General features: G+C 66.0%; 52 protein-coding genes, 1 tRNA gene and 1 pseudogene (1 of these 54 only partly in view). 21 read left to right on the top strand and 33 right to left on the bottom strand.

What is annotated here, in order from left to right; genetic code table 11:
- Positions 1-284: 284 nt before the first annotated feature.
- Positions 285-1,610 carry a glutamate--tRNA ligase gene (gltX, locus tag ACLBWL_RS01735; protein WP_447789685.1) on the bottom strand — a complete coding sequence of 442 codons (1,326 nt, stop codon included), beginning with the start codon at positions 1,608-1,610 and terminating at the stop codon, positions 285-287.
- Positions 1,611-1,696: 86 nt separating this feature from the next.
- Positions 1,697-2,215 carry a YcxB family protein gene (locus ACLBWL_RS01740; protein WP_447789687.1) on the bottom strand — a complete coding sequence of 173 codons (519 nt, stop codon included), beginning with the start codon at positions 2,213-2,215 and terminating at the stop codon, positions 1,697-1,699.
- 67 nt (positions 2,216-2,282) lie between these two features.
- On the opposite strand from ACLBWL_RS01740, the gene ACLBWL_RS01745 reads away from it, so the two are divergent.
- Positions 2,283-3,221, top strand: a complete 939-nt coding sequence (locus ACLBWL_RS01745) for a ribose-phosphate pyrophosphokinase (RefSeq protein ID WP_056053689.1) — start codon at positions 2,283-2,285, stop codon at positions 3,219-3,221.
- Between the two features lie 326 nt (positions 3,222-3,547).
- Here ACLBWL_RS01745 and rpoZ read toward each other — a convergent pair whose 3' ends face one another.
- Positions 3,548-3,892: a DNA-directed RNA polymerase subunit omega gene (gene rpoZ, locus ACLBWL_RS01750; RefSeq protein WP_056053686.1), complete on the bottom strand. Its 345-nt coding sequence runs from the start codon at positions 3,890-3,892 to the stop codon at positions 3,548-3,550.
- 118 nt (positions 3,893-4,010) lie between these two features.
- Here rpoZ and ACLBWL_RS01755 point away from each other — a divergent pair, with 118 nt between their 5' ends.
- Complete coding sequence (locus ACLBWL_RS01755; RefSeq protein ID WP_447789690.1) at positions 4,011-5,171, top strand: phospholipase D-like domain-containing protein; 1,161 nt, start codon at positions 4,011-4,013, stop codon at positions 5,169-5,171.
- A gap of 269 nt (positions 5,172-5,440) precedes the next feature.
- Here ACLBWL_RS01755 and ACLBWL_RS01760 read toward each other — a convergent pair whose 3' ends face one another.
- Positions 5,441-6,055 carry a class I SAM-dependent methyltransferase gene (locus tag ACLBWL_RS01760; RefSeq protein ID WP_447789692.1) on the bottom strand — a complete coding sequence of 205 codons (615 nt, stop codon included), beginning with the start codon at positions 6,053-6,055 and terminating at the stop codon, positions 5,441-5,443.
- Between the two features lie 181 nt (positions 6,056-6,236).
- On the opposite strand from ACLBWL_RS01760, the gene ACLBWL_RS01765 reads away from it, so the two are divergent.
- On the top strand, positions 6,237-6,560 hold the full coding sequence (locus ACLBWL_RS01765; RefSeq protein WP_447789694.1) for an antibiotic biosynthesis monooxygenase: 324 nt from the start codon (positions 6,237-6,239) through the stop codon (positions 6,558-6,560).
- Positions 6,557-7,870 (top strand): MFS transporter, encoded by a 1,314-nt coding sequence (locus ACLBWL_RS01770; protein ID WP_447789696.1) that lies wholly within the window; start codon positions 6,557-6,559, stop codon positions 7,868-7,870. The genes ACLBWL_RS01765 and ACLBWL_RS01770 overlap by 4 nt, the downstream gene beginning before the upstream one ends.
- Before the next feature lie 95 nt (positions 7,871-7,965).
- Here ACLBWL_RS01770 and ACLBWL_RS01775 read toward each other — a convergent pair whose 3' ends face one another.
- Both ACLBWL_RS01775 and ACLBWL_RS01780 read right to left on the bottom strand, forming a co-directional pair.
- Positions 7,966-8,253, bottom strand: coding sequence for a hypothetical protein (locus ACLBWL_RS01775; RefSeq protein WP_447789698.1), 288 nt, complete (start codon positions 8,251-8,253; stop codon positions 7,966-7,968).
- A 261-nt stretch (positions 8,254-8,514) separates the two neighbouring features.
- Positions 8,515-10,788 (bottom strand): CDC48 family AAA ATPase, encoded by a 2,274-nt coding sequence (locus ACLBWL_RS01780; RefSeq protein ID WP_447789700.1) that lies wholly within the window; start codon positions 10,786-10,788, stop codon positions 8,515-8,517.
- Between the two features lie 280 nt (positions 10,789-11,068).
- Between ACLBWL_RS01780 and ACLBWL_RS01785 the strand changes: the two genes are divergently transcribed.
- On the top strand, positions 11,069-11,953 hold the full coding sequence (locus ACLBWL_RS01785) for a LysR substrate-binding domain-containing protein (protein ID WP_447789702.1): 885 nt from the start codon (positions 11,069-11,071) through the stop codon (positions 11,951-11,953).
- A gap of 120 nt (positions 11,954-12,073) precedes the next feature.
- Here the strand turns inward: ACLBWL_RS01785 and ACLBWL_RS01790 are convergent, their stop codons facing one another.
- On the bottom strand, positions 12,074-12,529 hold the full coding sequence (locus ACLBWL_RS01790; protein WP_447789704.1) for a peptidylprolyl isomerase: 456 nt from the start codon (positions 12,527-12,529) through the stop codon (positions 12,074-12,076).
- 110 nt (positions 12,530-12,639) lie between these two features.
- Here ACLBWL_RS01790 and mgtE point away from each other — a divergent pair, with 110 nt between their 5' ends.
- Entirely contained in the window at positions 12,640-14,049 is a 1,410-nt protein-coding gene (gene mgtE, locus ACLBWL_RS01795) for a magnesium transporter (protein ID WP_447789706.1), read from the top strand.
- 31 nt (positions 14,050-14,080) lie between these two features.
- Positions 14,081-14,497, top strand: coding sequence for a DUF1489 family protein (locus ACLBWL_RS01800; protein ID WP_447789708.1), 417 nt, complete (start codon positions 14,081-14,083; stop codon positions 14,495-14,497).
- A 247-nt stretch (positions 14,498-14,744) separates the two neighbouring features.
- Here ACLBWL_RS01800 and ACLBWL_RS01805 read toward each other — a convergent pair whose 3' ends face one another.
- From ACLBWL_RS01805 to ACLBWL_RS01830, 6 genes are all read right to left on the bottom strand, one after another.
- Positions 14,745-15,476 (bottom strand): GIN domain-containing protein, encoded by a 732-nt coding sequence (locus ACLBWL_RS01805; RefSeq protein ID WP_447789710.1) that lies wholly within the window; start codon positions 15,474-15,476, stop codon positions 14,745-14,747.
- Between the two features lie 37 nt (positions 15,477-15,513).
- Entirely contained in the window at positions 15,514-16,245 is a 732-nt protein-coding gene (locus ACLBWL_RS01810) for a head GIN domain-containing protein (protein WP_447789712.1), read from the bottom strand.
- 225 nt (positions 16,246-16,470) lie between these two features.
- Entirely contained in the window at positions 16,471-17,004 is a 534-nt protein-coding gene (locus tag ACLBWL_RS01815) for a CarD family transcriptional regulator (RefSeq protein WP_056053923.1), read from the bottom strand.
- Between the two features lie 202 nt (positions 17,005-17,206).
- Positions 17,207-17,548: a ferredoxin FdxA gene (fdxA, locus tag ACLBWL_RS01820; RefSeq protein ID WP_031393648.1), complete on the bottom strand. Its 342-nt coding sequence runs from the start codon at positions 17,546-17,548 to the stop codon at positions 17,207-17,209.
- A 251-nt stretch (positions 17,549-17,799) separates the two neighbouring features.
- Positions 17,800-18,108: an RNA-binding S4 domain-containing protein gene (locus ACLBWL_RS01825; protein ID WP_447789715.1), complete on the bottom strand. Its 309-nt coding sequence runs from the start codon at positions 18,106-18,108 to the stop codon at positions 17,800-17,802.
- Positions 18,101-20,593 carry a helicase-related protein gene (locus tag ACLBWL_RS01830; RefSeq protein WP_447789717.1) on the bottom strand — a complete coding sequence of 831 codons (2,493 nt, stop codon included), beginning with the start codon at positions 20,591-20,593 and terminating at the stop codon, positions 18,101-18,103. Before ACLBWL_RS01830 ends, ACLBWL_RS01825 begins: the two co-directional genes overlap by 8 nt.
- Before the next feature lie 197 nt (positions 20,594-20,790).
- On the opposite strand from ACLBWL_RS01830, the gene ACLBWL_RS01835 reads away from it, so the two are divergent.
- On the top strand, positions 20,791-22,296 hold the full coding sequence (locus ACLBWL_RS01835) for a peptidoglycan DD-metalloendopeptidase family protein (protein ID WP_447789719.1): 1,506 nt from the start codon (positions 20,791-20,793) through the stop codon (positions 22,294-22,296).
- Here the strand turns inward: ACLBWL_RS01835 and ACLBWL_RS01840 are convergent.
- The 9 genes from ACLBWL_RS01840 to ACLBWL_RS01880 form a co-directional block, all read right to left on the bottom strand.
- Positions 22,293-23,261: a beta-carotene 15,15'-dioxygenase, Brp/Blh family gene (locus ACLBWL_RS01840; RefSeq protein WP_447789721.1), complete on the bottom strand. Its 969-nt coding sequence runs from the start codon at positions 23,259-23,261 to the stop codon at positions 22,293-22,295. The genes ACLBWL_RS01835 and ACLBWL_RS01840 overlap by 4 nt on opposite strands.
- Complete coding sequence (locus ACLBWL_RS01845; protein ID WP_447789723.1) at positions 23,236-24,003, bottom strand: bacteriorhodopsin-like; 768 nt, start codon at positions 24,001-24,003, stop codon at positions 23,236-23,238. Before ACLBWL_RS01845 ends, ACLBWL_RS01840 begins: the two co-directional genes overlap by 26 nt.
- Positions 24,004-24,301: 298 nt before the next feature.
- Complete coding sequence (locus ACLBWL_RS01850; protein ID WP_447789724.1) at positions 24,302-24,925, bottom strand: LuxR C-terminal-related transcriptional regulator; 624 nt, start codon at positions 24,923-24,925, stop codon at positions 24,302-24,304.
- 154 nt (positions 24,926-25,079) lie between these two features.
- Entirely contained in the window at positions 25,080-26,777 is a 1,698-nt protein-coding gene (locus ACLBWL_RS01855; protein WP_447789726.1) for an ATP-binding protein, read from the bottom strand.
- A 77-nt stretch (positions 26,778-26,854) separates the two neighbouring features.
- Positions 26,855-27,574, bottom strand: coding sequence for a TIGR02186 family protein (locus ACLBWL_RS01860; protein WP_447791945.1), 720 nt, complete (start codon positions 27,572-27,574; stop codon positions 26,855-26,857).
- Positions 27,575-27,624: 50 nt separating this feature from the next.
- Entirely contained in the window at positions 27,625-28,539 is a 915-nt protein-coding gene (locus ACLBWL_RS01865; protein WP_133029752.1) for a sulfite exporter TauE/SafE family protein, read from the bottom strand.
- A gap of 43 nt (positions 28,540-28,582) precedes the next feature.
- Positions 28,583-29,593 (bottom strand): hypothetical protein, encoded by a 1,011-nt coding sequence (locus tag ACLBWL_RS01870; RefSeq protein WP_447789729.1) that lies wholly within the window; start codon positions 29,591-29,593, stop codon positions 28,583-28,585.
- Positions 29,590-31,011 carry a glycosyl transferase family protein gene (locus tag ACLBWL_RS01875; RefSeq protein WP_447789731.1) on the bottom strand — a complete coding sequence of 474 codons (1,422 nt, stop codon included), beginning with the start codon at positions 31,009-31,011 and terminating at the stop codon, positions 29,590-29,592. The genes ACLBWL_RS01870 and ACLBWL_RS01875 overlap by 4 nt, the downstream gene beginning before the upstream one ends.
- Before the next feature lie 249 nt (positions 31,012-31,260).
- Positions 31,261-31,770: an outer membrane protein assembly factor BamE gene (locus tag ACLBWL_RS01880; protein WP_447789732.1), complete on the bottom strand. Its 510-nt coding sequence runs from the start codon at positions 31,768-31,770 to the stop codon at positions 31,261-31,263.
- Between the two features lie 140 nt (positions 31,771-31,910).
- Here ACLBWL_RS01880 and ACLBWL_RS01885 point away from each other — a divergent pair, with 140 nt between their 5' ends.
- Together ACLBWL_RS01885 and ACLBWL_RS01890 are read left to right on the top strand one after the other, a co-directional pair.
- Positions 31,911-32,417: a ubiquinol-cytochrome C chaperone family protein gene (locus tag ACLBWL_RS01885; protein ID WP_447789734.1), complete on the top strand. Its 507-nt coding sequence runs from the start codon at positions 31,911-31,913 to the stop codon at positions 32,415-32,417.
- Positions 32,414-32,938 carry a YceD family protein gene (locus tag ACLBWL_RS01890; RefSeq protein ID WP_447789736.1) on the top strand — a complete coding sequence of 175 codons (525 nt, stop codon included), beginning with the start codon at positions 32,414-32,416 and terminating at the stop codon, positions 32,936-32,938. The genes ACLBWL_RS01885 and ACLBWL_RS01890 overlap by 4 nt, the downstream gene beginning before the upstream one ends.
- A gap of 256 nt (positions 32,939-33,194) precedes the next feature.
- Here the strand turns inward: ACLBWL_RS01890 and ACLBWL_RS01895 are convergent, their stop codons facing one another.
- On the bottom strand, positions 33,195-33,734 hold the full coding sequence (locus tag ACLBWL_RS01895) for a SixA phosphatase family protein (RefSeq protein ID WP_447789738.1): 540 nt from the start codon (positions 33,732-33,734) through the stop codon (positions 33,195-33,197).
- A gap of 8 nt (positions 33,735-33,742) precedes the next feature.
- Complete coding sequence (locus ACLBWL_RS01900; RefSeq protein WP_447789740.1) at positions 33,743-36,442, bottom strand: ATP-dependent DNA helicase; 2,700 nt, start codon at positions 36,440-36,442, stop codon at positions 33,743-33,745.
- 169 nt (positions 36,443-36,611) lie between these two features.
- On the opposite strand from ACLBWL_RS01900, the gene ACLBWL_RS01905 reads away from it, so the two are divergent.
- From ACLBWL_RS01905 to ACLBWL_RS01930, 6 genes are all read left to right on the top strand, one after another.
- Positions 36,612-38,189, top strand: a complete 1,578-nt coding sequence (locus ACLBWL_RS01905) for a lysine--tRNA ligase (protein ID WP_447789742.1) — start codon at positions 36,612-36,614, stop codon at positions 38,187-38,189.
- Between the two features lie 2,320 nt (positions 38,190-40,509).
- Positions 40,510-40,770 carry a hypothetical protein gene (locus ACLBWL_RS01910; RefSeq protein WP_447789744.1) on the top strand — a complete coding sequence of 87 codons (261 nt, stop codon included), beginning with the start codon at positions 40,510-40,512 and terminating at the stop codon, positions 40,768-40,770.
- Between the two features lie 130 nt (positions 40,771-40,900).
- Entirely contained in the window at positions 40,901-41,143 is a 243-nt protein-coding gene (locus ACLBWL_RS01915) for a hypothetical protein (protein WP_447789746.1), read from the top strand.
- Positions 41,144-41,368: 225 nt separating this feature from the next.
- Entirely contained in the window at positions 41,369-42,394 is a 1,026-nt protein-coding gene (locus ACLBWL_RS01920) for a histone deacetylase family protein (protein ID WP_447789748.1), read from the top strand.
- Between the two features lie 61 nt (positions 42,395-42,455).
- Positions 42,456-42,989 (top strand): hypothetical protein, encoded by a 534-nt coding sequence (locus tag ACLBWL_RS01925; RefSeq protein WP_447789750.1) that lies wholly within the window; start codon positions 42,456-42,458, stop codon positions 42,987-42,989.
- Positions 42,989-44,242: an MFS transporter gene (locus ACLBWL_RS01930; RefSeq protein WP_447789752.1), complete on the top strand. Its 1,254-nt coding sequence runs from the start codon at positions 42,989-42,991 to the stop codon at positions 44,240-44,242. Before ACLBWL_RS01925 ends, ACLBWL_RS01930 begins: the two co-directional genes overlap by 1 nt.
- 145 nt (positions 44,243-44,387) lie before the next feature.
- Here ACLBWL_RS01930 and ACLBWL_RS01935 read toward each other — a convergent pair whose 3' ends face one another.
- Complete coding sequence (locus ACLBWL_RS01935) at positions 44,388-45,629, bottom strand: dipeptidase (protein ID WP_447789754.1); 1,242 nt, start codon at positions 45,627-45,629, stop codon at positions 44,388-44,390.
- A gap of 95 nt (positions 45,630-45,724) precedes the next feature.
- On the opposite strand from ACLBWL_RS01935, the gene ACLBWL_RS01940 reads away from it, so the two are divergent.
- Positions 45,725-46,810 (top strand): acyltransferase family protein, encoded by a 1,086-nt coding sequence (locus ACLBWL_RS01940; protein ID WP_447789756.1) that lies wholly within the window; start codon positions 45,725-45,727, stop codon positions 46,808-46,810.
- Between the two features lie 4 nt (positions 46,811-46,814).
- On the opposite strand, the gene ACLBWL_RS01945 is transcribed toward ACLBWL_RS01940, so the two are convergent.
- The 4 genes from ACLBWL_RS01945 to sucC form a co-directional block, all read right to left on the bottom strand.
- Positions 46,815-47,573 carry an energy transducer TonB gene (locus ACLBWL_RS01945; RefSeq protein ID WP_447789758.1) on the bottom strand — a complete coding sequence of 253 codons (759 nt, stop codon included), beginning with the start codon at positions 47,571-47,573 and terminating at the stop codon, positions 46,815-46,817.
- Between the two features lie 459 nt (positions 47,574-48,032).
- Positions 48,033-48,962 (bottom strand): electron transfer flavoprotein subunit alpha/FixB family protein, encoded by a 930-nt coding sequence (locus tag ACLBWL_RS01950; RefSeq protein ID WP_447789759.1) that lies wholly within the window; start codon positions 48,960-48,962, stop codon positions 48,033-48,035.
- Positions 48,959-49,705, bottom strand: a complete 747-nt coding sequence (locus ACLBWL_RS01955; RefSeq protein WP_447789761.1) for an electron transfer flavoprotein subunit beta/FixA family protein — start codon at positions 49,703-49,705, stop codon at positions 48,959-48,961. Before ACLBWL_RS01955 ends, ACLBWL_RS01950 begins: the two co-directional genes overlap by 4 nt.
- Positions 49,706-50,077: 372 nt before the next feature.
- Positions 50,078-51,280, bottom strand: coding sequence for an ADP-forming succinate--CoA ligase subunit beta (gene sucC / locus ACLBWL_RS01960; protein ID WP_056053980.1), 1,203 nt, complete (start codon positions 51,278-51,280; stop codon positions 50,078-50,080).
- Between the two features lie 327 nt (positions 51,281-51,607).
- Here sucC and ACLBWL_RS01965 point away from each other — a divergent pair, with 327 nt between their 5' ends.
- On the top strand, positions 51,608-51,937 hold the full coding sequence (locus ACLBWL_RS01965) for a PilZ domain-containing protein (protein ID WP_131587184.1): 330 nt from the start codon (positions 51,608-51,610) through the stop codon (positions 51,935-51,937).
- A gap of 194 nt (positions 51,938-52,131) precedes the next feature.
- On the opposite strand, the gene ACLBWL_RS01970 is transcribed toward ACLBWL_RS01965, so the two are convergent.
- Complete coding sequence (locus ACLBWL_RS01970; RefSeq protein WP_447789764.1) at positions 52,132-52,803, bottom strand: RlmE family RNA methyltransferase; 672 nt, start codon at positions 52,801-52,803, stop codon at positions 52,132-52,134.
- Positions 52,800-53,864 (bottom strand): Ppx/GppA phosphatase family protein, encoded by a 1,065-nt coding sequence (locus tag ACLBWL_RS01975; RefSeq protein WP_447789766.1) that lies wholly within the window; start codon positions 53,862-53,864, stop codon positions 52,800-52,802. The genes ACLBWL_RS01970 and ACLBWL_RS01975 overlap by 4 nt, the downstream gene beginning before the upstream one ends.
- A 163-nt stretch (positions 53,865-54,027) precedes the next feature.
- Between ACLBWL_RS01975 and ACLBWL_RS01980 the strand changes: the two genes are divergently transcribed.
- From ACLBWL_RS01980 to rhuM, 3 genes are all read left to right on the top strand, one after another.
- Positions 54,028-54,101, top strand: a tRNA-Gln gene (locus tag ACLBWL_RS01980).
- Positions 54,102-54,242: 141 nt separating this feature from the next.
- Positions 54,243-54,428: a hypothetical protein gene (locus ACLBWL_RS01985; protein WP_447789767.1), complete on the top strand. Its 186-nt coding sequence runs from the start codon at positions 54,243-54,245 to the stop codon at positions 54,426-54,428.
- Between the two features lie 100 nt (positions 54,429-54,528).
- Positions 54,529-55,581 carry a RhuM family protein gene (rhuM, locus tag ACLBWL_RS01990; protein ID WP_447789769.1) on the top strand — a complete coding sequence of 351 codons (1,053 nt, stop codon included), beginning with the start codon at positions 54,529-54,531 and terminating at the stop codon, positions 55,579-55,581.
- Positions 55,582-55,652: 71 nt separating this feature from the next.
- Here rhuM and ACLBWL_RS01995 read toward each other — a convergent pair.
- Together ACLBWL_RS01995 and ACLBWL_RS02000 are read right to left on the bottom strand one after the other, a co-directional pair.
- A pseudogene (locus ACLBWL_RS01995) lies at positions 55,653-55,970 on the bottom strand (Fic family protein); the annotation flags it as partial.
- 9 nt (positions 55,971-55,979) lie between these two features.
- On the bottom strand, positions 55,980-56,183 hold the 3' portion of the coding sequence (locus tag ACLBWL_RS02000) for a hypothetical protein (protein WP_447789771.1). 135 nt of this gene lie beyond the right edge of the window; only the last 204 of its 339 coding nucleotides appear in the window; its start codon lies beyond the right edge, outside the window — the gene reads right to left on this strand; the stop codon is at positions 55,980-55,982.

Here is a 56,183-nt window from a genome sequence, read left to right on the forward strand (position 1 = left end):
GTCACATTCTTCGGCCATGTGCACCACCCCGGCGAAGGCCGGGGCCCAATTGGAAAGGTTGGAATAATGGAGCGCGGCGCCCGTGCGCGACGTTCCCCAATTGGGCCCCGGCCTTCGCCGGGGTGGTGGTGAGAGGGAAGGGCGGTGCATTTGTCGAGCGCGGGCAAAGTGACCGCCGGCAAAGTATGGTCCGTTGCGGTCAATTCCACCGCAGCCCTTCCTTCCTTGTTCTCCCGCCTTCGCGGGAGAACATGCTTTTTCGGGCCACCTGCGGGAACGCGAGATCAGCGCGCCGCCAACCGCTCCAAAGCCCGCTCGCGCCCGATCAGCGGCAGCAACGCGGCCATGTCGGGACCATGATCACGCCCAGTCAGCGCACGACGCAACGGCAGGAACAACGCCTTGCCCTTGCGCCCCGTCTCCGCCTTCAACCGAGCCGTCAGCGCGTGCCAAGGGTCGCTCGACCAATCGATCGCCTCCGCCGCCATCAGCGCCTGATCGAGATACGCCGCATCGACGTCGCCCTCGACCGCGATCGGCCCCTCGATCACACCCCACCAGTCCGCCGTATCCGCCAGCGTCACCAGGTTCGGTCGCACCGCCTCCCAAGCCGCCACATCCATGCCCTCGGGCAACCGCTCGGCCACCGCCTCATATGGCAGCGCATGCAGGATGCGCGCGTTCAACGCCGCCAGCTCCGCCTCGTCGAACCGCGCCGGCGCGCGGCCGAACCGCGCGAAATCGAACCCGGCGATCAGCGGCGCGGCGTCGGCGATCGGCTCGACCGGGTCGCTCGTCCCGATCCGCGCCAGCAGCGCACGCACCGCCTGCGGTTCTATCCCGACTTCGCGGAAATGATCGACGCCGAGCGAGCCGAGCCGCTTCGACAGCTTGCCCTCCGCGCCGGTCAGCAACGCCTCGTGCGCAAACCGCGGCGGCGTGACGCCGAGCGCGGCGAACATCTGCAACTGGAGCGCGGTGTTCGACACGTGATCCTCGCCGCGCACGACATGAGTCACGCCCATCTCGGCATCGTCGATCGCCGACGGCAGCATATACAGCCACGACCCGTCCGCGCGGCGGATGACCGGATCGCTCATCGTCTTCGCCTCGAAATGCGCCACGCCGCGGATCAGGTCGTCCCACGCGATCGCCGAGTCGTGATCGAGCTTGAACCGCCAATGCGGCTTAACACCGCCCGCTTCGAGCTTCGCCCGCGCGTCGTCGTCCAACGCCAGCGCCGCGCGATCATAGATCGGCGGCAACCCGCGCCCGGCCTGGATCTTCCGCTTCAGATCGAGTTCCTGCGACGTCTCGTACGCGGGATAGACATGCCCGCTTGCAACCAACGCCGCGAACCGCGTTTCGTACAGCGCGAACCGCGCCGACTGCCGCTCCTCCGCGTCGGGCGTCATCCCGAGCCAGTCGAGATCGGCGCGGATCGCCTCCACGAACCGTTCTTCGCTGCGTTCCGGATCGGTATCGTCGATCCGCAGCACGAACTTGCCGCCGTTGGCCCGCGCGAACATCCAGTTGTGGAGCGCGGTGCGGATGTTGCCGACGTGCAGGCGGCCGGTGGGCGAGGGGGCGAAACGGGTGATCACGGTCATGGCTTCGACCTAGAAGCGAACGCCTGTCACGGCAACGCGTGCGTGCCCGACTCTCTGTAGGACCCCGCCCCCCGAATTGACCGCCGTCAGACCGACCGGATGGCCTGCGCGGCGCGCCGCAGATCGTCGATCATCGCGGTGGACATCGCCCGCTTGGGGGCGAAATGATACATTTGCTCGTTCAGGCCAAAGGCGAAGATGTCCCTGGTTTCGAACCAGCCGTGATAATCCGACCACGGCATGTCGCTCATGCTCGTATCGGATTTGAACGTCAGGCGCTCGTCGGTCCACGCCAGGCTGAAGGTTCGATCGAGCGAACGCTGCTGATGAAACAGCCGTCGCGCGCGACGGGGCGCCAACGCGAAAATGGCGGTCCAGACCGCGGTGAGCCAGAGTATCCCGGCGCCGACCCCGTACAGAAACGCGGGGATGCTGACCCTCCCAGAATCGCCGATGTCGATCGCGACGCCCACCATGCCGGCAACCAACGGCACGCAGATCACCCAAAGCTTGAATTGACGGCGACGCAGCGCGCGCAGGAAACTGCCGCGGGAGACCGCGATGTAATCCTCGACTGTCGGCTTGAACACAAATCCGTCCGCCATCGCCTCTCTCTTCCCCCGTGCGCCACTCCATTCTAAGGGAGCACCGTCCGCGGGAAAAGGCGATACGATGAAACTGATGACCGGCAATTCCAACCTGCCCCTCGCGCAGGAGATCGCCGCCTATCTCGAGACTCCGCTGACGGACGTCAGCGTGCGGCGGTTCGCCGACGAGGAGGTCTTCGTCGAGATCAACGAGAACGTCCGCGGCGAGGACGTGTTCGTGATCCAGTCGACCGGCTACCCCGCCAACGACAACCTCATGGAATTGCTGATCATGATCGACGCGCTCAAGCGTGCGTCGGCGCGGCGCATCACCGCGGTGATCCCGTATATGGGGTACGCGCGGCAGGACCGGAAGCCGGGCCCGCGCACGCCGATCTCGGCCAAGCTCGTCGCCAACCTGATCACCGTCGCGGGCGCGAACCGCGTGCTGTCGGTCGACCTGCATGCCGGCCAGATCCAGGGCTTCTTCGATATCCCGACCGACAATCTCTACGCGGCGCCGGTGATGTCGGCGGACATCCTCGCGCGGTTCAAGGGCAAGAATTTGATGGTGGTGTCGCCCGACGTCGGCGGCGTGGTGCGTGCGCGCGTGCTCGCCAAGCGGCTCGACAACGCGCCGCTCGCGATCGTCGACAAGCGTCGCGAGCGCGCCGGCGAGTCGGAGGTGATGAACATCATCGGCGAGGTCGAGGGGCGCTTCTGCATCCTGGTCGACGACATCGTCGATTCGGCGGGCACGCTGTGCAACGCGGCGGCGGCTTTGAAGGAGGCGGGCGCCGAGGACGTCGTCGCCTATGTCACGCACGGCGTGCTGTCGGGCGGTGCGGTGGCGCGCGTCGAGGGTTCGGAACTGCGCGAATTGGTGATCACCGACTCGATCGGCAACCACGACGTGATCAAGGGCGCGCACGGCAAGATACGCCACCTCCAGATTGCGCCGCTGCTCGGCGAGGCGATCAAGCGGATTGCGGACGAGACGAGCGTGTCGAGCCTGTTTGATTGACGGACGCAGGCGCGGCTACGCCCGCGCCGATGCCCGCTAAAAGCGGGCAGCGCCCGGCACGGCCGGCGGTCGGCTAACGCCGAACCGTCCGACGACGGCTTTGCCGACGGCGCGCCAACTGAGACCACCTCCATCTCCGTCATCCTGACGAAAGTCAGGACCCAGGGTTATGAACGATGACGCCTTTGGCTCTGGGTCCTGACTTTCGTCAGGATGACGGAAGGGGGTCATGAACGCCCTCACGCCGTCTCAAAGCACCAGATACGAAAAGACCCGCGGCATTCGGCATGCCGCGGGTCTTTCACGATACCAATCCCAAAAGCCGATCAGCCCTCGTAATCGGCACCCAGATTCTGGTTCCGCGGCGGCGCTGCTGCGGTGAGACGAAGCGCCTCGGCCGATGCCGACAGGCTGCCGACGGCGTCGACCTCGTCGTCGTCGTCGACGCGAACCTTCTGCAGGCCCTGGATGACCTGTTCCTTGAGATGCGCCGGCTTGACGTTCTCGTCGGCGATCTCGCGCAGCGCTACGACTGGGTTCTTGTCGCGGTCGCGCTCGAGCGTCAGTTCAGCGCCGCCCGAAATCTGGCGCGCACGCTGGGCCGCGAACAACACCAGGTCGAACCGGTTGGGGATCTTGTCGACACAATCCTCGACGGTAACGCGCGCCATGCGGCTTCCTTCGTAACAACGATAGAGTGAGAACGTGTCGCCTAGGGGGTATGGCCCGCATAGTCAAGAAATCCGCCGCGGGTTGCCACCGGCCGGCCTCGTGTCCATCACGCGGCGCATGGACGAACCCGCCGAACAACCCAGCTTCACCGTCGAGGGCAACCGGCTGACGCTGCTCGATACCGGCCCCCGCCGCCTAGATGCGGTGCTGGCGCTGATCGACGGCGCCGAGCGGACGCTGCGCGTGCTGTATTACATCTATGCCGACGACGAGTCCGGCAAGCGCGTCAACGCCGCGCTGATCGCGGCCGCCAAGCGTGGGGTCGAGGTGTCGCTGATCGTCGACGGGTTCGGCAGCGACGATGCGCCGCACGCATTCTTCGAACCGCTCGAAGCCGCCAACGTCTCGGTATGCCGGTTCTCCGCGCGGTTCGGCCGACGCTATCTTCTGCGTAACCACCAGAAGCTCGCGCTCGCGGACGAATCGCGGATCATCATCGGCGGTTTCAACATCGAGGATGATTATTTCGGCACCGTCGCCGAGCACGCGTGGCGCGATCTGGGGCTGCTGGTCGAGGGCCCTGCCGCCGGGCGGCTGACGGGCTATTTCGATGCGTTGCAGGCGTGGATCCACGAGCCCAAGGGCAAGCTGCGACACCTGACGGCGGCGTTGGCGAAGTGGAGCGAGACTCAAGGACCGACGCGCTGGCTGATCGGCGGCCCCACGCGCAAACTGTCGCCCTGGGCGCGCGCGGTGCGCGACGACATGCGGCGGGGCGCGCGCATCGACGTGATCGCGGGCTATTTCACGCCGAGCCCCGCGCTGTTGCGGCGGCTCGATCACGCCGGGCGTCGCAATGCCGGGGTCCGCGTTGTCACCGCGAGCAAATCGGACAACAACGCGACGATCGCCGCTGCGCGGTTCACCTATGCCGGGCTGTTGCGCAAGGGCGTGCGGCTATTCGAATACCAGCCGACCAAGCTGCATACCAAGCTCTATGTGATCGATGACGTGGTCCATATCGGCTCGGCGAACTTCGACATGCGCAGTCTGTTCATCAACATGGAGCTGATGCTGCGGATCGAGGATGCGGCGTTCGCGGGCCATGTCCGGCGCTATGTCGACGGCGAGGTGGCGAAATCGGTCGAGGTGACTGCTGCACTGTACAAGGCGAACACCGGCTGGGTGCAGCGGCTGAAGCAGCTCGGCGCGTATTTCCTGGTCGCGGTGGTCGACCCGAGCCTGTCGCGCGGGCTGAACTTCGGGATCGATGAGTAGAGGGGGCAGCGGCGGCCAAAGACATCGGCCCCACTCCGTCATCCTGACGAAAGTCAGGATCCAGGGCCGAGAACGCCGTCCTGTTTGGCTCTGGGTCCTGACTTTCGTCAGGATGACGGAGGGGGTTTGGACGAGCTTCCCGTTTACCGGACTTGGACCACATCAGCGCCGCCGGCAAAGCCGCCGTCGGACGGGTTCGGCTATCTAGCCGACCCGCCGGCCGGGCCTGACGCTGCTTGCGCAGCGGCGCGGGCGTGGCCGCGCCTGCGTCAGGCCTTCCACGCCCAGTACAGCTGCGCGGGTGGTACGTTCCACCACTCCATGTCGTGGTCGATCGCCTCGAAATGCGGCGTCAGGAAGTCCTTCACCTTGGGCGAGAACTGATAGACCAGGAACGCGCCGCCGGTCCGCAGCACCGCATGCGTCGCGGCCGCGATCGCCGGGCCGACACCGGGGGGCAGCGTCGAGAACGGCAGGCCGGACAACACGTAATCGGCCTTTTCGAAGCCGTGGTCGGCGACGATCGTCTCGACCGCGTCCGCCGAGCCCAGCACCGCGAAGAACCGCGGGTCGGTGATCGTGTGGCGCAGATAGCGGATGAAATCGGGGTTGGTGTCGATCACCACCAGCTTGGCATCCGGCGCCATGCGGTCGAGGATCGGCCGGCAGAACGTGCCGACGCCTGGGCCGTATTCGACGAACAGCTTGCAGTTCGCCCAGTCGACCGGCCCCAGCATTTTCCGAATCAGCTTGTCCGACGACGGCACGATCGATCCGACCATGACGGGATGTTTCAGGAACCCCGAAAAAAACATCTGCCACGGGGACGGCACGCCGGCGGGGCGACTGCGTGCACGCCGGGTGGCGGTGGTCGAACTGGGCATCGTGTTCCTTACGATCAGGGGTCCCGCACGGTGGCGGAGCTTTGCCCCTCCCGTCGCACGAATTCCGAACGCGTTTCAAGGGCCGCGGGTTGCATGCGGCGACGAACCGAAGCGGAAGTCGTGGTGCGCCAAGCGGTTCCGGCGGCTTTGCCAAGTGTACGGCATCGCTTAAGCACGGACCATGAACGACGATCGTACAGGCCAGATTGCGGTTATTTTCGTGTCGATCCGTAACGACGCGGACCCCGCCGGCTACGCCGAGGCTGCCGTGGCTATGGACGCGCTCGCCGCCTCACAGCCCGGCTATCGCGGTGTCGACAGCGCGCGCGAGGCGGGCGGCATGGGGATCACCGTCAGCTATTGGGCCGACGACGCCGCGGCGATCGCATGGCGCGACCATCCCGAGCACACCGCGATTCGCGAGCGCGGGCGGGCACTCTGGTACGACAGCTATTGGGTCAATGTCGCACGGATCGAACGCGCCTATGCCTGGACGCGGCCATGATCGAAGCCTCGATGGACGGCCCGAAGATCGACCGCCGCTTCGCGCTGATGTTCCTCGTGATGCTGACGATCGCGGCGGGGAACACCGCGTTGCAGTCGGTGCTGCCCGCGCTCGGGCGATCGCTTGGAGTCGCCGACAGCGCGGTGGCGGCGGCGTTCTCGGTGTCGGCGTTGCTGTGGGTGATCGCCGCGCCGTTCTGGGCGAATCGATCCGACCGGCACGGCCGCCGCGCGATGATCCTGCTCGGCGTCGGCGGGTTCAGCGTGTCGCTGACGCTGTGCGGCGTGTTCCTGCTGGCGGGGATCAACGCGTGGATCGGCGGCACGACCGCGTTCCTGTGCTTTATCGGCGGGCGGCTGATCTACGGTACGTTTGGCGCCGCCGCTCCGCCGGCGGTGCAGGCGCTCGTCGCCGGCGAAACGACGCGCGAGGAACGGACCAAGGCGCTGACCCTGCTCGCCTCGGCGTTCGGGCTCGGCACCATATTGGGACCCGCGATCGCGCCGTACCTGATCCTCGGCTCGATCGGCGGCGTCGAGATCGGCTTGGCAGGCCCGGCGTTCCTGTTCGCGGTGTTCGGCGTGGCGGTGTGGATCACGGTGCGACGGATGCTGCCCGACGACAAGATCGTTGCGCCACACGAGGATACGCACGGCGCGAGCTCGGCGTACCCGTCGATCGGCGGCGCCCCGACCGGCGCCTCGGTCGCCGCCGCCACCGGATCGCATGTCGAGCATGTCGGCTACACCGATCCCCGGATCCGCGCCTGGATGATCGCCGGGCTGGTGATGGGCCACGCGCAGGCAATGACGAGCCAGGCGATCGGCTTCCTCGTGATCGACCGCCTTCACCTTGCCCCGGCACTGGCGCTGGAGCCTACGGGCATCGTCCTGATGATGGGTGCGGGCGCCGCATTGCTCGCGCAATGGGGAGTCATCCCACGTCTCAACATGACGCCACGCCAACTCGTGCTCACCGGACTGGTGCTGGCGGCGGCGGGAACCGCGCTGACCGGGATCGCGACATCGCTCTACACGATCGCGACCGCCTATGCGCTGGCCAGCCTCGGCTTCGGCTTCACGCGCCCGGGCTTCACCGCAGGCTCGTCGCTGGCGGTCGGCGCCAATGCGCAAGGCTCGGTCGCGGGCAAGGTGACGAGCATCAACGGCGCCAGCTTCGTGCTCGGCCCGTCGATCGGAGTCGGTCTATACGAGGCGCAGCACTCGCTGCCGTATCTAGTCGCGGGCGCGGCTTGCGTGGTAATGATCGCCTACGCCTGGGTGTCGCTGAAGGATGCCAAGGACAGCTAGGACAACCATTCGGGCGCACGCGTCATCGTTACGCGGGCGCCTCTCAGTCGATCAGGCCGTATTCCAGGGCCGATCGGCCGCCTCGCCAACGTCCGCTATTTTGCAGAGGCTATGATGCAGTACAAAAGCACCGGAACCCCGATCAGCAGGATCATCAGCAACAAGTTCATCTCGATCAGCCGGTTCAGCCATTTCGGCCGCCGAACGGAATAGTCGTCCGCATCCACGTCCGAATAGTCTTCGACGATATCCATGTCGAACTTGTTGGAAAAGAAATGCCTTGGCCGCATTCGCAAGAAGGGGCGGGGCGAAGCAGCGTGATCGGACAGATCGTGGTTCGCCGCAGGGTGAGCGCCAGATTTAGGGGCGGAGTCAGACATCATGTGGTTTCCGTTTTACTCGAGATCATGGGCGCGCAGAGCACGTCCCAAAGGTCAGATCGAATAAAGCCCGAACTCGAACGGCCTATAGCCGCGAGCTCGGGCTAACCACGTGCGGCGAGTTGCCCGGAATGGTCGCGGAAACGCTTATGTGTCGCAGGGGCGTACATAAAAGTTACATCGGAGCCGTATGACGTAATGTCAACTTATAGCGGCGCGGATCGCCGATGGATGGCCCCCCTCCGCCGGGAGGGGGGGCGCTAGTCATTCCGCACTCTTAGCGGGAAAGGCGAAACCGATTGGCTGGATCGCCGTGGCATCCTGCTTCAGTCGCGCGGCCATCTGTTCGTATTCGCGTTCGGTCTCTGGGGTAACGCTGGCGCGCGACTCCTTCAAAGCGCCTTCGAAGTCGGCCATCGTCACGTCGGTCGAGTCGATCGAGCGGCGCAACGCCACCAAGCCGGCGCGGCGGACGACGTCTTCCAGATCCGCACCGCTGAAACGGTCGGTGCGGTCCGCCAGGCGATCGAGATCGACGTCGCTCGCCAGCGGCATCTTCTGCGTCTGGATGCCGAGGATCCGGCGGCGGCCTGCTTTGTCGGGGACGCCGACATAGACGAGTTCGTCGAACCGGCCCGGGCGCAGCAACGCCGGGTCGATCAGGTTGGGCCGGTTGGTCGCGCCGATCACGACGACCGACTGAAGCTCCTCCAGCCCATCCATTTCGGCAAGGATCGTGTTGACGACACGCTCGGTCACCTGCGGCTCGCCCGCACCGCTGCCGCGTGCAGGCACCAGCGAATCGAGTTCGTCGATGAAGATCACGCACGGTGCGACCTGACGTGCGCGCTGGAACAGGCGGGCGATCTGCTGTTCGCTTTCGCCGTACCATTTGCTGAGCAGGTCGGACGATTTGGTGGCGATGAAGTTCGCCTCCGCCTCGCGCGCGACCGCTTTCGCCAGCAGCGTCTTGCCGGTGCCAGGCGGGCCGTAGAGCAGGAAGCCCTTGGCCGGGCGGATGCCGAGCCGGCGGAACGCGTCGGGGTTCTTGAGCGGGAGTTCGACGCCCTCCTTCAGCCGCATCTGCGCATCGTCGAGGCCACCCACATCGGCCCAGCGCACGGTCGGTGCCTGCACCATGACTTCGCGCATCGCCGACGGTTGGACGCGCTTGAGCGCCCCTAGGAAATCCTCGCGCGTGACCGACAGTTCGTCGAGCACCTCGGGCGGGATCGTCCGTTCCTCCAGATTGAGCCTGGGCATGATCCGGCGAACCGCCTCGATCGCCGCCTCGCGGGTCAGCGCGGCGAGATCGGCGCCGACGAAGCCATACGTAGTGCGCGACAGTTCATCGAGATCGACACGGTCGCCGAGCGGCATGCCGCGCGTGTGGATGCCAAGGATCTCTCGGCGGCCACGCTCGTCGGGTACGCCGACGACGATCTCGCGGTCGAACCGGCCGGGACGACGGAGCGCTTCGTCGATCGCCTCGGGACGGTTGGTGGCGGCGATCACGACGAGGTTGGCACGTGATTCGATACCGTCCATCAACGTCAGCAATTGCGCGACGAGACGCTTCTCCGCCTCGCCCGATACCTGGCCACGCTTGGGTGCGATCGAATCGATTTCGTCGATGAACACGATCGAAGGCGCTGCCTTCGCCGCTTCCTCGAACACTTCACGGAGGCGCGACTCGGACTCGCCATAGGCGGAACCCATGATCTCGGGACCGTTGATCAGAAAGAACTGCGCGTCGGACTCGTTCGCGACGGCACGTGCGAGCCGCGTCTTGCCGGTGCCGGGCGGGCCGTGCAGCAACACGCCCTTGGGTGGATCGACGCCCAGACGCTGGAACAATTCGGGATAGCGCAGCGGCAGTTCGACCATCTCGCGCAACTGGTCGATCGTCTGCGCCATGCCGCCGATATCGTCATAGGTGACGTCGGCACGGCGTGCGGCCTGCGGCTCCTCATATTCGGAGCGGAGTTCGATCTCGGTGTTCTCGTCGATGTGCACCACGCCCTTGGGACTGGCGGCGATCACCGCGAGGCGGATCTCCTGGAGCGCGTATGCCGGCGCGTTCATGAACTGCTGGACGCCCGGTGGCATGTTGCCGACGCGCTGATGCCCTGCGGTCGCGACGATATCGCCTTGGCAGATCGGCCGGCCGAGGAAGGTGCGCTTGAGCGCGTTGGTCGAGCCCTGGAGGCGGAGATTCTGTTGCGCCGGGGCGAAGACGACCCGCGTCGCGGGCTTCGACTCGGCCTTCCGCACCTCGACGAAATCGCCCGAGCCAACGCCAGCGTTCGCACGCTGAAGGCCGTCGATGCGGAGGATGTCGAGACCTTCGTCCTCGGGATACGGCCCAACGGCGCGCGCGGGCGTGTTCTGCTTGCCGAGGATCTCGATCACGTCGCCCTCGCCGATCCCGAGCGTCGCCATCAGCGCGCGTGGCAGATGCGCCAAGCCGCGGCCGCTATCCTCGGGACGCGCATTGGCGACCTGGATTTTTCGCGTGGGGATTTCGCTATCGGGCATCTCGACTCCTTCGAACTCGCAGGATCAGATGGGGCGCACACGACTGAGTTTCGAGGCCACCCCGGTTTTCGACCGCGAAAACGCACAAAAAAAGGGCCGGCCAATGAAGGCCAGCCCATGAAAGTTTTTAGGAGAGGATGCCTAAAAGGCGAGGTCTTTTTGCGTCGAGACGGTTCATGTTGCAAGTGCGAAGGGATCAGCTACGATTGCGCTAACTGCAATCGCGTGCATGAATGCGTCCAGCGGTCATTGTCACACGCGTCGAGTCGAAAGAGGAATCATGCGCAGGCTGCCGCCATTGGGGGCTATCGAGGCGTTCGTGCAGGTCGCGCGGCTGGGGTCGATCAAGGCTGCCGCGGAAGATCTGGCGCTGTCCGCGCCCGCGCTCAGCCGGCGCGTGCAGAGCCTGGAGCGCTTCATCGCCAAGCCGCTGTTCGCGCGCAGGCACCAAGCGATGGTGCTGAATGCGGATGGCGAACGGCTGCTCGCACAGATCGCGCCCGTGCTCGATTCGCTGTCGGATGCGGTCGAATCGCTGACCAGCACGACCGAGGTGCTGCGGCTGCGGCTCGGCATCCTGCCGCTCTACGCGTCGCAGAAGCTGTTTCCGCGGCTGGGGGAGTTACGGAAGGCGCATCCGGAGCTGCATCTCGACATCGATACCGCGGCGCATCTCGTATCGCGGCTGGGCGACGGGCTCGATGCGGTGATAGCGTTGTCGCGCGAGATCGATCCGGCCTTCTACGCGCGGCGGCTCGATCGCAATTCGGTGTACGTGATCGGTGCGCGCAGCCTGCTGGAGCGGCCGGACCCGATCACGCGGCCCGAACAGCTGACGACGCTGACCGCGCTGGTCCACCGCGACATGATCGATACGTTCTCGGCATGGCGGACCGCGGCCGGGCTCGACGATATCGAGCCGCTGGCGATCGACCATTTCGATTCGGGCGCGCTGATGCTGGAGGCCGCCGCCCAGGGCTTGGGCGTGGCGTTCATGCATGCGAGCCATTTCGCCGATGCCAACGACCCGCGGCTGGTGCGGCTGTTCGATATCGAGGTGGAGAGCCCGTACAGCTACTGGTTCGTCTGCCGCCCACGGGCGCTGCAGACCAAGCCGGTGAAGCTGTTCCACGACTGGCTGATCAAGGCGTTGGCGGAAGTGTGACCGCTACTCCCCTCCCGCTTGCGGGAGGGGTTGGGGGAGGGGCGTGCCTCACTGACCGGACGCCAGTACGTACGTCGCACCCTCCCCTAGCCCCTCCCGCCAGCGGGAGGGGAATTCAGCTTAAGCCGCGCGTGCCTTGATGATCTTCCCCGGATTACGCGGCGGCTCGCCCTTGGGCAGCGCGTCGACCAGTTCCATGCCGTCGGTGACCTGGCCCCAGACGGTGTACTGCTTGTCGAGGAAGCGGGCGTCGTCGAACACGATGAAGAACTGCGAGTTCGCGGTATCGGGCTGGTTGGTCCGTGCCATCGAACACACGCCGCGGACATGCGGCTCGGCCGAGAATTCCGCCTTGAGGTTCGGCTTGTCCGAGCCCGACGTGCCGGTGCCGGTCGGATCGCCGCCCTGCGCCATGAAGCCCGGGATCACGCGGTGGAACACGACGCCGTCGTAGAAGCCGTCATTGGCCAGCTCGACGATCCGCTCGACGTGCCTGGGGGCCAGATCCGGACGCAGCTTGATCGTGACGTCGCCGCCTTCGAGGGTCAGCGTCAGCGTTTCGGGGGTATCGGCCATGGGTGTCTTCTCCTGAATTGATGAGGCGCAGATAGGGAGCCGCACTCCGACTGGCAAATGCACGCCGGCCGGGTTAGGGCCCAAACGCGCACTTTTTAAGGGAGGCTGCCATGAGCGAACTCGAGCTTCCCGAGGTCGAAACCGAAACCCCGCCCGAGACCCAGCTCGACCGCGACGACCATCTGCGGCCCGAATTCGTGCGGGCCGTGCTCGATGCGGTCGAGGAGGGCGACGACGAAGCCGCGCGCGCACTGGTCGAGCCGCTCCATCCCGCCGACATCGCCGATCTGTTCGAGCTGACCCCGCAGGAGGATCGTGCGGCGCTGGCGCGGGCGGTCACCGATCTGCTTGGCGGCGACGTGTTCGCCGAGATGAACGATTACGTCCGCGAGGATCTGATCGATGCGCTCGAGCCGCATCAGGTCGCGGATCTCGCGTCCGAGCTCGATACCGACGACGCGGTCGCGATCATCGAGGACATGGACGAGGACGAGCAGCGCGCGGTGCTGCGTGCGCTCGATCCCGACGATCGCGCCGCGATCGAGGAGGCGCTGAGCTACGCCGAGGAGTCCGCCGGCCGCCTGATGCAGCGCGAGCTGATCGCGGTACCCGAGCATTGGACGGTCGGCGACGCGATCGATTACCTGCGCGGCCATGAGGAGCTGACGACCGATTTCTGGGAGATCTTCGTCGTCGATCCGGCGCATCGTCCGATCGGTACGTGCCAGCTGTCGTGGATGCTGCGCACGCCGCGCGGGATCGCGATGGCCGACGTGATGAAGCGCGAACAGACGCTGATCCCGGTCGACATGGACCAGGAGGAAGTCGCGCTGCGCTTCCAGAAATACGCGCTGATCTCGGCCGCGGTGGTCGATCATGGCGGAAGACTGGTCGGGATGATCACGGTCGACGACATCGTCCACATCATCTCCGAAGAGGCGGGCGAGGATTCGCTGCGGCTGGCGGGCGCGGGCGACGGCGATATCAACGAGCCGATCCGGCTGACGGTGCGGACGCGGTTCATCTGGCTGGTGGTCAACCTCGGCACGGCGATGGTCGCGTCGTCGGTCGTCGGGCTGTTCCAGAGCACGATCGCGGGTTTCGCGCTGCTCGCGGTGCTGATGCCGATCGTCTCGGGGATGGGCGGCAATGCGGGCACGCAGACGCTCGCCGTGGTGGTGCGGGCGCTGGCGACCAACCAGCTGACGAGTTCGAACACCGCGCGGATGATCGGCCGCGAGTTCCGGATCGCCGCGGCCAACGGCGTGATGCTAGGGACGCTGATCGGCTGCGGGACCTATGTGTTCTTCCACAACCCAAATCTGTCGATCGTGATCGCCGCGGCGATGCTGACCAACAATATCGTCGCCGGGCTCAGCGGCGTGCTGGTGCCGGTGACACTCGACAAGTTCCGGATCGATCCGGCGGTGTCGTCCGCCGTTTTCGTGACGACGATGACCGACACGATGGGGTTCTTCTCGTTCCTCGGGCTGGCGACTCTTTGGGGCCTGCACGGTTGATCGCCGCTTTTTAGAGCCCATTTTCAGCAGCATGCCGCTCCATCTCACCAAAGTCGCGTTCGGCGCGGACAGCGTCGATCACCTCGCGGAACGGCTTCGCCTGCGTGGCGAGGAGGGGCCGGTGTTCCTCACCACCCGCTATCTGCCCAAGCGGCATGCAGAGGTGGCCGGGCCCGTTGGTGAGGGGGGCTCGATGTTCTGGATCCTGAAGCACCAGCTAATCGCTCGCTCGCCGATCCTCGGCTTCGGCGAGGCGGAGGGCGGGCGCGTCGCGATCCATATCGACCCGAAGCTGGTGCTGGTCCAGGCCCGCCCCAAGCGGGCGCATCAGGGGTGGCGGTATCTGGAAGGGGCCGACGCGCCGCTCGATCTCGGTGGCGACGCGACGGGGCTGGACGTGATGCCGCCGGCCTTGATGACGAAACTGGCGGAGTTGGCGCTCATTTGAGGGGGGTGGGTGGCGGCAACTCGTGTGACGACAGGTTTTCCACCATTCGCCCGGCAGTCGATGTGAAATTCCAGGCGTGCGGATTCGCCCACCAAGCCACCCCGGCGGCGGCCGGGCCCCCATTGGGGGACGAATGTAGCGACGGACAGTCCCCCGTCATGCAGACCTTTCCAATTGGGCCCCGGCCTTCGCCGGGGTGGTATTAATTGCACGACTTATTGCGGCGGCCATACTGACAATGGAATGCCTATTTCCCGTCGCCTGCCCCCGGTGCGCCACACACCACCGGCCCGCCCGCCGCAGCCTCGACCCGGCATTTCGCATTCCCCGCGACCGTCACCGTTCCCAGCCCGCTGTTCGTCACGAGCGCCGTGTAGCGCGCCGCGGCCTTCACCTCGCCGACGCCGTCGAGATGCACGGCGAGGTCGTTGACCGCCAACCCGGACGCGTCGATCGCGCCCGGTCCGCTGGCGATCAGGCGCGCGCGAGAGGCGCGCCCGGCCAGCGTCATCTGGCCGGTGCCGATCAGCGTCGCGTTCAGCTGGTCGGTGTCGGCCGCGGCGAGTGCCAGGCTGCTGTTGCCGCTGACCGTCACGTCGACCTTCATGCCGCGCATCCTGGCGATCGTCAGTCGTCCACCGGCGGCGACGCTCGCGGAGACGAGGCCGGGGGTGGAGAGCGTCACCACGATCGGCCCGGCTGCGGCACCCCCACCACTCCGCGGTTGCTCGCCCCAGCCGCCGGTGCCCTTGCGGACCGATAGCGTGGTGCCGTCGATACGGACCGCGACTCCCTCGATGATCCGGGGATCGCCGCCGATCGTCGCGCGCGGCGAACCCGTCGCGACGCGCACCTCGAACGGGCCCTCGACGCGGATCCGGTCGAAGCTGCCGACCGATATCGTCCGGCTCGCGACCGGTGCCGCGCCGGCTGGCGTGGGCGAGGACAGTAGCAGCAGCGGAGCGAGCAGATATCTCATGCCTGCAACCGTCGCCGCTTCCGCGCCCGCCGGCAAGTCAGTTCCCGCAGCGCACCGACCCCGACCCCGTCTTCGAAATCGTGCACCGCGCCTTGGGGCCAAGATCGACGTCGCCAGAGCCCGCTATGTCGACGACCGCAGGTCCGTCGACGACCGCGCGGACGCTGCCGGAGCCGGGAAGGTCGATCCTGGCCGACTGGGCCCGCAGCTTCGCCGCGTCGAGATCCCCCGACCCGGCGATTTCGACGTGGAGAGCCTTCGCCGTCCCCGCCAAGCGCACCTCGCCCGATCCGGTGATCGAAACGGCGGCATCGTCGACCTGCATCGCGGCGATGGTCAGGTGGCCGGAACCCGGGATCTCGCCCTCGAACTTGGCGGCCTCGACGCGGTCGACCGCCATGTCGCCCGACCCCGAGATATGCGCCGCGGTCAGCCGCGGCAGCGTGACGTACACCTTCACCTTGGCGCCCTTGGTCCAGCCGAAGTTGGCCCCGTTCCTGCGGCCGATGTCGAGCGTCTCGCCGTCGCGGTCGATCTTCAAACGGTCGAGCTGGTCGGAGGGACCTTCGGCGCGGATCGAGAAGCCGGTGCCGACTCGCACGTCGACGTCGTCCGAGCCTTGCAGGTCGATCTGATCGAACCCGGTGACCTGATAGGTCCGCGTCGTGCCCGCGCCGGACGCCGCGACGCCCGAGCCCGCCTTGTCGCCGTCCCAGCTGAACGAGCAGGCCGCGAGAGGAATGATCAGTCCGAGCGCAAGTAAGTTCATCGCATCCTCCTGTGTGTTGCTCGGACAATACACCTGATCGGGGCAGGGGCAAGGGGGTTTGTTGGTGGTGACGCTGCGGACCCGCGATCTGCGGAATCTGCCGAAAGCCGTCATCCCGGCCTCCGCCCGGAGTGAAAGGGCGCGGCAAAGGCGACACCACATCGTCCCAACGAAAAAGGGCGGCCCCGCAGGACCGCCCTTTCGTCTCGTCAAGCTGCCCAGGCGTTACGCCGGCACCTTGTCCTTGTTGTAGATCGCGGCGGCGGCGCGGAGGATGTCGAGGATCTTCTCCTGCGCCTTGGGCTCGTCGAGCTCTTCCATCGCCGCCAGTTCGCGCGCGAGGCGACTGGTCGCGCCTTCGAAGATCTGACGCTCCGAATAGCTCTGCTCTGGCTGGTCGTCGGCACGGAACAGATCGCGGACCACTTCGGCGATCGACACGAGGTCGCCCGAGTTGATCTTCGCCTCGTATTCCTGCGCACGGCGCGACCACATGGTGCGCTTGACCTTGGGCTTGCCCTTGAGCGTGTCCATCGCCTCGCGCATCGTCTTGTCCGACGACAGCTTGCGCATGCCGACGCTTTCGGCCTTGTTGGTCGGTACGCGGAGCGTCATGCGCTCCTTCTCGAACCGGAGGACGTAGAGTTCCAGTGTCATGCCGGCGATTTCCGAGCGCTGGAGCTCGATCACACGGCCGACCCCGTGCTTGGGATAAACGACGAAATCACCGACATCGAAGGACAGTGCCTTGGCAGCCATTTGGGGCCTTTCCGGATCAAGCCTCGCCGCGACGCCTCGACGAAGGACTCGTCGCTGCTGCATCGGGGGAGGGATAGGTCTGTACGTCAAGCGGATGACGTGAATCATCGCGCCCGTCGCGGACCCATCTAGCAGCTTTGCAACAAAATTACCAGCCGAACGTGGCAGGCGGCTTGCCCTTTTCGGGATTCGCCGCCTCTTATCAGTCGCCTGCGCCGGGCTCGGGCGAGAAATACTTGTCGAACTTGCCCTCGACGCCCTTCATCGCGTCGGCGTCCGGCGGCGTCTGGTTGTCGTTGCGCGTGACGTTGGGCCATTGCGCCGAGAAGGTCGTGTTCAGCTCGAGCCACTGTTCCAGCCCGCTCTCGGTGTCGGGCAGGATCGCTTCGGCGGGGCATTCGGGTTCGCACACGCCGCAATCGATGCATTCGCTGGGATTGATCACCAGCATGTTCTCGCCTTCGTAGAAGCAGTCGACCGGGCACACTTCCACGCAGTCCATGTACTTGCAGCGGATGCAGGCATCGGTGACGACGTAGGTCATTGCATAACTCCTGGGCCGGATTCCTTTCCGGCGACGAACGGGCCAGCGACTATGCGCGAGTGCCCGCCGCGTCAATCATAGCAAGCCTTCTGCGACACGTTATCAGGCTTTGTCGTCCCCTAAATCCTCCCCCGCCAGGGGGAGGTGGCTGGCCCTTGCCAGACGGAGGGGGAGGACACGCAACGGACGAGATCGCTTACCTCCCCCTCCGTCACCTTCGGTGCCACCTCCCCCTTGCGGGGGAGGATCAGTCACTCGGAAGCAGGATCGCGCACCGTGCCGGCAGGCGTCTTCCCCGCGATCAGATCCTGATAGCAACCTTGAGCCTCGGGCGCCGGCCCTCGCCGCGCTGGCAACGACTCCACCCGGATCACCCGCACCCGGTCCTCCACCGCGAACGTCAGCACATTTCCCACCCGCACCGGGCAATGCGCACGATCGATCGCGCGGCCATCGATGCGGAGCCGGCCCGTCTCGGCGATCGCCTGCGCGGCGGTGCGGCTTTTCGCGAGCCGCACGAACCACAGGAACCGGTCGATCCGCATCGCGCCTTCAACCATGGCGGACCAGTGCGGCGAGCCCGGCAAAGGCGTTCTGGCGGGACGGATCGATCGGCACGACGGGGGCTGGCCTGGCGGGCGGACGACCACGCCAGACCCAGCGCGGTATATCGCCGGCCAAGGCCTTGAAGCCGAGTTCGGTCATCAACCGCTCCAGCGCGGCGGGGTCGACCCCGATCGAGGTCGCGAGCGCCGGGTCGGGCGCGAACGGCGTGCGGCCCTGACGCGAATCGTGCGCGGCGCGAGCAATCCGCTCGATCAGGTCGACGCGGACGGCTTGCAGGCCGAGCGGGCGGAAGCCGGCGTCGAGCGTCGCGCCCTCAGTGCCGCGGGGGAGCACGGTGGCACCGTCGCGCGGAGCGGCGATCGTCGTGCCGCGCGCGCCGGCGAGGATCCGGCGCCAGCGGGCGGATTCGGGCTTGAGCAACCGCGCGTCGAACAGGTCGAGCGCGCCGACGGTGATGCCGATCTTGCGCAACCGCTTGCGCTCCTCGGGATCGATCGCGTCGAGCGCGAGCCGCATCGGCAGGCGCGGCAGGATCCCGCCGGCCTCCTCGATCGCGCCGGCGACCGCGCGGAACGCCGGGGTGACGGCGGGATCGCGGGTGAGTTCGGCGAGCTGGACCAGTACCGCGAGCTTCCGCCTGAGCATGATGGCGAGCCACGCCGCCAGCCGTGCCTCGATCTTGTCACGCGCGGGCTTGTCGAGGCAGTCGAGCGCGCGGTCGAGCAACAGTTTTGGCCGTGCAAACGACGGTCCTGCGCCGAGCCTGGCGACCGGATGGCCGCCCCAGACGATTTGCGCGGCGTCGTCGAGCGCGATGTCCGCATCGGCCGCGTCGACCAGCGACTGGCCGCGGCGCGATCGTTCGCCGACCAGCCGCTTCTCCGCGGCGGCGAGCAACAGCCGCTTGTCGCTCGCCCGTGCGTCCGCCGCCACCGTGAAGCGGAACCCGTCGAGGCGGCCGATTGGGTGATCCTCGACCATCACCTCGCCTTCGGGGCCGATCACCACCGGCAGCGCGCCCGCGTCCGCACCGATCTGGCGCATCAGCGCGGTCGTGCGCTTGTCGACGAACCGCTGCGTCAGGCTGGCGTGGAGCGCGTCCGACAGGCGTTCCTCGAGCGCGGCAGTGCGCGCCGCCCAGAGCGTCGGCTCGGCCAGCCAGTCGGCGCGCTGCGCGATATAGGCCCAGATGCGGGTGGCGGCGATCCGTCCGGCGATGACGGGCACGTCGCCCGCGACCGTATCGAGCCGCGCGATCTCGTCGGCGAACCACTGGTGCGGGATATGCCCGCGGCCTTCGCTCAGATGCCCGAACAGCCGCGACACGAACCGCGCATGCGGATCGAGCCCGACTTTGCGGAAATCGGGCACGCCGCACGCCGCCCAGAGCCGCGCGACCATCGCCGGATGCCGCGCGCGCTCGCGTACCCAGCCTTCTTCCGCCAGACGCTTGAGCACGCCGAGATCGAGCGATTGGGGGGCAGCGCGCAACACGCCGGCAGGCGGCCGCGCTTCGAGGCTCGCGACCAGCGCGTCGATGCTGGAGAAATCGGGCTCGCCCTGCCGCCAGTAGAGGTTTTCGAGCCGCGGAAACCGGTGTTCCTCGATCGCCAGCACTTCTTCTGGCAGGAACGCGCCGGGCCCGTCGTCGGACAGTGCGCCGAACGTGCCGTCGCGCTGGTGACGCCCGGCGCGGCCGGCGATCTGCGCCATCTCCGCCACCGTCAGGCGACGCTGGCGCTTGCCATCGAACTTGTTGAGGCTGGCGAACGCGACGTGCGCGACGTCCATGTTGAGCCCCATGCCGATCGCGTCGGTGGCGACCAGATAATCGACCTCGCCAGCCTGGAACATCGCGACCTGCGCATTCCGGGTGCGCGGCGACAGCGCCCCCATGACGACGGCCGCGCCGCCGCGTAGACGCCGCAGCATCTCGGCGACCGCGTACACTTCCTCGGCCGAGAACGCGACGATCGCCGAGCGCTTTGGCAGCCGGCTGATCTTCTTCGCGCCCGCATAGGTCAGCGTGGAAAAGCGCGGCCGGTTGACGATCTCCGCGCCGGGGACGAGCGTCTTGATCATCGGTCGCAGCGCCTCGGAGCCGAGGATCATCGTTTCCTCGCGTCCCCGCGCGCGCAGCAGCCGGTCGGTGAAGACATGCCCGCGCTCCGGGTCCGCCCCCAACTGCGCCTCGTCGAGCCCGACAAAGGCGACGTCGCGGTCGGGCATCGACTCGGCGGTACACAGGAACCAGCGCGCATCGGGCGGGACGATCTTCTCCTCGCCGGTGACCAGCGCGACCCGGTTGGCACCCTTGATCGCGACGACGCGGTCATAGACCTCGCGCGCGAGCAGCCGCAGCGGAAAGCCGATCATGCCGCTCGAATACGCGCACATCCGCTCGATCGCGAGGTGCGTCTTGCCCGTGTTGGTAGGGCCGAGAACTGCGGTCACGCCACCGGAAGCATCGTCGCTCATGGCCGACAACATCGGGGGTAAACCGTGCGCGCGCAATGACCTGCGCAGAGTTTCCCGAGTATTAACGATCCGCCGCCGGGTCGGCACATCTCGCCGCAAACCGGATGCGTCGTACACATCGGTTAATTTGACTTTAGCAGGTTGCGATCACAACGCGGTCTTGCGCCGGACGGTCGGCAACATCGGGGCGGGCCTGCGTGTATCTTCGTAACGATCAGGGCTTCGAATTGGCGGGTGCTGCGGCGACCCGCGGATTCGGTCGCGCCGCCGCCGGATCGGAGCCCTACCCGACCCCAGCCGATCTTTTGCGCGAGCGGGCGACGCGAATCGACTGGGTGCCCGATCTCGGCGCGCAGATCGGTAGTGCCGAGTGGTGGCGCGGTCTGGCAACCTGCACCGCGCTATGTGCGGCGACGTGGATGCTGTCGCCGGGCCTGAAGCCGTTGGTCGGCGCGGTGCCGACGCCGCTCGCCGGGGCCGAATGGGAGGAAACCCGCGCACAGGGCATCGCGCCGATCGGGCAGGGTGCGACTACCGGACGGCGGATGGCGGCGAACGATCTGGTCGCGCCGCTGGCGCAGGTGCCCGAACGGCCGAGCGTCGAATTGTCCGCGACACTGGGCGAGGGGGACAGCTTCGACCGTGCGCTGATCCGCGCGGGCGTCGGCCGGAACGATGCCGAGGCGGCCGCGGCATTGGTCGCGCGATCGATCGATCCGCACGCGATCCCGGCGGGCACGCGGATCGCGATGACGCTTGGCCGGCGGCCCGATCGCACGGTCGCCCGCCCGCTGGAAAAGCTTGATTTCCGGGCGCGGTTCGATCTCGCCTTGTCGCTCACGCGGGGCGCTGGCGGCCTGTCGGTCGACCGCAAGCCGATCGCGATCGACTCGACGCCGTTGCGGATCCAGGGTCTGGTCGGCTCCAGCCTGTACCGATCGGCGCGCGCGGCGGGCGTCCCGGCCAAGGCGGTCGAATCCTATATAAAGGCGATCGCGACGCGGGTGTCGATCGGGCGCGACGTCGACGCCGCCGACCGCTTCGACGTGATCGTCGCCCGCGAGCAGGCGGCGACCGGTGAGACGCGGATCGGCGACCTGCTGTTCGCGGGGCTCGACCAGGGCCGGCACAAGGTGCAGCTCGTCCGGTTCGCGCCCGACATGGCCGGCTTGGACCCCGATTCCGACGCGAGTCGCGGCGGGTGGTTCGACGCGAACGGCCAGACCGAGCGTCGCGCCGTGTCGAGCATGCCCGTGCTCGGACGGATCACCTCGAACTTCGGCCTCCGGATGCACCCGCTGCTCGGCTTCACGCGGATGCACAAGGGGCTCGATATCGGCGCGCCTTACGGGTCGCCGATCCACGCGATGACCGACGGGATCGTCGCGTTCGCCGGGCGAACCGGCGGCTATGGCAATTTCGTCAAGCTGGTGCACGGCGGCGGGATGGCGAGCGGCTATGGTCATATGAGCCGGATCGCGGTGGCGTCGGGAACCCGTGTCCGCGCCGGCCAGGTGATCGGCTATGTCGGGTCGACCGGCATGTCGACCGGGCCGCATCTTCACTGGGAAGTGTGGAAGAACGGCGCCGCGATCAACCCGCGCTCGGTGTCGTTCGCCAGCGTCGCGCAGCTTTCGGGTGCGAAACTGCGCGCGTTCAAGGCGAAGGTGGCGCAGCTGCTGGCGGTGCGGATAAGGGGCTAGCGAGCCTCCTTCGCGGCGGCCGCGTTGGCGCGTTCGATCCAGCGCGACGTGATCAGGTGCGGGACGGCGACGGCGCCGAGCAACTGGAACGCCTGCGCGGTGATGTCGGGCGTGAAGGCATCGGGCAGGATCCTCGCGCAGACCAGCCACGCGGCGATCGCCGCCGCGGACATTCCCGCGCCGGTCGCCAGCCAGCGTCCCAGCGACAGATCGGGCAGGCTTAACCGGGCGTCGGCGAGATGACGCGGCGAGTGCAGGAACACGAAGAACAGCGCGAACCCCAGCACCGGCGGCGCGACGATCAGCAGCACGAGCGCGACCGCCATCGCCGCCGCCCATTCGCGTGCACCGTCACGCCACGCGACGGCGATGCCGACGGCGGTGACCAGCAACGCGACGGGCGCGACCGCGATCATCGCGCGCGCGACGCTCACGCCGCCGCTGCCGCCCGCCATCGCCGTGAACAATTGCCCGACTTCGGCGGGATGGCCGATCGCCGCCGCCGCGATGATCGCGGTGCCCGCGGCCACCTTCAGCAGCGGTTCGTCGAGCATCGTCCAGTCTTCGCCGAAATGAACCGCGGCGGCGGCGAGGAACAGGATCAGCGCCAGCAGCGGCATGGTCGACCACAGCACCAGCATCGCGGCGGCCACACCGACATAACCCGCGAACGCCAGCGCCAGTTGGCGTCGCCCGACCGCGGCGGTGCGCGCCAGCAGTGCGATGTCGTAGGCGCCGTGCGGCATCCCCCCACCGATGAAGAGGAGCGTCGCGAGCAGGGTCGCGGGCCGACCGGTCAACGGCACGCGCAAGACGATCGCGATCGTCAGGCAGGCGGCGGCAAGCCAGAATACGGGATGCGCAAAACCGCCGCGCCCGATCGAGGCGCGGCGGACTGCGACCGGCGTGGCGGTCTGGATCACGCCGAAGCGGCGGCGTTCAGGCGTAATGCCCGGCACCGTCATGCGCCTCGGCCTGCGACTTGCGCACCGAGATCAGGAAGATCAGGATGCCGACGCCGGCCTTCGCGACCAGATCCGCGATCGTGTAGCCGAGCTGAATCACGGTCGTCGCCGACGAGCCGGTGATCCCCGCATAGGGCGCCATGTAGACGATCGGATAGAAGCCCCACGACGCGAAGGTGAGCAGGCGTGCCTTGCGGACCAGGCCGCGTGCTGCGACCGGCTGCTGGTTGATCGAGTCGCCGAGACCGCGGAACAGCTCCCAGACGATGTAGACGAACGGGATCGACGACAGCGTGCCCCACAGCGCGCGGGTCGGGATGTCGGTCGCGATCTCGCCCGGATAGCCCAGGATGATCATCAGCGCGGCAGCAGACCCCAGGCGGACCGCCTTGGACGAGGTTTCTTCCGCCGAAAGCCGCATGACGAGCACGAGTTCGATCAGCAGCAACGGGACCGTCAGCAGCCAGTCGACGTAGCGATAGGCGTCGTTGAACGCGAACCCGGTTGCGGTGACGACGCCGTCCTTGAGGATATACGCCTCGTTCCAGCTCTCGAAGATACGGAGATAATGATAGGCGGCGATCGCGGTCACGAGCCCCGAGATCGTCAGCGCGGTTCGATACGCCGGCGCGACTTGCGACCTGCTCAGCCACAGGAACAAGGTCGCGGCGGCCATCGACGCGAGGGTGAAGGAGAAGGCGTTGTATACCAGGGAAAACTGGAAAGGGGTCACGACATCCATTGTGGTCTCGATCGCATGGGGCCGCGCGCGCCACGATCGCGCGCCGGCAGGGCTGAGGAGGCCGAAAACCGATATCCGGACCGGTCTTACTGCCACCGACGATGGCGCCACAGCGACAGCGAGGCAAACGGAGGGATCGTTCCCATCCCATCATCGGTTCGGCGGCCGATGATGGTGCCATCGCTGTGACGACCGTTGATTTTGTACGCTTGCTGCAAAAGGCGGGCGATACGGTCCTTGGTCGGTACCCCGTCAGTATTGGCCGCGAGCGATCAAGTCCCCGAACGCCAGCCCAAGGTCAGAGCCCGGCCTCGACCGCGAGCCGGATCAGGTCCGCCGTCGTCTTCGTACCGAGCCGGGTCATCAGGATCGCGCGGTGCATCTTCACGGTCTTTTCGGACAGGCCGAGTTCGGCGGCGATCTGTTTGTTGAGCAGGCCGTTGGCGACGTATTTCAGGATCTGGCCTTGCCGGATCGAGAGCGACTTCACGAGCTGCGCCGCGCGGATCCGCCGCATGCTGGTCTGCGGCGTCGCCTCCGCGTCGATCTCGACCTGCGATCCAAGGAAATACAGCAACTGGTCGTCGTCGTCGTAGATCGGCGCGACCAGCACGGCATTGCGGAACGGCTGTCCACTGCGCTTGTAGTTGAGGATCTCGACCAACACCGGACGATGTTCGCGGACGCCGCGGCAGATTTCCTCCGACAGCCAGCGTTCGGTCGCCGGGCCGGACAGGAACCGGCAATTCCGCCCGACCACGTCGTGCGCGGGATAGCCGGTCAGCAGGCAAAACGCCTGGTTGCAGGCGACGATGGGATTGTCGGGCAAGCGCGGATTGCTGATCACCGAGGCGATCGGGCTGTCGGCCACCAATCTGGCCACCCGGTCATCGGGTAGCAACGGTTCGATCGTGGTGGCCATGGCGTCATCCCCCCTGCGCCTCCGCCTGTTGACGTGAGGCCCGTTCCTCAGCGTGGCTTACCACAAGTCGTCGGCCGAAAGCACGGATTACGCGTCCGATTCGATCGTAACGCGTGCCTTTTTCGTGGGCTCGCTGCGTGGTCGAGTAACCCGCTTATTTCCCCTGCGCACGCCAGCGCTGGATGGTGCGCGTGATGATCTGCTCCTCGCCGCCGACGTCGCGCCAGAGTTCGGAGAACAGCGGGTCGCCCGATGCGGGGCGCCTGGTGTCCTCCAGATCGTCGAACGAGACCCGGATCGGGATCGTCACGCCCTCGCCGCAGATGATGCATTCGCGGTTGCGCAGCGCGGGAATCGAATCGAGGAACCCGCGCGCGCCTTCGGGCATGGCGGCGCGGACGAACGCCTGGTCGCGGTCGTTGTTGAGCCGCATCGCGATGATCGTGCCACACTGCGACAGCACCCCCTCGGCGAGATCGGACGGACGCTGCGTGACGAGCCCCAGCGACACGCCGTATTTGCGGCCTTCCTTGGCGATCCGACCGAGGATCCGGCCGACCGCGGTGTCGGTGTCCTGACCGGCGGGGATGTAGCGATGCGCCTCCTCGCACACGAGCAGGATCGGGCGTTGCGGCTCGTTGCGCGACCAGATCGCGAAGTCGAACGTCATCCGCGCCAGCACCGCGACCACCACGGCGGTGATGTCGGAGGGTACGCCCGAGACGTCGATGATCGAGATCGGCTTGCCGTCGCCGGGCAGCCGGAAGATCCGCCCGAGGAACGCGGCCATCGTATCGGCGACCAGCATCCCCGAGAACATGAAGCCATAGCGCGGATCGGCCTTGATCTCGTCGATCTTGGTCTTGAGCCGCAGATAGGGCGCAGTGTCCCCGGCACGGTCCATCTTGCCCATTTCGAGGCTGATGATGCTGGTCAGGTCGCTTAGCAGATACGGGATTGGCGCATCGACCGTCAGCTTGGCGATCTCCTGCCCGATGCGGCTCTTGGCCTTGGCGGCGAGCAGGCATTTGGCGAGGATGTCGGCGTCGAACTGTCGCGCGGAGCCGCTGCTGGTCAGGAAGACCTCGCAATGCTCCTCGAAGTTCATCAGCCAATACGGCATCTGCAGGTTCGACACGTCGTAGAGCGCGCCGTTGGTCTTGAACGCCGCGGCATATTCCCCGTGCGGATCGATCATCACCACGTGGCCCTGCGGCGCGAGTTCGCAGATCCGGTGCAGGATCAGCGCGGCGCCGGTCGACTTGCCGGTACCGGTCGAGCCGACGAGCGCGAAATGCTTGCCGAGCATCGCATCGACATACAGCGCGGCACGGATGTCCCTGGTCGGATAGACCATGCCGACCTCGATATGCGCGCGGTCGCCCGCGGCGTAGATCTGTTTCAGGTCCGCGCTGGTGACGGCAAACACCTCGCAGCCCGGCATCGGATAGCGCGTCACGCCGCGGCGGAACGTGTAGAGCTTGCCGGTCAGCTGTTCCTCGTCGCCCTCGCCGAGATAGTCGATCTCCGCGGCGATACAGGTCCCGGCCGCATCCTCCAACTTGAGCGACCGGATGTTGGCGACCAGCCACGATCCGCCGATCCGCATCTTGATCTGGCTGCCGACCTGGCCGGCGGCGGCGACGACCGGATCGGGGTCGTCGGACAGCGCGACGATCGATGCGCGATCGAGCAGTACGCGGCTGCTCGATCCGGCGATCGCGTAGACCACGCCGATCGGTGCCGCGGCCGGCGATCCGGCAAGGAGGGTATTCGGGGATCCGTCCATCAAAGGCCCGCCCGTCAAAGGTGTGGCTCGCTGGAACGCGTTCGAGCCCGGCATTTCCGTCATCGTTCCTGGCCCCCCGCTCATCGAACAGATGCTATGTCGTCAAAGGCGTAAATATCCGGTGAGGATCGCGAAATTCCTTACAGTTTGCGCGCGATCCAGCCTGCGGCCCAGCCCAGGAACACCGACAATGCGACTGCGACCAGTCCGTAGACGACCGACGAACGCTCGGCGGCGCGCGCGACGAAGCGTTCGAAGCCGGATTTGCGGATGTCGATATCGCGCACCGCCGCCGCCAGCACGCGGCCGTCGCGGATCAGGAACGTCTCCGCGGTGAAGCGACCGACGGGGACGCGGGCGGGGATCGTGACGCGCGCCCGGTACAGCACGTCGTCGGTGATCTCGACCGCGCGCGGCGCCTCGTAATACAGGCCGGCGCGGCGTTTCAGGTCGACGAGCCCCTGCTGGAAGCGGTCCTGCGTATCGGCCGGTGCACTGGAGGCGGGCGACAACTGGAGGCTGTCGAGCCCGAGTTCGTAGATCGCCCGCGTGCGATCATCGACCAGCCGCCCGATCGGCTTGGACGAGGCGATCGCGTAGAAACTGGGGGCGGAGCGATAGCGCAGCCGCGACGCGTTGACCCAGATGCCCGCGACCTTCTCCTTCTCGCGCATCAGGATCGACTGGGTCGGGCCTTTCACGACCACGACGATATCGGTCGGATGCTCGCCGCTCGGCAGGCGGCCGCCGGGATACAGGATCGCGCCGAACAGCAGCAGCTCGGCACCGGTGAAGCTGTACGCGATCTCGATATTGCGCTGCGACACGTCGGGCACGAGAACCGGCTTGGCCTGCGCCATCATCAGTGGCGCGAGCAGGACCAGCCAGGCGGGCTTTAGGCCCCCGCCCCTCAAGACAGCGTGACCGAGAAGATCTCCTCGGGCCGCCAGACCAGGCCGAGCAGGATGCGGACCCCGACCAGCAACACCATCACCGCGAGCGCGAGGCGGAGATATTCGGGTTTGAACTTGGTCGCGAACCGCGCGCCGATCTGTGCGCCGACGACCGAGCCCAGCAGCAACAGCCCGGCGAGCACGATGTCGACCGCCTTGGTGGTCGTCGCGTGCACCATCGTCGCGACCGCGGTCACGAACAGCGTCTGGAACAAGGAGGTGCCGACCACCACCGAGGTCGCCATCCCGAGCAGGTAGATCATCGCCGGGATCAGGATGAAGCCGCCGCCGATCCCGAGCAGGATCGTCAGGATGCCGGTACAGAAGCCGAGCAGCAGCGGCGCGAGCGGCGATATGTAGAGTCCCGACGCATAAAAGCGGGTGCGCAGCGGCAGTGCGGCGACCAACGGGTGATGGCGGCGCTTGCGCGCTTTCGGCGGGCGTCCGGTGCGCGCGCGACCGATTGTGCCGATCGATTCCTTCGCCATCAGGCCACCGATCGAACCGAGCATGACGACATAGACGATCGCGATCACGGTATCGATCTGGCCGCTTTGCTGGAGCAGGCGGAACAGCCACGCGCCGAAGAACGAACCTAGGATACCGCCCGCGACCAGCACGCCGCCCATCTTGGTATCGACGCCCTTGCGGCGGAAATGCGCGAACACGCCCGAGACGCTGGCACCGGTCACCTGACTGGCCGACGAGGCGGCCGCGACGGTCGGCGGGATGCCGTAGACGATCAGCAGTGGCGTGGTCAGGAACCCGCCGCCGATCCCAAACATGCCCGACAACAGCCCGACTCCCCCGCCGAGCAGGATGATCACAAGCGCGTTGACCGACAGGTTGGCGACGGGGAGATACAGGTCCACGCACACGCGTTACACCGGAACCCGGCGGCGGGGCTAGGCTGTCTTAAAAGTCGCTGCCGATCGACAGGGCCGGGCCGGAACCGGGACGCGCGGCGCCGGCCACCCTTTCGCGCCAGTCGAGCGTGAGACGCAGCGATTTGCCCACGATCGGTACGCCGATCACCAGCGACGGGCCGATGTCGAGGCGTTCGGAGCCGCGTTGCGCGCTGCCCCATATCCCGACCCCGATATCGATGCGGGCGCCCGCGACATGGCCGAGCGGATGCGTGATCCGCGCGGACGCGTCGACGAACCTTTCGACGCCATCGCGGGCTATGACGCCGGCCTGGCCGTAAGCCTCGACGCGGACGCCGGGCGCGATGTCGGCTGGGCCATAGCCGGCGATGATCCCCAGGGTCGGGCCGCCGCGACCGCCGTCGAGCACGAACCGCTGCTCGGCGATCAGCCGGATCGGCAGCGTGGTGGGTTGCCATTCGACGCCGAGCGCGGCTTCGCGGCCTTTGCCACGTAACGGCGCCGCAAGACGCGCGGCCAGCGCGAACCGGCGGCGGCCTCCCAGCGCGTAGGTCAATCGCACTCCGCCTTGCGAGGCGCCGAGCTGGCCGCCGGACAAGGTCCCCGCAGGTCCGCCGCGAACGAGCAGCCACGCACTGCCGGTCAGGCGGCGCGCTTCCTGTACGTGCATTGGTGGCGCGAATGGGGACGGGACGGTTTGGCGCTTCGCTTCGGCCGGGGGTAGAGGCTGGGCCGGGACACTGTGGTCGATTTGGTGGCTGGGCGGGGCGGGCATGGTCGACGCGAGGCCGCGGAAACGCGCGTGTGGTGCGATTACCGGCTCGGGAAGCGGTGCGCCGATCGACACGGATATGGCCGGGCGCTCGTCCGCCTTTGCGAACACCGCCGCGACCGCGTCGGGGACGAGGATCTTGATCGCCGCCGGAATCACCGCGCCGGCGGGCAGCGCTCCTTCGTCCGACAGCAGCACCGCGATCCGGATCATCGTCCACCCGCCCAGCGTCATCGCCAGGAACCGCAGCGGGCGACCGCCGGTCATCCCGCGGCGGCGACGGTCTGCGGCATAGCGGCGTCGATAACCACGTCGGGAAAGACAACCACGTCGGGAAAGTCGTGGCGGGTCTTGTCCCAGACCGCCGGGGCGCCGCGCAGCATGCCGATGTAGACGATGACCGCGCGCGGTGCGGCGAGCAGCGCGACGAGGTTGCCGACCAGGAAACGCGGCAGCGACCACAGCGCCTCGCGCACGCCATAGCTTCGCGCGGTGAAGATCATCCGCATCGTGAGTCGCCATATCAGCAGACCGAGGTTTGCCACGAGCAGAGCCAGGCCGATCGGCTGCGACGTCGGGGAGGGTATCGCCGCGCCCGCCTGCCAGTGCAGCAGGATCGCCAACCCCCATGCCGGCATCGCGAGATAGGCGACCGCGAGCACGACGACGCCGAGCGGCGCGCGGCGATCGCGCATCCGCATCCAGTGATCGGCGACCGCGCGGGGCGGTGCCCATCCCGTCCGATCCCAGCCGGCAAGAGCGATGCCGGTCATCCACCGGGTCTTCTGTCGCACCGACGCGTCGATCGTTCCCGGAAAATACGCGCGCGTCGCGACCACGCCGCCGGAATCGTCGGTCGCGACGCGCGCGAAGATGCTGCGCGCGCCGAGTTCGGCCAGGCGTAGGCCAAGCTCGTAATCCTCGGTCAGGCTGGTCGCATCGAACGGTGTGCCGCCGCGCACCTCGGCGATCGTCGCGAGCACGCCGGGGGCGATCGCGCAGCCCGTTCCCGCCAGCGGCATGCCCGCGCCGAGTGCGGTGCGGACGATGATCTGCTTGGCATGCGACTCGGCGAACTCGTCGGCATAGTGGCCCGACACCAGCCGCGCGCCGCGGTTGACCAGCGGCAGAACGGGCAACTGCACGACCTCGTATCGGTCGATCAGGCTGTCGACGACGCGCAATTCCTGCGCATGCACCACGTCTTCGGCATCGTGGAGGATGATCGCCTTGGTTGCTCGTGCGTCGCGCGCATCGTCGCGCCGCAGCGCCTGCCACAGCGTGTTGAGGCAGTCCGCCTTGGTCGTCGGCCCGTCGCGTGGCCCGACGACCAGCCGAATCCGTGAGTCTCGTTCCGCGACCGCGGCGGCGGCGTCGATCGTCGCGGGGTCGTTGGGGTAGAGGCCGACATAGATGCGGTAGTCGTCATGGTCGTAGCGCTCGATCGCGGTCGACAACATGCCGCCGATCACCGCGACCTCGTCCCACGCGGCGACGAAGACCGCGATCGGGCCGATGACTAGCGGTGGTGGCAAGGTGGCGAGCGTCAGGCGGGGCCGGTGCCCGTACAGGCAGCGCCGGCCGAGGAAGACGAGATCGATCAGCAGGTCGTCGAGGCCGCCCAGCAGCAGCCCGACCCCGGCGAACAGCAGGGTTTCGCGTGCGAAGACGTCGAAAATCCACACCGACTCGCCCACATCGCACCCCCGGGGTGGAGGCTATAGAACCCTGCATCCGTTTCGGTTTTAACCTGATCCGAATCGAATGTTTGGGGCGGGCGATATTATTCGAACCTTCCCGCGACGCGCGCGTTAAGCACGAGATCCCTTTTCCCCCTTTCGGGATCGGCGCCGAACCGTCATCGGGCCGGCCGCGCCGATGCGTAGCACGCGGCGCGGCCAAACCGGCCTTACGACGCTCGAATCAAGCCAAAGTTACGGCCGATCGCGGCCGCCGCCACCGGTGTTGCTGCCATTGCCGGCCCCACCGCCGCCGCTACCCGCCGCGCCGACCGTACCGATGTTGCCGAACAGATCCTGGAAGAACCCGCGCTCGCGACCCAGCGTCGGCGTCTTCTTGCCATACGGCTTGATCGAGGCGACCTGATCGAGCCCGCCGCGACGGATCGCGGTGACGGTGCCCTTCTGGTCAAAGCTAATCTGCAACGTGATCTGTGCGTTGGGGCGCGGATTGCGGAACGCGAGGTTGCGGCTGTCGCGTGCCAAATAATACCAGTCGCCCTGGTCGAACTGGCCGGCGAGCGTCGGCTTTCCCAGCGTGGCGAGCACCGACTGCCGGTTGTCGACGCCCGGCTGGACCGAGTTGACGAGGTCGGTGTCGACGACATAGCCCTGGTGCGAGCGCAGCTGGGTGCAGCCCGCGCTGGCCAGCGCAACGAGACCGATGGCCGCGACCTGGACGATACGGGTGGAAACGACGCTCATATAAACTCCCGGGGCATCTACTCTGCCAAGTCTGGGGCACGCGGAACACGGGCCGATTGCATCAACCGGCGATCGCCTCGATATGCGAGGTTGCGCGGGCAAACAAGCCGAAGCGCGGTTGCGACGATAAGGACGACGGATTGGGCTGGTTCGGAAGACTGCTCGGCGAGAAGCCGGACGAGGCGCTGCCGCTGTACAACGCGGTGGTGGGCCGGGCGCGCGCGGAGCATTGGTACCGCGACGGCGCGGTGCCCGACACGGTCGATGGCCGGTTCGACATGATCGCGACGTTGCTCGCGGTGGTCATGCTGCGGCTCGAGACCGAGCCGGCGGGCGGCGAACCGGCGGCGCGGCTGGCCGAGCGCTTCGTCGACGATATGGACGGGCAGCTGCGCGAGATCGGGATCGGCGACATCATCGTCGGCAAGCATATCGGCAAGATGATGAGCATGCTCGGCGGGCGGCTGGGGGCGTATCGCGAAGGCTTTGCAGCGGGCGACATCACGCTGGCCCTGGTCCGCAACCTGTACCGCGGCGTGACGCCGGACGATGCCGCACTCACGCATGTCCGCGAGTCGGTGATGACGTTCCATGCAGGGCTGGCTGCGATGCCACTATCGAATCTGTTATCTGGAGACCTGCCGTGAAGCCCGAGTTCAGCCGCCCCGAACGCCTCGACACGATCGGCGAGCGCGAGCGGATCGTCGAGATCGCCGCGACCGAGGACGAGCGGGCGGCATTGGCGAAGCGGTTCGCGCTGCTCTCGATCACGCGACTCGATGCGCGGCTCGGGATCAAGCGCACCGACAGCGGCATCGTCGTGAAGGGGCGCGTGACCGGGGCGGCGGTGCAGGCGTGTTCGGTCACCGACGAACCGCTCGACACGAAGATCGACGAGCCGGTCGCATTGTTGTTCGTCGAGCAGCTCATCGCCGAGGGCGACGAGGTCGAGCTGTCCGACGACGCGCTCGACACGGTCGCGATCGAGGGTGGCACGATCGATCTGGGCGAGGCGGCCGCGGATACCTTGGCGCTGTCGATCGACCCGTTTTCACGCGGGCCGAACGCGGCGGCCGCGCTAGCGGCGGCGGGGGTGATCAGCGAGGATGAGTTCCGGCCGGCGAATGCGTTTGCGGATCTGAAGGCGAGGATGGCGGGGAAGGGATAAGGTTCGCCGGTCTCGGGCTTGTTCGAGATCAGCTTACCAAAACCCCACCACCCTGGCGAAGACCGGGGCCCGATTGGGGGCGACCAGTGAGGTAGGGCGGTCCGCCGTTACATCCACCTTTGCAATTGGGCCCCGGCCTTCGCCGGGGTGGCGTATTTTCTTTGAGGGTCGCTCCCTCCTCCTCGTTCTCCCGCGAAGGCGGGAGCCCAGTCTGGGGCCCTGCCTTCGCGGGGAAACACGTTAGTTCGCGTACAGGTTAGTCCGCGTCGGGGCCTAGAGTCGGGTCGAGATCGCGGGGGCGGATGAAGCGGGTCAGGCGCGCGGTGTCGGTCGTGACGGCTCCCCAGTCGGCGGTGTCGAACTGGAGTTCGGCGATGCTGGCCGTCGGGTATTTTTCCTCGACCGCATCGCGCAGCGCGTCCGCGCCGTCCGCGACCAGCATCAGCACGAGATCCTCGAGGCCGGGATTGTGGCCGATCAGCAGCGCGCTCTCGGCCTCGGCGGGGAAGCCGTGGACGACGTCGAGCAGGGTCGCCGCCGACGCCAGGTACACGCGGCGGTCCAGTGCCGGTGCGATCGTGCGGCCATAGCCCGATTCGATCTGCTCCAGCGTCTCCATCACGCGCACCGCCGGCGAGGCGATCGCGTGGTCGAACGCCAAGTCGAGACTGCGCATATGGCGGCCGACCATCGCCGCGGCGCGCTTGCCCTTGGCGTTGAGCGGGCGATCGAAATCGCGCGCGACCGGATCGTCCCAGCCGGATTTGGCGTGGCGCAACAGCGTCAGCGTCTTCATGGCAATCCTCAAGCCGGTTCGCGGCTTTCATGCCCTACGCTGGCACGCGAGGAAAGCCGGCTTGCGACTCGGGCCACCGCTTCTTCGAGTGTCACGCGGGCGATCGGCACGCCCGGCGGGAAGGCGCTGAGCAGGCGCGACGGCATCGCCGCAGACAGCATCACGAACACGCCCGAATCGTCGGCGCGACGAATCAGCCGGCCGAACGCCTGTGCGAGTCGCGCGCGGACGAGCCGATCGTCATAGGCCGAACCGCCGCCGGCGAGCCTCCGTGCGGCATGGAGGACGGAGGGTTTCGCCCACGGCACGCCCTCCATCACCACCAGCCGCAACGACTCGCCGGGGACGTCGACGCCGTCGCGGAGCGCATCGGTGCCGAGCAGCGACGCGCCCGGATCGTCGCGGAAAATGTCGACCAGCGTGCCGGTGTCGATCGGATCGACGTGCTGCGCGTGGAGCGGCAGGCCTTCGCGCGCGAGCCGGTCGGCGATGCGGCCATGCACGCCGCGCAACCGCCGGATCGCGGTGAACAGTCCCAGTGTGCCGCCGCGGCTGGCGACGATCAGCTGCGCATAGGCGTTGGCGAGCGCACCGATATCGCCGCGCTTCACGTCGATGACGATCAGCACTTCGGCCTGTCGCGTGTAATCGAACGGGCTCTTCGCCTCGAACCGCGCGGCCGGGCGCAGGAGGTGGGGCGTGCCGGTGCGGGCTTCGGCGACGTCCCAATCGCCGCCGCCGGTGAGCGTCGCGGACGTGACGAGCGCGCCGTGGGCGGGCTTCAGGACGATCTCGGCGAACGGGCGCGTCGGATCGAGCCAGTGGCGGTGGAGGCCGATGTCGAACTCACGGCCTTCGATCCGGTCGACCGCGAGCCAGTCGACGAAATCGCCATCGACCGGCCCGCCGACGCGGGCAAGCAGCGACAGCCACGCCGCCACCGTCTCCGCGCGCCAGCCGATCGAGGCGATCGCGCCTTCGATTCGCGCGCGCGCGGGGCCGTCCATCCAGTCGGGTGCCTCGGCGAGCACCGCTTCCAGGCGACGGCCGAGCGTGACGAGCGGGCGGACGAGTGCGTCGAGCGCGGCGGCGGCGGGTGCGGCGGCTTCGATCAGCGTGGCGTCCGGTTCGGCGAGTTCGGTCTCCAGCCCATAGCCCGCGTCGCCCGGTTGTTCGGCCCGCGCGTAGGTCAGGCCACGGACGGCGGCGAGCAGCGTCTCGATCGGCCCGAACGGCGCGCCTTCGCCGAGGCGTTGCAGCCAGCCGTCGGACGCCAGCGCTCCCGCCGCGGTGACCGCATCGCTGATCGCCCTCGCCCCCTGTTCATCATAGCTGGCGAGATCGGACAGGCGGGCCGCGAGCCCCCGGCGCCGGCCGCGACCGCTCGATTCGGGGCCGAGGATCCAGCGGCGCAGTTCGATCGTCTCGGCGCCGGTCAGCGCGGTCGCGAACATCGAATCGGCGGCGTCGAAGATGTGATGGCCCTCGTCGAACACATAGCGCGTCGGGCGCGTGGCGAGTTCGCGGCCGCGTGCGGCATTGACCATCACCAGCGCGTGGTTGGCGATCACGATGTCGGCGTCGGACGAGGCGCGGGCGGCCCGCTCGATGAAGCATTTCCGGTAGTGCGGGCAGCCGGCATAGACGCATTCGCCGCGCCGATCGGTGAGCGCGGTCGAGCCGTTGCGGCGGAACAGCGTCGGCAACCAGCCCGGCAGGTCGCCGCCGACCATGTCGCCGTCCGCGCTATACGCGGCCCAGCGCGCGACGAGATGCGCGAGGATCGCCGCGCGGCCCGCGAACCCGCCTTGCAGCGCGTCCTCCAGGTTGAGCAGGCAAAGGTAATTCTCGCGGCCCTTCCGCGTGACGACCTTGGCCTTCCGGATCGCGGCGTCGGGATAGAGGCGCGCTGTTTCCTGGCCGAGCTGGCGTTGCAGCGTCTTGGTGTAGGTCGAAATCCACACCGCGCCGCCCGCCTTTTCGGCCCAGAGCGAGGCGGGGGCGAGATAGCCCAAGGTCTTGCCGATCCCGGTGCCGGCCTCGGCGAGGACGAGATTCGGCGTGTCACGCATCGCGCGCGGCGCGAACGCGGCGGTCGCGGCACCGGCATAGGCGCGCTGGCCGGGGCGTTCCTCGGCGCCGTGGCCGGTGAGGTCGACGAGCCGCGCCTCCGCGTCGCCCGGCTCGATCGTGACGGTGCGCGGGGCGGGGCGGGGTGCGTGCTCCTCCCATTCGGGGAGCGACGAGAACAGCCAGCGTTCGTTGACCGCGGGCTTCTTCAGCCGCTCGGCGACGACGGGCGCCCAGGGCCAGCGCAGGCGGAACAGCGATTGCGCCGCGGTCCATGCGCCTTCGCGCTCGGGCCAGTCGGTATCGGTGAGCGCCAACATCGCGTCGGCCGCACGGAGAAGGAATGGCGCGACCTCCGCATCCTCGCTCGGCATCGCGACGCCGGTCACACGCGCGATGCCCTTCGGCGTCGGCACCGCGAACTGCGCAGGCCGTAAGAAAGCGTAGAGCTCGAGCAGGTCGAGCCCGGAGAGGTCGGGATAGCCGAGGCGCTGGCCGATCAGCGGCGCGTTGAGCATGATGACCGGCGTATCGGCCGCGATCCGGATCGCCTCGCCCCGCCCGATCGGCCGCGCCCCGTCCGCATTCGCGATCCAGATGCCGGCGTGGCTGGCGTGGAGGGCGGGATAAGGCAGCACCGCGCGACCTTGTGCGAAGCGGAACGAAAGGGCAACCTTTTGCTTCCTCGTTCTCCCGCGAAGGCGGGAGGCCAGGCGCCAAGTGTGCCGTCCGAGGTTTAGCTGGGCCCCCGCGTCCGCGGGGGAACGGGCTTGTGCGTTTCCGCTGGCACACGCTATCGCCGTCGGCATGACCGAAGACCTCCGCACCGCCGCCCTCGAGTCCAAAGCCTGGCCGTACGAGGAGGCGCGCAAACTCCTGAAGCGCTATCCGAACGGCAAGCAGGATGGGCCGGTGCTGTTCGAGACCGGCTACGGGCCGTCGGGCCTGCCGCATATCGGCACGTTCAACGAGGTGCTGCGGACGACCATGGTGCGCAATGCGTTCCATGCGCTGAGCGATACGCCGACGCGGCTGATCGCGTTTTCGGACGACATGGACGGCCTGCGCAAAGTGCCGGACAACGTGCCCAACGGCGACATGCTCGCCACCCATCTCGGCAAGCCGCTGACGCAGATTCCCGATCCGTTCGGCACGCACTCCAGCTTCGCCGCGCATAACAACGCGATTTTGCGCGAATTCCTCGATCGCTATGGCTTCGACTACGAGTTCGCCTCGTCCACCGACTATTATACCAGTGGGCGCTTCGACGAGGCGCTGAAGGGCGTGCTTCGCCATTTCCAGGGTATCCAGGACGTGATGCTGCCCACGTTGCGCGCCGAACGGCGCGCGACGTACTCGCCGGTGCTGCCGATTTCGCCGACCAGCGGGATCGTGTTGCAGGTGCCGATTGAGGTGATCGATGCCGAGGCCGGGCTGATCGCGTTCGAAGATGCCAGTGTCCCGGGTGGCCAGCGGATCACGCAGTCCGTTCTGGGCGGCAAGGCCAAGCTCCAGTGGAAGGTCGACTGGGCGATGCGCTGGGTCGCGCTGGGCGTCGATTACGAGATGGCGGGCAAGGACCTGATCGATTCGGTGACGCAGTCGTCGAAGATCGCGCGCGTGCTCGGCGGCCGTCCCCCCGAGGGCTTCAACTACGAGATGTTCCTCGACGAGAATGGCGAGAAGATCTCGAAGTCGAAGGGCAATGGCCTGAGCCTCGACCAGTGGCTGACCTATGGCCCGCAGGAATCGCTCGCGTTCTACGCGTATCGCGAGCCCAAGAAGGCGAAGTCGCTGCACATGGGCGTGATCCCGCGCGCGGTGGACGATTACTGGCAGTTCCGCGGCAATTACGCCGCCCAGGATCTGAAGCAGAAGCTCGGCAATCCGGTGCATCACATCCACGACGGCAAGCTGCCCGCGGGCGAGCTGCCGGTAACGTTCGGGCTGTTGCTCAACCTCGTCGGCGTGATGGGCGATGCGAGCAAGGAGCAGGTCTGGGGCTATCTGGCGAATTACGTGCCCGATGCGTCGGCGGAGAAATATCCCGAGCTCGACAAGCTGATCGATCACGCGCTGGCCTACGGCCGCGATTTCGTCGCGCCGACGTTGCAGCGTCGCGCCCCCGAGGGCGTTGAGGTCGCGGCGCTGGAGCGGCTGGACGGGGAACTCGCCGCGTTACCAGCGGAGGCAAGCGCGGAGGACATCCAGAACATCGTCTACGAGATCGGCAAGACCGGCGGGTTCGAGAACCTGCGCGACTGGTTCAAGGCGTTGTACGAGACATTGCTGGGGTCCGAACAGGGTCCGCGGATGGGGAGCTTCATCGCGCTATACGGGGTAGCCAACTCGCGGAAGCTGATTGCCGAGGCGCTGGCGCGGTAAGGTTGCGTCTGGCCATCACCCTTGCCACTCGGAAGGATGGGCATGGCCCCTTGCCTTGCCGATCCGGAGGGGAAACGCCCAAGGCGGCGATCGGCGATAGCCGTTTTGGAAGAGGCGTCACTGCCGTCGAGAACTTTTTCCATATCTCGTTTTGACGGAGGGTGACGAACGATAACGCCCGCACCCGTCCGTTCAAGCTGGCAACCCGGGCTCCCGATAACGACCTTTTCGATAAGCGCGATCTTTCCCGTTTCTCCGTCCCCGACAGGTCAATTCGGGAAAGAGCAATTGGGAAAGGGGCTGCCCCGGATGGCGCCCAGTTCGATCGTCCGGGCGACTGTCCTGCCATAGGTTCCCTTTTTGGAATGGCCAAGATGACCAAATCGCCCACTAACGGTCGTCCGGGAGGCCTATGAACCCAACCGAAAACAGCCGCTAGGAAAACGCTCGCTTGCGGTCGAAGTTTGATCTCGACCAAAATGACTGATGAGCGTTTCGAAAGCATCTCAACTGCCGTATTTGGCGTCGGCGGTCACCAGCGCAGCCACAAGCACGCCTGCAACATCGCGCGGGGCACTTCTAAAACGAAATAGATTTCGTCGTGGAAAGGTCTCCATCATCCGCTACTACCTCCAATCGTCCGTGACGGTTTAGTAGCGTGCTGACCTTGACGGTGTTGTCAAAATTTCCACCTGAATCTACCCTGGCCATATTCGGGCCACCGTAATTGCCGGTTACCCCTCCCTCGGGGGGATAGTAGTTATACAAGATCTTGACTGTACTGTTGGGGGAGAATCCACTGCCGGCGATGATAAACGAGCCACTCCCTGGCGTTAGTCGAATTCGTGCAGGACGAAGCGGCGGCGCTAATTCTCCAAATACTATTGTGACGACATCGACGCTCCGGTTGTCCCACCTCTTAAAGCCCACGCCGTACGCGAATTCGCCACACGTGCCAATTTTTTGCCCCGCCCCATGTCGGTAGGCTCGGTTAATTGCCTGCGCTTGAGGATCACCTGCACCGAGAAAGGGTACAAGACGGTTGTACCCCGACGGCGGTGGAGATAAATCCTCCACCTTCTCGGACCGTGCATACTTTTGGGCTAACGTCTCAAGTCTTCGATCGTAACTCAAGATACCCGAGTTTGGGCATGCATTTTGTCGGTCGCGCTGGATGGTCGATTTAATTGGCTGGAGCGGATCATCAGCGTAGGCGGGCACCGCCATCATAGCCCCGCATAACATAGCTCCTGCGACGGGCAGAATGTTCTGTGTAAAGAATGATCTTTCTCGCACCATGGTACTTCTCCACGTTTGAAATCGTTGATCGCCTCTTTATTATCTTGCGAGTGTATGGCGCAATAACACGGCTTGTCTACAAGTATCCTGAATCAAGCTAGTAATGAGATAGGCCAGTTGCTTGCTGATGTATTAATGCGATCCGCGCGAAAACTATGGCAGTCGCACTGTTTTATCGAAAACATGGTATTTTTCTAGACGGATGCTGACGTCCACCTCGGTTCCAAAACCGCTTGGATCGCTTTCCGCCCATGCCGGCCATTCCGCGTCCGCCCAATTGCAGGCACGTGCCACATCAAGCAAGGTGGTCACATGCGCGGCAAACGAGACCTAACGACGGGCGAGCGACAGCAAACCGGCTGCGGCTGCGCCATGTTGCTTGCCTTGGCCGGCTTCGCCGCGCTTGGAACAGTGGAAACATCGATGTGCGAGACGATCACGTTCGCCCGATCTATTTCGCCGAGCGGCTTTACGGAAGCTCGCGTCCAGATGACCGACTGCGGCGCGGTAAGTGGGTTTACCCGCGTTGTTTGGGTTCAGCCAAGATGGCTACCAAGCGACCGATGGTTGTCCTGTCGAGCTGTAGCCTTCGATGGGATGGAGCCGATCACTCTTAAGTGGACTGCTAATAGTCTAAGCGTTGCGAGTGCCGCCCCGAAAACCAGCATAATCGCGACTGAAAACGCCTGCTACGGCTGGAAGGTCGACTTACACCTTAAGGCTTGATCCTGCGCCGAAAGTCCGTCTTCGTCTCATCTGGACATCCCGAAAATCGATCCATCGCGAGAATGCGGGATCGTACCAGAACGCCCAAACTCAGACGCTGAGGTGACAAATCTCAACTTCCGAAAGCGGCCGCTCGTTCAGCGCGATATTTGCTGCTCCCTTTTTCGCTGTTCCACTATTTCGATACAAATGTGCGAATGGAAGAAGGTGACGGTCTCAGGCTATGAACGCCCATTGCCGCGGATATGCAGGATGGTTAATCTGCTTTTATCTCGTCCCGTTCTCGAGGATTGCCATGGATCTCGACAAACCAAGAATTTTGCTAAGTTCGGATGAGATTGACCAAGTCACTAGCAATTTGGCTCGCTCGAAGAAATACGGAGATCCAAGACAAGTATGGGTCGAAGACGGACATGTCTTTGTTGAAGGACACGACGGAGAGGTCGTTTCAATGACCCCGGCGGTAGCGATCAAAATGGGTAGAATGCTGGGCGAGGCTGGGGCCGCTTCGCTGATCAACACCGTGATGGATGAGAGCGCGAGAAAGTTGGCGTAGGCGAATTTAGCGGCTGCGGGCGCAGGTGGCCGAGCAGACATACCCAAAAGCTTGAACGGCCTTCATCGAACGGCCGGTAATTCCGCTTACGCCCAATTGCAGACATCCTCTGGCCGTGAGACAAGGCTAAATGGTTTCTGATCGGTTCCTCGCTGCCCGGCGTCGGGGCGTTAACCGCGTCTTCCTGATGTTCGTCGGCCTCGCCCTGCTCATGTGGATTGCAACCCTTTGCGATCAGGCATTAAATCTCGGATGGGGTTGGGACAAGGAAGGCCTTTGGGACTTGCCGCTCATGGTGCTGTTTGCTGCATTCGTGCGCTTCTGCTCGCTCGCGATCATCAAGCTTACCGGTAGCCTTTTCAACGGCAGCTAACCTCTCCATCCCGGACAATCCCGAAATTCGATCCTTTTCGGGAAAGACTCAGTGTCAGGCGTCGTCCGCTAACGCCAATGGCCTCAATAGCAGCCGTTCCGGTTCCTCCCGATGCAGTCATTCTTCCAGTATCGAACGTGCATGCATCCATGCCGACTGGTACGAGGACCTCCAAAGCGTTCCGTCGGTTCTGTCATGATGATGCAGGCGTCAGGAAGGCGAGAAATGCGAGTGTTCTTCGACGAGGCCCAGCGGAATCACGCCCCGGCGCGCGAGCTGCATAACGGGGCGTTCACCGCCTATGCCGAGACGCCCGCGCGGGTCGACGCGATCCTGCGCGCGCTTGGGCCGGTCGAGGTGCCGGAAGATCGTGGCGAGGCGCCGATCCTCGCGGTGCATTCCACGGCGTATGTCGCGTTTCTCAAGGATGCCGCCCGGCTCTGGCGGGAGGCGGGGCGGGAGGGCGATGCGATCCCCTACGCCTTCCCGATCCGGGGACGCCGGCCGCTCGACCTGACGCGGATCGATGCGCTGATCGGGGCGCACAGTTTCGATGCGACGACGCCGATCACGGCCGAGACCTGGGCTGCGTCCTATGGCAGCGCGCAATCCGCGCTTGCCGCGACGCACGCCGTATTGGGTGGCGACCGTGCCGCATTCGCGCTGTGCCGGCCCCCGGGGCATCACGCGGGGGCAGATTATTGCGGGGGATATTGCCACCTCAACAGCGCCGCGATCGCTGCGCGGGCGGCGCGCGATGCCGGTGTCGCGCGGGTCGCGATCCTCGACATCGACTATCACCACGGCAACGGTACGCAGGACATATTCTACGAACGAGGCGACGTCTTCTACGCCTCGGTCCATGCCGATCCCAAGACCGACTATCCGTTCTACTGGGGCCATGCCGACGAAACGGGCGAGGGCGCAGGGCATGGCACGACGCTCAATCTGCCGCTGCCGCACGGCACGACGATCGACGCGTTTCGCGCGGCGCAGACCACCGCGCTCGACGCGATCGCCGCGTTCGATCCCGGCTTGGTCGTCGTCAGCTTCGGCGCGGATACGTGGGAGGGCGATCCGATATCCCACTTCAAGCTGACCACGCCCGATTACGCGGTGCTCGCGCGCGACATCGCCGCGCGCGGTTGGCCGACCGCGATCGTCATGGAGGGCGGCTATGCGGTCGATGCGCTCGGCCACAACGTAGCGGGATTTCTGGAAGGCTTCGACGTGCCGTCAAGAATATCTTGACGTTTTAACCGCAACGTTTCATCGACAAATCGTCAATAATATCTTGACGGCGAGGTTTGCCATGACACCATCCGACGAAACTGATCTTCGCCAGCGCGCTGCCGGTCTTGCGCTGGCGTGGCATGAGGAACGCATCCCGTTTGCGGGCGCGGCACGCGACGAATATCCGCCGATGATTGAAGCCGCGCACGTCGTAGCCGACGAGGCACGGCTGGCGCTGCATCGCTGGATCGATGCCAGTCGCCGAGCCGGACTGAGCTGGACCGAGATCGGTGCGCTGGTCGGGATCAGCAAGCAGGCGGCACAGCAGCGCTTCGGTGGTGGCCGTACCGACGACCTTGAGGATCCAGACTATATCGTCCGCCAGGGTGCCAACGCGTTCAACGAGATGGCGATCATGGCGGAGGAGGGCGCGAACGGCCGCGAGCTGGTCGGCACGGGCATGTTCCGGCTGATCTTCGTCCAGACTGACCGCGTGTGGGAGTATCGCCGCATGGTCGGCATCGGCCCGGATACCGAGGCGATGGCGACGCACGGATGGCAACTCGTATCGTCGTGGCTACCATTCCATTATTTCAAGCGTCCAGTCGGTTGATGGCCGCCGCTCCGACCTCGATTGCTCCGCCGCCCCCTATTGCGATCGGGACGCCCGCCTATCGTCGGTTGACGCTGGCGATGTTGTTCGCGGGGTTCTCGACCTTCTCGTTGTTATATTCGGTGCAGCCGTTGCTGCCGTTGTTCGCCGCGCAGTTCGGGCTGACCGCGGAAGGCGCGTCGCTGGCGGTGTCGCTCGCGACCGGACCGCTGGCGATCGGCATCCTGTTCGCGGGGTTCGTGTCCGACCGGGTCGGGCGGCGTCCGTTGATGATCGCGGCGATGTTCGCGGCGGGCGCGCTGACCTTGGCGGCGGCGGTCGTGCCGGGGTGGAGCGGGTTGCTCGTGCTGCGCTTCCTGACCGGCGTCGCGCTGGCGGGCGTGCCGGCGGTGGCGATGGCCTATGTCGCCGAGGAGGTCGATGCCGGCGCAGTCGGTGCAGCGATGGGGCTGTATATCGCGGGCAGCGCGCTTGGCGGTATGGCCGGGCGGCTGGTCGTCAGCGTCGTCGCCGATCTCGAAGGCTGGCGCTGGGCGCTCGCCGCGGTCGGAATCGCGGGGCTGGCGATGGCGGAGGCGTTCCGCCGGCTCGCACCACTTTCGCGCAATTTCACGCCGAGCGTCGGACGACCGGGTGCGTTGTTGCGGAGTGCCGGCTCGCTGTTCGTCGATCGCGCGATGCCGCTGCTGTATCTCGAGGCGTTCCTGTTGATGGGGGTGTTCGTCACGATCTACAATTATGCGGGGTTCCGGTTGATGCGCCCGCCTTACAGCCTCAGCCAGGCAGCGGTCGGCGGCGTGTTCCTTCTCTACGTGCTGGGGTCGGTCAGTTCGGCGAAGTTCGGCACGCTTGCCGGGCAACTCGGGCGGCGGAAGGTGTTCTGGATTCCGGTCGTGCTGCTGATCGCCGGCATCGCGCTGACCGCGATGACGCCGCTGGTGCTGGTGATCGCCGGGATCGCGGTGGTGACGATCGGCTTTTTCGGCGCGCATTCGATCGCGAGTGCCTGGGTCGGCAGGCGCGCGCAGGGCTCGCGCGGGCAGGCGGCGGCATTCTACCTGTTCTTCTATTACATGGGGTCGAGCGTGCTGGGATCGGCGGGTGGATTCGCGTGGACGCATGCCGGATGGCCCGGGGTGACGGCGTTCTGCCTGTTGCTGGGGGCGGCGGCGCTGGTGATCGGACTGGTGCTACGCACCGTGCCGCCGCTCGTGGTGGAACCGCCGGTACCGCAGCGGATGCCGGATCCTTGACCGCTGACTTCTCCCCTTCCTGAAAGGGAGGGGCTGGGGGTGGGTTGGCCTGCTTGTGTCCAGAAGTTCGGATTCGCGGAACCCGACCCACCCCGCCTCCTCCCTTTCAGGGAGGGGAGAGGAAGTCTGGCTTCCCTCAACCCCTCTACCGCGACGCCACATCCGTCGCGTCGACCGGCGGCATACCCGCCATCTCCTTCGCGAACGCTTCGACCTGCTCCATCACGCGCAACACATTGCCGCCGGACAGCTTCGCCAGATCGCCATCGCTCCACCCCAGCCGCGCCAGTTCGGCGAACAGCAGCGGGTAGCCGTCTACCCCCTTCAGCCCGATCGGCCCTGTCCCCTGGATTCCGTCGAAATCGCCGCCGATCCCGACGTGGTCGTGGCCGGCAACCTTGGCGATATGCTCGACATGATCGGCGACCGTCGCGGCGGTGACTTGCGGCTCCGGATGCGCCGCGTCCCACGCCACCAGCGGCGCAGGGGATTTGGCGCCGTAGACGCCCGCCGGCACGCCGATGCTCTTCGCATAGGCCGAGCGCGCAACATCCCACGCGCGCCACGGCGCCGACAGGAAGGACGGGTAGAAGTTCACCATTACCACGCCGCCGTTCGCGCCGATCGCGCGGAGCAGGTCGTCGGGTATGTTGCGCGATGCGTCGGCGATCGCGCGTGCGCTGGAATGGGAGGCGATCACCGGCGCCTTGGTCGCGGCCAACGCCGCCGCCATCGTCGCGTCGGACACGTGGCTGACGTCGACGATCATCCCGATTCGGTTCATCTCGGCGATCACCTGGCGGCCGAACGCGCTCAAGCCGTTGGCGCGCGGCGCGTCGGTCGAACTGTCCGCCCAGTTCAGGCTCTTGCCGTGCGTCAGCGTCATATAGGCCACGCCGAGCGCGCGATATTGCCGCAATACCGACAACCGCCCGTCGATCTGATGCCCGCCCTCGACGCCGATCAGCGACGCGATCCGCCCGGCCTTTTCGATCCGGCGGATGTCGGCGGCGGTGGTCGCGAGTTCGAAAATCGCCGGGTTGGCCGCAACGAAGCGGCGGACGATGTCGATTTCCTCCAGCGTCATCCTGACCGGGTCGGGGGCGTCGGCGGGGATGTAGACCGACCAGAACTGGCCACCGACATGACCTTTCCGCAGCCGGGGAACGTCGGTCTGGAGCGGGTATGGCAGATGCGCGGTGTCCGCCATGAGGTCGACCGATTCGACCTTCGCCTCGTGCAGGTCGCGGAGTTCCCAGGCGAGGTCGTTGTGGCCGTCGATCACCGAGATGCGGTCCAGCACGCGCTCGACCCGGCGGGCTATCCGTGCGTCTGGGGCCGCGGCGGGGCTCGCCTGCGCGGCGATCAGCAGGAAAGCGGCGATCATGACTTGTCCCCCGTGGCGTCCGCTCCATCCTGAAGCAGGTGTTCACAGGCCACAAGCGGGGTAAAGGCGCGGCCGAAAATGCGGAAAGGCCGGCGTTGCAGACCAGATCGACCAAGCAGGACAGCCAGCTCTCCACCGCGATCGCGATCGCGCGGCTGATCGGGATTCTGGGGATCGTCTATGTCCATGCGTGGACCGGCCGCACCGCGGAGGAGCTGGCGGCGGGGGCGTTCAGTGGGCAGGCGGTGCTGCGGATAGCGCTGGGCGAGCTGTTCGGGCGCAGCGCGGTGCCGTTGCTGGGCATGATCTCGGGCTGGCTGGTCGTCTCGACGGCGATGCGGCGAGCGTACGCGCCGTTCCTGGCGGGCAAGGCACGGACGATCCTGCTGCCGATGCTGCTCTGGAACGCGATCGCGATCGTCCTGGTGGGCGGTGCGGCGACGTTCGGCACGCTGAAGGCACCAGCGCCGGCAAGCATCGGCTGGACGTTGAACGAACTCGTGCCCGTGGTGCGCGCCAACGACATCAACGTGCAGATGCCGTTCCTGCGCGATCTGTTCGTCTGCATGACGATCGCGCCGCTACTGGTGCGGGCGTCGAGTGCGTGGCTTGCTGCGGTGGCGCTGGTGGTGGTCGTGTGGAGCGTCTCGGCGATGCACATCCCGCTACTTCTCCGGCCGCAGATCCTGCTGTTCTTCACCGCAGGGATCGCCGCGCGGCGGTTCGGTATGGCGGAGCGCGTGGCGGGCTGGCCGGTTGCAGTGTGTGCGCTGCCATTCATGGTGCTGATCGCGCCGAGGCTCTGGACCGCGTTGCTCGGGAACGTCTTTTTCGATGCGCATCCGCACGTGATGACGGCGTTCGATCTCGTGTTCCGGTTGGCGTCGGCGGTGCTGTTCTGGCGGCTGGCCTGGGCGCTCGCGGGGAGCGGCGTCGCCGACCGGTTGCGGGCGGCCGAGCGTTACGGGTTTCTCGCGTTTTGCGATCATCTGGTGCTGTTGTGGCTGCTTGGGCCGGTGATCGGGCTGGCAACCGGGCCGCTCGGCTCACAGATCTATCCGGTGTATCTGCTGGTGCAGCCGTTGCTGGTGCTTGGCGCGACGATCGTCCTGGGGCGGACGCTGCTGACGGTTTGCCCGGCGGCGGCGAGGGCGCTGAGTGGGGGACGATTGGGGCGATAGCGCGTCAGAAACCGCGTGATGGTGGACCAAGCTGGTTCACCCATTCCTGATTGTGGACGACGGTCGAGCGGACCGGGCGGCCGGCGGCGTCGAGCCAGGGCCGGTAGCGGAAGCGCAGCTCGATCAGGCGACAGGTGGTCGCGTCGAGCACCGCATTGCCGCTCGAGCGCGTGATCATGCAGTGCGTGACGCTGCCATCGGTCTCGACCGTGTAGCGCACGCCGACGACCCCGCCCGCACCGATCACCGCTTCCGCATTGGGGAAGTCCTTGTTCTTGAAGCGGCCCTTGAGGAGGCGGGGCGGGGTCTCGCCGCCGCCGTCGCCGCCGCCATTTCCGGAGCGGCCGCTGCCCGTGCCGTTGCCTTCTCCCCCTGCGCCGGTGCCGGGGCCCGGGAGGGGTGCAGCGCCCGAGGTGGCGTCGCTGCCGGGGCCGGGTTTGAGCGTCGCGATGACGGGTGGTGGCGAGACGATGGGGGGGACGATCGGTTTGGGGACGACGAGTTCGGTCGCCTTGGAGCGGAGGTTCGCGGGGGCCGCCGCGCCTTCGGGGCGGTGGCTCTTCGCGGGGCGGGGGACGATCTTTTCGGGCGGCGGTGGCGGCGGTGTGGGACCGACGGCGAAAGTCTTGAGGGGTTCAGGGATGGCGGTGGGGAGGCTGACGCCGAGGCCCAGGATCAGCGCGGAGCCGACGACTGCGCAGAGTAAAACGGCGCCGGCGGCTGATATCAGGCGGTCGCGCGGGTTCGGGTGGACGCCGTACATGCTGGGTAATTGGGGAGAGGCGCGGTGGGCGACAACTGCGCGTGAGGGCGCGGAACGATCTCGGTACTCCGGACGTGTTCGGTACTGATCCCGCTTCGACAGATGCACCTCCCCGGCGCAGGCCTGGGTCCAATTGGAAAGGTCGATGTGACGAAGGACCGTCCGCCGTTACCTCCGTTTCCCAATTGGGCCCCTGCCTTCGCCGGGGAGGTGGCACTTTGGGTGAGATAGACGTCGGTTTGTAAACAAATCGGTTGGGCGTCGGCAGACCTGTACGTTCGGCAGACACTAGAACGGGCGGTGCGACAGAAGTCACACCGCCCGTTCGTGGCTGGCGCGCGACGCGGGAGTAAATCCCGCGTCGTCGGTGGGCGCTGGAGCGCCGGCGGCCGGCCTTTCGCGTGCGAACCTGCGCTTTGCTGGTTCGCAGCGGCGTGCTGCTGCACGCCTCGCTCGGGCTTACAGCTTCTCTGTCAGTTCCGGCACGATCTTGAACAGATCGCCCACCAAGCCGATGTCCGCGACCTGGAAGATCGGCGCGTCCTCGTCCTTGTTGATCGCGACGATGACCTTCGAGTCCTTCATGCCGGCGAGATGCTGGATCGCACCCGAGATTCCGACCGCGACATACACTTCCGGGGCGACGATCTTGCCGGTCTGGCCGACCTGATAGTCGTTCGGCGCGTAACCCGCATCGACCGCGGCACGCGAGGCACCGACGCCGGCACCGAGCTTGTCCGCCAACGGATCGATCAGCGCGTGGAACTGGTCGCTCGAGGCCAGCGCACGGCCGCCGGAGACGATGATCTTCGCGCTGGTCAGCTCGGGGCGCTCGTTCTTGGCGATCTCCGAGCCGGCGAAGGTCGACAGACCCTTGTCGCCGGTCGATGCAACCGCTTCGATCTCACCCGATCCACCCTCGGTAGCAGCCTTGGCGAACGCCGTGCCGCGCACCGTGATGACCTTCTTCGCGTCGGTCGACTGCACGGTCGCGATCGCGTTGCCGGCGTAGATCGGCCGCGTGAACGTGTCTTCGCTCTCGACCGACAGGATGTCGCTGATCTGCATGACGTCGAGCAGCGCGGCAACGCGCGGCGCGATGTTCTTGCCGTGCGTGGTCGACGGCGCGAGGAACGCATCGTGGCTGGCCATCAGCTCGACGACCAGCGGCGCGACGTTCTCGGCCAGTGCATGCGCGAACGCGGCATCGTCCGCGACGTGGACCTTGCCGACGCCGGCGATCTTGGCAGCTTCGGCAGCGACGCCGTCGACGCCCTGGCCGACGACCAGCAGATGGACTTCGCCAAGCTGCGATGCGGCAGTGACCGCAGACAGCGTGGCATCCTTGACGGCCTGACCGTCATGTTCGACCCAGACGAGCGTCTTCACTTGGCGACTCCCATTTCCTTGAGCTTGCCGACCAGCGCGTCGACATCGGCGACCTTGATCCCGGCCGAGCGCTTGGCGGGCTCGACGACCTTCAGCGTGGTCAGCCGCGGCGTCACGTCGACGCCGAAATCGGCCGGCGTCTTCTGCGCCATCGGCTTCGACTTCGCCTTCATGATGTTCGGCAGCGAGGCATAACGCGGCTCGTTGAGGCGAAGATCGGTGGTGATGATCGCAGGCAGTTTCAGCGTGTCAGTCTCGGCGCCGCCATCGACTTCGCGCGTCACGTTGACCGAGCCGTCAGCGATCTCGACCTTCGACGCGAACGTGCCCTGGCCCCAGTTCAGGAGCCCGGCGAGCATCTGCCCGGTCTGGTTGTTGTCATCGTCGATCGCCTGCTTGCCGAGGATGACCATGTCGGGCTTTTCCTGCTCGACGATCTTGGCAAGAATCTTGGCGACGCCGAGCGGCTCGACCTTGGTCTCGCTGACGACGAGGATAGCGCGGTCGGCACCCATCGCGAGCGCGGTGCGGAGCGTTTCCTGCGATTTCTGCTCGCCGATCGACACGACGACGATCTCGGTCACGCCCTTGTCTTTCAGGCGGATGGCTTCCTCGACCGCGATTTCGTCGAACGGGTTCATGCTCATCTTGACGTTCGCCAGATCGACGCCCGTTCCGTCCGCCTTCACGCGGGGCTTCACATTGTAGTCAAGCACGCGCTTGACCGGCACCAGCACCTTCATCGGGGTTCCTTCCAAGGTGAATCTATTCGTTCTCGCCAACCGGCGTTGGCGCGACAGATGGCTGTTTCAAGCCGTTTTCGCAAGTCCGGTATGGAAACATCGCCATGCCGTAGCGTCACGGCGATCGTTCGGTCGGACCAGTCGTATTTCCGACGAATCCTCCCCCGCCAGGGGGAGGTGGCTGGCCCTTGCCAGACGGAGGGGGAGGTAAGCGAAACCTCTGCTCCGTGTCCTCCCCCTCCGTCACCTTCGGCGACACCTCCCCCTGGCGGGGGAGGATCGTGAAGCTGGCGATCGAGACCAACGAAAAGGGCCCGGACGTTTCCGTCCGAGCCCCCTTTTCGCAGAATCAGTATGTGCGACCAGTCGGGCTTATGCCGCGACCTTCTGCACCTCTGCGACGATCTTCTTCGCGGCATCGCCAAGGTCGTTCGCAGGAACGATCGCGAGACCCGAGTTGGCCAGGATCTCCTTGCCCTTCTCGACATTCGTGCCCTCGAGGCGGACGACGAGCGGCACCGAGAGGTTCACTTCCTTCGCCGCGGCGACGATGCCGTCGGCGATGATGTCGCACTTCATGATGCCGCCGAAGATGTTGACCAGGATGCCCTTCACGTTCGGATCCGCGAGGATGATCTTGAACGCCGCCGTCACCTTCTCCTTGTTGGCGCCGCCGCCGACGTCGAGGAAGTTGGCCGGGAACATGCCGTTGAGCTTGATGATGTCCATCGTCGCCATCGCGAGGCCGGCGCCGTTGACCATGCAGCCGATGTCGCCGTCGAGCTTGATGTAGGCGAGGTCGTACTTCGACGCCTCGAGCTCGGCGGGATCTTCCTCGGTCTCGTCGCGCAGCTCGAGCAGGTCCTTGTGGCGGAACAGCGCGTTGCCGTCGAACGCGACCTTCGCGTCGAGCACCATCAGCTTGCCGTCGTTGGTGACCGCGAGCGGGTTGATCTCGATCTGCTCGGCATCGGTGCCCATGAACGCGTCATACAGCTTCGAGGCGGTGTTCGCGGCCTGCTTAGCGAGATCGCCAGTGAGCTTCAGCGCAGCAGCGACGGCGCGACCGTGATGCGGCATGAAGCCAGTCGCCTGGTCGATGTCGATCGACTGGATCTTCTCGGGCGTGTCGTGCGCGACCGCCTCGATGTCCATGCCACCTTCGGTCGAGACGACCATCATAACGCGGCCGGTGGTGCGGTTGAGCGTCAGCGCGAGGTAGAATTCCTTGTCGATGTCGACGCCGTCGGTGACGTACAGGCGGTTGACCTGCTTGCCCGCGTCACCCGTCTGGATGGTGACGAGCGTGTTGCCGAGCATGTCGGTTGCGGCCGCGCGAACCTCGTCCTCGGTCTTGGCGAGGCGGACGCCGCCCTTGGCATCGGGGCCGAGCTCGACGAACTTGCCCTTGCCGCGGCCGCCGGCGTGGATCTGCGCCTTGACGACATAGAGCGGTCCGGGAAGCTTCTTCGAGGCCTCGACGGCCTCCTCGACGGTCAGCGCCGCGAAACCGGCAGGCACGGGGACGCCGAACTTGGCCAGCAGTTCCTTGGCCTGGTATTCATGGATGTTCATCGGGAAGGCTCCACGCAATTTTTAGGAAACTCGGGAATTGGTTGGGCGTAAAGCACAGGGCGGAGGAAATATCCACCCTTAAGGCATATGCACTTGCGTCTCGTTCGCAATAGAGGCGGTGTTGAGCGGGTAGCACGCGAGGTCTCCACACGATAGGGTTCGCGAGTCGGCTCAGATCGGTGGTTTTCTGCAAGCGCCGGTTTTCTGTGGCGTTCCGCTCATAACGTCCTAAGATCGCGAGGAAACGACATTGGAGTCGGTATAGATGGACCGACCAAGTGGCGCGCGTTTGCATAAAAGTAACCCTTTTTGGGGCACTATACCGGCATGACACAGCCTGCGACTCCACTGCCCCACGATCCGACCAGCGAAGAGCTTCGTCAGGCGCTCCGCAAAGCGGTGAAGATGCGGGCGCATCTGCGCGATCGTGGTCAGACCCGGTTCGAGATCGAGGTCACCGACCTGTCGCTCTCGGGCTTTCGCGCTGAAACCAGCTTTACGCTGTGGCCGGGGACGGTGGTGTGGCTGACGCTACCGGGGCTGGCCGCGCTCGAGGCCGTCGTGGCGTGGCGCGACAAGTTCAAATATGGCTGCGCCTTCGCCAAGCCGCTGCACCCCGCGGTGTTCGAGCATATCGTAGCGCTCAGCCAGCGATAGGCTCGGCCACGCCCGAGCCGATGCGCGCAGCGCAATCGCTAGCTCGGCCGGTGGGTCGCTCCAGCGAACCCATCCGACGACGGCTTTGCCGGCGGCCTTATAGAGAGAAGCAGGTCGCGCCGTGGCAAAGCCACGTCGTCAGTCGTCGCTGTGCGCCGCTGGCCGGGCTTTCGACTTATCCGAAAATAGCTGCGCTATTTCGGGTCTCGGCCTTTAAACCCCTGCGCGACCACGAACCACTCGACCGACCCCTTGCGACTCGCCGGCGGCTTGGCATGCTTCACCGTCTTGAAGTTCCGCTTCATCTCCGCGACCAGCTCCGAATCGGCGCCACCCGCGAACACCTTCGACACGAACGTGCCACCCGGCTCCAGCACCTCGCACGCAAAGTGCAGCGCGGTTTCCACGAGCGCCATCGTCCTCAGCGCATCGGTCTGCGGATGCCCGACGGTGTTCGCCGCCATGTCGGACAGCACCAGATCGGGTGCGCCACCGAGCGCCTCGATCAGCTTCCCCGGCGCCGCATCGTCGAGAAAATCCATCTCGAAGATCGTTACGCCCTCGATCGGATCGACTGCCAGCAGGTCGATGCCCACGACCGTCGCCTTGGGGATCCGCCGCCGGATCACCTGCGCCCAACCGCCCGGTGCGAGGCCGAGATCGACGACGCGCTTAGATCCCCGGATTAGCTCGAACCGCTCGTCCAGCTCGATCAGCTTGTACGCCGCGCGACTGCGATAGCCGTCGGCCTTGGCACGCTTCACATACGGATCGTTCAGCTGCCGCTCGAGCCACCGCGTCGACTGCGCGGTCCGCTTGCGCGCGGTGAGAACGCGGACATGCCCACCGGAGCCGCCGCGGCTCATGCCGTCGCTCCCGTGGCTTTGCCGGGCTTGGGCGAACCCATCAGGCCGCGCAGTATGCCTTCGCGAATGCCGCGGTCGGCGATGCCGAGCCGTTCGGCGGGCCACAAATCCATGATCGTCTCCAATATCGCGCAGCCCGCGACCACCAGGTCGGCGCGCTCGTTGCCGATGCACGGCAGCTTGGCGCGGTCCGTGATCGACATGTGGGAAAGGTCGGCGCTGATCTTCCGCATCGCCGCCGCGGGCACGATCAGCCCATCGACCACTGAACGGTCGTAATGGCTCAGCCCGAGATGCACGCTGCCAAGCGTCGTCACCGTGCCACTCGTGCCAAGCAGCCGCGGTCGCTCGATATGCCGGGGCAGGCGGCTGGCGAACCCGGCAAAACTGTCCGCGACGACCTGCCGCATCCGCGCATACGCAGCGCGGCGGCCCTCGTCGCCCTCGCCACCGCCGGCATGCTCGGTCAGCGACACCACGCCCCACGGCGCCGAGTGCCAGTCGAGCACGGTCGGGACCGGCGTCGAGGTATCGATCAGCACGAGTTCGGTCGAGCCGCCGCCGATGTCGAACACCAGCGCGGGATCTTCGCCCGGCTCGATCAGCGCATGGCAGCCCAGCACGGCGAGCCGCGCCTCCTCCTCCGCCGAGATGATATCGAGATGGATTCCCGTCTCCGCCAGCGCGCGGGCGATGAAATCGGGACCGTTCGACGCCTGCCGGCACGCCTCTGTCGCCACCGACCGCGCCAGCGTGACGTTGCGCCGCTGCAGCTTGTCCGAACACACGCGAAGCGCCGCGATCGTCCGCTCGATCGCCGCGTCGCTCAGCTTGCCGGTCGACGCGAGCCCTTCGCCGAGCCGGACGATTCGCGAGAACGCGTCGATCACCGCGAACCCGCCGGCCTGCGGTCGCGCGATCAGCAATCTGCAATTGTTGGTGCCGAGATCCAGCGCGGCAAATGCCTGCGCGTCGGCCCACCGCCCACAACTGGGCCGGGTTGCCGCCGGACGGGCAGGACCGCCCTGCCGGAACGGCATTCGGGTGGAAACATCCCCCATCGCCGTAAAACTCGCTATCTATGTCTGCCGCCGCAGGAAAATTCCCGCCCGGTGCTTGGCGTCGAATGTAGCGGAGCGCAGCGATTACGCAAGCGACGTGGCGCCCCGCCGCATCTTGGCGTTGACAGCGCGAAACCGCCCGCCTAGATCGCGCCCTCGCTGATGCCCCGTCGTCTAATGGTAAGACTGCGGTTTCTGATACCGCCTATTGAGGTTCGAATCCTCACGGGGCATCCAGCGATTCCCGCTTAAGTTGTTGAAAAGGCGGGATGTTCTCCCGTTCCACGCGCGGGCGTTCCCACATTTGGTCCCTCTTGCGGTTTCGATTGGTGGCGAACGCGAGCGAGCGTTTGCGAACGCCGATTGTGGAAGAGATGAATGACCCCCGCCGAAACCTATCGTGCGAACGCAGCCGCCCAGCGCGAAGCTGCTGAGAAAACCACGCTCGCCAATAGGCGGGAAATGCATGAACGTTCTGCTGCGACGTGGGAGTCGATGGCAGATGCGACAGAGGACACCGCAGCGCGGGCGGTCGTCAACGCTGCCGCCAAGGCAGAGCGCTGAGGCAATGATTGCGTCGCGGGGATAGCCTTCGAGAAAGTTGAATGACTGGCAGCTACGCCATCGGTGTTCTACAGACGTTCTATATGCTTGGAGAAAACGAATGAGCGATTCGACGCCGGTCCATCTGCTCGAAGACGGAGACAACGGCCGCCGGTTTTTGATTTACAACAGCTTCACCGGGGTGAATCTGGAGATCCTATATTCCGGCGAGGCGCTTTGGATGACCCAGGCGCAGGCCGCCGACCTGTTCGGCGTTACCGTAGCGTCGATCTCCCGGCACATCGCGAATATCTATGAGGAGGGCGAGCTAGAGCGAGCGGCAACCCTTACAGAAATTGAAATAGTTCGACTCGAGGGCGGAAGGCGGGTCGCTCGCACGATCGAGCATTACAGCTTGGATATGATAATTTCGGTCGGCTACCGAGTGTCGTCGAAGCAGGCCACGATGTTTCGGCGTTGGGCGACCGACAAGCTCGTTCAGTTTGCAACGAAGGGCTTCGTCGTCGATAAATCCCGGCTTAAGGGCGCCGATAGCGGTGACCGAATTGCAGAGCTTCGCGAGATCGTTCGCGAGATTCGAGCCGACGAATCTAACGTATATCGCGAACTTCGAACGATTTGTGCGATGTGTCAGGACTACGACCCTGCCTTAACGCAGTCCCGCGACTTCTATATGCAGATGCAAGCCAAGCTGCTTTTCGCGGTGACGTCCCACACTCCGGCTGAGATTGTGAGGGGCCGGGCGGACGCTGCCGTAGAGAACATGGGCCTGACCAATTGGGCCAACGAAAACATCAGGAAAAGTGATGTATCCACATCAAAGTCATACCTTGCTGATGCCGAGCTTTCCGAACTCAACAGGCTTACGGTAATTCTACTTGATATATTTGAGGACCAGTTGCGCATCGGCAAGCTGACGCTGATGACGGAGGCGGCTTCGCTGCTGGACGATCAACTTCGGTTCCTGAATAGGCAAGTGCTTCGCTCGGGCGGACGTGTCAGCCATGACGCGGCGAAGCGATATGCCGAGGGCCAGTACGAGAAATACAAGCTCGCGCAGAAAGAGATTCGGCATCAGCAAGCCGATCAGGTCATTCGGGCGCTGCGAGACGTGGATAAGTCTCTGCCACGGCCAAAGAGGCCCTCTCAATGAGACCTTAAGCCCCTCACGAGACGAAGCAGCTTATTCGATCGCCTGCGCTGATACGCGAGCCGCGCGGGGTATCATGGGTGAGGAGGCAGGCCGGGGGTTGGAATGGCTGACGCTGAAGCGGCCTGTTCCGACATGAAGTGATTAATTTGCGTGATTGTAAGGCCGTCGATCAGGGCGCTCATTTCCGTCAAATCGGTCGTTATCCCAGGACGTGCCCGCGCGTCGTGCATACGTTGCAGAACCTCACAGTGGTATGCGCGATACGATGTCCGAATCTGTTCGAGAACGGTAAGCTTACCCGGAAGCCACTGACCGAGCTTTTGACACAGGACGTAATAACACAGCGCGCGAGCTGTGCGGCCGTTGCCGTCGCAAAACGGATGCACGTGGTTTACGCCTCATAAGGCATATGCAGCCGCCTGTGGCGCCGACCATGCCGCCCAGTTGGCATGCAGCGTACGGAGAAACGCTTCCATCTCCTCCGGCACTAAACTCCAGTCGCTCGGTCGATGTGCGCCAACCATGACGTTGTAGTGGCGGCGGTACCGGCCTGGCTGCATCGAGATGTATCGCGTAGCGTATGCGTTGAGCGTTGATATGAA

The sequence above is a fragment of the Sphingomonas sp. M1A8_2b genome (assembly GCF_053345535.1).

Excerpts from the sequence above, each read along its gene's own strand:
- ACLBWL_RS01905 (WP_447789742.1), top strand. The coding sequence starts at position 36,612 with ATGACCGAAGACCTCCGCACCGCCGCCCTCGAGTCCAAAGCCTGGCCG.
- ACLBWL_RS01785 (WP_447789702.1), top strand. The coding sequence starts at position 11,069 with ATGCGCAGGCTGCCGCCATTGGGGGCTATCGAGGCGTTCGTGCAGGTC.
- fdxA (WP_031393648.1), bottom strand. The coding sequence starts at position 17,548 with ATGACCTACGTCGTCACCGATGCCTGCATCCGCTGCAAGTACATGGAC.
- ACLBWL_RS01970 (WP_447789764.1), bottom strand. The coding sequence starts at position 52,803 with ATGAGCCGCGGCGGCTCCGGTGGGCATGTCCGCGTTCTCACCGCGCGC.
- ACLBWL_RS01955 (WP_447789761.1), bottom strand. The coding sequence starts at position 49,705 with ATGAAGGTGCTGGTGCCGGTCAAGCGCGTGCTTGACTACAATGTGAAG.
- rpoZ (WP_056053686.1), bottom strand. The coding sequence starts at position 3,892 with ATGGCGCGCGTTACCGTCGAGGATTGTGTCGACAAGATCCCCAACCGG.
- sucC (WP_056053980.1), bottom strand. The coding sequence starts at position 51,280 with ATGAACATCCATGAATACCAGGCCAAGGAACTGCTGGCCAAGTTCGGC.
- ACLBWL_RS01745 (WP_056053689.1), top strand. The coding sequence starts at position 2,283 with ATGAAACTGATGACCGGCAATTCCAACCTGCCCCTCGCGCAGGAGATC.
- ACLBWL_RS01825 (WP_447789715.1), bottom strand. The coding sequence starts at position 18,108 with ATGGTTGAAGGCGCGATGCGGATCGACCGGTTCCTGTGGTTCGTGCGG.
- gltX (WP_447789685.1), bottom strand. The coding sequence starts at position 1,610 with ATGACCGTGATCACCCGTTTCGCCCCCTCGCCCACCGGCCGCCTGCAC.
- ACLBWL_RS01870 (WP_447789729.1), bottom strand. The coding sequence starts at position 29,593 with ATGACCGGCGGTCGCCCGCTGCGGTTCCTGGCGATGACGCTGGGCGGG.
- ACLBWL_RS01770 (WP_447789696.1), top strand. The coding sequence starts at position 6,557 with ATGATCGAAGCCTCGATGGACGGCCCGAAGATCGACCGCCGCTTCGCG.
- ACLBWL_RS01780 (WP_447789700.1), bottom strand. The coding sequence starts at position 10,788 with ATGCCCGATAGCGAAATCCCCACGCGAAAAATCCAGGTCGCCAATGCG.
- ACLBWL_RS01895 (WP_447789738.1), bottom strand. The coding sequence starts at position 33,734 with ATGAAGACGCTGACGCTGTTGCGCCACGCCAAATCCGGCTGGGACGAT.
- ACLBWL_RS01740 (WP_447789687.1), bottom strand. The coding sequence starts at position 2,215 with ATGGCGGACGGATTTGTGTTCAAGCCGACAGTCGAGGATTACATCGCG.
- ACLBWL_RS01850 (WP_447789724.1), bottom strand. The coding sequence starts at position 24,925 with ATGGCCACCACGATCGAACCGTTGCTACCCGATGACCGGGTGGCCAGA.
- ACLBWL_RS01985 (WP_447789767.1), top strand. The coding sequence starts at position 54,243 with ATGACCCCCGCCGAAACCTATCGTGCGAACGCAGCCGCCCAGCGCGAA.
- ACLBWL_RS01810 (WP_447789712.1), bottom strand. The coding sequence starts at position 16,245 with ATGAACTTACTTGCGCTCGGACTGATCATTCCTCTCGCGGCCTGCTCG.
- ACLBWL_RS01935 (WP_447789754.1), bottom strand. The coding sequence starts at position 45,629 with ATGATCGCCGCTTTCCTGCTGATCGCCGCGCAGGCGAGCCCCGCCGCG.
- ACLBWL_RS01755 (WP_447789690.1), top strand. The coding sequence starts at position 4,011 with ATGGACGAACCCGCCGAACAACCCAGCTTCACCGTCGAGGGCAACCGG.
- ACLBWL_RS01965 (WP_131587184.1), top strand. The coding sequence starts at position 51,608 with ATGACACAGCCTGCGACTCCACTGCCCCACGATCCGACCAGCGAAGAG.
- ACLBWL_RS01855 (WP_447789726.1), bottom strand. The coding sequence starts at position 26,777 with ATGACGGAAATGCCGGGCTCGAACGCGTTCCAGCGAGCCACACCTTTG.
- ACLBWL_RS01775 (WP_447789698.1), bottom strand. The coding sequence starts at position 8,253 with ATGATGTCTGACTCCGCCCCTAAATCTGGCGCTCACCCTGCGGCGAAC.
- ACLBWL_RS01915 (WP_447789746.1), top strand. The coding sequence starts at position 40,901 with ATGGTTTCTGATCGGTTCCTCGCTGCCCGGCGTCGGGGCGTTAACCGC.
- ACLBWL_RS01765 (WP_447789694.1), top strand. The coding sequence starts at position 6,237 with ATGAACGACGATCGTACAGGCCAGATTGCGGTTATTTTCGTGTCGATC.
- rhuM (WP_447789769.1), top strand. The coding sequence starts at position 54,529 with ATGAGCGATTCGACGCCGGTCCATCTGCTCGAAGACGGAGACAACGGC.
- ACLBWL_RS01925 (WP_447789750.1), top strand. The coding sequence starts at position 42,456 with ATGACACCATCCGACGAAACTGATCTTCGCCAGCGCGCTGCCGGTCTT.
- ACLBWL_RS01860 (WP_447791945.1), bottom strand. The coding sequence starts at position 27,574 with ATGGCGCAGGCCAAGCCGGTTCTCGTGCCCGACGTGTCGCAGCGCAAT.
- mgtE (WP_447789706.1), top strand. The coding sequence starts at position 12,640 with ATGAGCGAACTCGAGCTTCCCGAGGTCGAAACCGAAACCCCGCCCGAG.
- ACLBWL_RS01840 (WP_447789721.1), bottom strand. The coding sequence starts at position 23,261 with ATGACGGTGCCGGGCATTACGCCTGAACGCCGCCGCTTCGGCGTGATC.
- ACLBWL_RS01760 (WP_447789692.1), bottom strand. The coding sequence starts at position 6,055 with ATGCCCAGTTCGACCACCGCCACCCGGCGTGCACGCAGTCGCCCCGCC.
- ACLBWL_RS01815 (WP_056053923.1), bottom strand. The coding sequence starts at position 17,004 with ATGGCTGCCAAGGCACTGTCCTTCGATGTCGGTGATTTCGTCGTTTAT.
- ACLBWL_RS01945 (WP_447789758.1), bottom strand. The coding sequence starts at position 47,573 with ATGTACGGCGTCCACCCGAACCCGCGCGACCGCCTGATATCAGCCGCC.
- ACLBWL_RS01800 (WP_447789708.1), top strand. The coding sequence starts at position 14,081 with ATGCCGCTCCATCTCACCAAAGTCGCGTTCGGCGCGGACAGCGTCGAT.
- ACLBWL_RS01910 (WP_447789744.1), top strand. The coding sequence starts at position 40,510 with ATGGATCTCGACAAACCAAGAATTTTGCTAAGTTCGGATGAGATTGAC.
- ACLBWL_RS01805 (WP_447789710.1), bottom strand. The coding sequence starts at position 15,476 with ATGAGATATCTGCTCGCTCCGCTGCTGCTACTGTCCTCGCCCACGCCA.
- ACLBWL_RS01920 (WP_447789748.1), top strand. The coding sequence starts at position 41,369 with ATGCGAGTGTTCTTCGACGAGGCCCAGCGGAATCACGCCCCGGCGCGC.
- ACLBWL_RS01975 (WP_447789766.1), bottom strand. The coding sequence starts at position 53,864 with ATGGGGGATGTTTCCACCCGAATGCCGTTCCGGCAGGGCGGTCCTGCC.
- ACLBWL_RS01790 (WP_447789704.1), bottom strand. The coding sequence starts at position 12,529 with ATGGCCGATACCCCCGAAACGCTGACGCTGACCCTCGAAGGCGGCGAC.
- ACLBWL_RS01880 (WP_447789732.1), bottom strand. The coding sequence starts at position 31,770 with ATGAGCGTCGTTTCCACCCGTATCGTCCAGGTCGCGGCCATCGGTCTC.
- ACLBWL_RS01930 (WP_447789752.1), top strand. The coding sequence starts at position 42,989 with ATGGCCGCCGCTCCGACCTCGATTGCTCCGCCGCCCCCTATTGCGATC.
- ACLBWL_RS01845 (WP_447789723.1), bottom strand. The coding sequence starts at position 24,003 with ATGGATGTCGTGACCCCTTTCCAGTTTTCCCTGGTATACAACGCCTTC.
- ACLBWL_RS01830 (WP_447789717.1), bottom strand. The coding sequence starts at position 20,593 with ATGAGCGACGATGCTTCCGGTGGCGTGACCGCAGTTCTCGGCCCTACC.